The following is a 57,671-nucleotide window of genomic DNA, read 5'->3' as shown; positions in this document are numbered from 1 at the left end:
CAGTCCCGAACGCAAGGCCAATTCCCAGGCAGAGACAGTTCCACTGTCATTACCGGTACGCATCAAATATATCAGCAGTACAATACCTAATATACCCAAAAGTATTACATGCTTCACCGCGATGGGATAGTCTAAAACCTGCCCCGCCTTTTTCAAAGGATGCATGGTGGAACTCTTAAAGACATAAAAGATCAGGACAATGAGGAAAAGGGGCACTACATGTGCCAGTTTTACCCCCATGAATTGATCCAAAGTATACATGAAGGTTTTATCTCCTAACAATCCCACCATGAGCAAAGCACCAATCCAGGATATCAAAGCCATTTTTATAAATTGAAGGATCGTATTCCCTAAGCCGGAGGATTTTTCACCTAAGCAAAGGGTGACGGACAAAGTGGGGAAAATGATTACGGACATCAAGGCCATCGCCTTTCGCGCGATGCTAATCTCACCTATAAACAGCAATCCCAGAAAGGCGATAAAGCCCAAAGCGCCTAAAAGCAAACCTAATCTTCTCAATTTTAATTGTTCCAGCAAGAGCATCCCGCCGGCGGTTACACCTAGTCCGATCAGCGCCAGATAAAGACGGGAAAATGGCAATGATCCAAAGCCTTGGGCATAGCCCAATTGGTAACCTTTATCTTCTAACGAAGTCTTTAATTCCGCCAAATAGTTGTTCAGATCTTTGATGCCCATACCAGGAATGAGACGCACTAAAAGCACCCGGATATCCCGCTCTGCAGCCGCTAAGGTATACCGTTCCACCGCCTGGCTTTGGGTTGTGGTCAGCATCTCCGCTTCACCGATGGAATGCATGCGCACCATATTCTTTTCCAAATATTGGCCTACCATACTGATTCCTTTTTGCGGTAAAAATTCGATCATCCCCAAAGGAACATGCAACCCTTCAATTTGATGAGCAATGGCTTTCAATGCTTCTTTTTGCCGATGGATCGGCAGACCTATCCCCGGTACCTCCCGATCATTAAAAAATACAGCGGAAACCGGCATATCCTGAAACTGGCCGAAGACTACCTCCAGGCTTTCCTCCGTCACATTTCGCCAAAAACGGATCTGCGGAATGATCTGTAAACCCACAGAGCGCACCAGAGACAAATCCTCTTCTTCAAACCCTACCCCTAAAAGGATGATATCATTTAAAGACAAGGATGTTCCCAAAACCGGCATTACTCCCTGAGGTGTCTGAAGATAGCAGCTGAGGAGCTGAGGATTTTGATCAGCCAGCTTTAGGGATAGGTTCCTTTGTACCCGTTCCATGCTCTCTTCATCCGCAAAGACCAAATAGGTCCAATCCTCTTGAATCTCTTCCTCCTGGTCATTCTCTTTCAGCTTAAGTCCTTGACTGGCTCCTGTTCTCAAATCCCACTTCATTTCAATCCCTGTTTTAAAAAGCAGGTCCCCTTTGGCCTTCAGATCATTCAAGGTGGTTTCCTTAAAGAGCACCCCTGTGATTTTTCCCCGGAATTCTTCCAAGACCTCTTGCTCCGGGATATTTTCCCGTGCTGCCAGTTCTTTGACTTGTTTCCAATCTAAAACGGCTGTAATTTCTTTGTTTGCCTGCTCCACACCATTTCGCGCCCATGCTACATATCCGGCCATCAACATCCCTGCCAAAATTGCGCCTATTAATACCCATTTCCATCCTTTATTCATCACGCTCTGCCCGACCTCCATAAAAAGCCTTCCTTTATTCAAATAACGCCTATATTCTACCATAAATTTTTCAAATTAAAAACATGGAAAGTTTATCTCAAAAATAAAAAGAGTACGACATTCGCGTCGTACTCTCTCTTTAGCTGAGATTAAGTTCCGAAGAAAGCCGGATTAGATTACTAAAGTCACTGAAATAGCCTTACTGTTACTATTACCGGATCGTTCAACATAACCTTTAAAGACAAACTCCGATCCCAGTGTTCTCAGCATCTTCAGACTAACGCCATCACCATTTGGATCCAAGATCCGGATGGCCTCATTGATGATACTGTTTGTGGAAACATAGCCCTGCTCATCAATGGTGGCTTTATTCTTACTGAGCAGTGAGATCCCGGGGAATCCAGGGATCGAATCCATACGGACGCCATCAATCTCTACTTCCTGCATCACTAAGGTGCCTTTGTTTACATATTTGCCGTTGATTTCAATTCCTGTAAAGTAGGTGAGATCATCTTCAGCAGCAAGACTGAATTCAAAGGAATCGGTTCCCTCTTTTGCCAGGACTTTTCCGGTTTGATCCTTTAGCTGCAATTTAATCTCATTAATGGAAATGGTCGGCTCACTGTCACCATCGCCGCCGCCTCCACCACCACCGATGTTACCTCCAGGTGTGTCTTCAGTATCTCCTATTTCCTTACCGTCCACATTTACATTTTTCACACCGTCTGCTAATTCCACTTTAGTGGGCGCTTGTTCAATGGTGACGTTAGAACTCTCAATGCGAGCGTTCCCAACGGATCCCTCTCCCGTGACGGTTGCAGGAGCTTGTACTGTCAGTTGAGTCACCGAGGTTCCTGTTCCTAAGACCACCTGAGCATCATCAGCATCCTCTTGAATGGTTAACCTTTGAATGGTTCCTTCCTCCAGTTCGAGAACCACGTTTGGCCCGGTGATTTCCACGTTATTAAAGGTTCCGATCAGAACAACTTCCGCATCTTCCGGAATGATCACATCAATAAATCCGCTTCCCGTGAGATCCCCCTCTTCCAAGATCCCGTCTGATTCCATGATGACTTCTGTCATGGTGCTGGTTCCCTGGACAAGAATACGCACATCGGCACCTTCCGGTACATCCACAATTACAGTCTGACCGTTAAAATTATACATGATGACACTTTGTTTCCCGCCGCCGCGAATAATGGTATCACCTTCAACGGTGACATTATTAAGATGAACTGTGCCGCTGCCGATACCTTCCGCCAAATACAGGTTCCCTTTAATGACCATGTTTTCCAGGGTGACATCGGCGGCAGTAACAGTGACATTGCCTTCTACCGTCATGGATGCTGTTTCCGATCCATAGGCCCCGGCCTCATTATAAAATTCCCCGATTATCCGATCCAATGTGGCTACCGACTCCGCCCTGGTGATGGATTTGGTCGGCTGAAACGTTCCGTCAGGATAACCCCCCATATAACCGGCTTCGGCAACTGCTCCTACCAAACCTTTGCTCCAGGCTGGGATTTTGTTCACATCGGTAAAATCCGACGCCCCCTGCTCATCATTCTCTAAGGCCATAATCCGGGAAAAAACAATGGCAGCCTCCTGGCGGCTGATCGGGCTGTTCGGCTGAAAAGTTCCATTAGGATAGCCGGTCATATAGCCGCTTTTCATCGCCTTGGCAACTTCTCCATAGAACCAGTTTCCCTGCTGAACATCAGAAAAATTGAAATTTTCTGTTGCAATACAGCCTAAAGCCTGATTAATGATGGTAATAAATTCGGCTCTGGTAATTTCACGATTGGGCTGAAAGGAACCATCGGGATAACCTCCCACAACGCCTTCCTGATTCCATTCAACGACGAAATCTTCTGCCCAATGACCGGAGACATCCGTTAAGGATGTTTCTGCCGCTAAGGCCATGGTGCCAAAAACAAAAAACAAGCACAGGATCATAGCAATAGCCATAGATTTTTTCTTTACATTCAAGTTTTTCTTCCCCCTTAAAAATATAAATGTATGTAAAATTTGTCATTTTAGAGACTTCTACAAAACATGAGGAAACCCTGCCTGTTTCTTGTAATTAATCCAAATTTTTTGCCAATCTGTGGAGCAACACAATAGCCTCTGCCCGAGTGACAGTGGATTTAGGAGCAAAAAGGCGGTCGCTTTTTCCCACCATGATCCCGGATTGGACAACCTGGGCACAGCTCTCCCGGGCCCAAAGAGCAATATCTCTCTGATCTTGATACCTATTAAGTACGCTTTGATCGGCAGGTAATGATTTGCCCTTAAGTTTCTCTGCCCTTACCATCATGGCAGCTATTTCCTGCCGGGTAATCCTGGCATTGGGGGCAAAACGGCCTGACCCTACCCCAGTCACAATGCCATGATGGGCAGCTGTCATAATATCCTGATAATAGGGATGGCCTACCCCCACATCCTGGAACTTTTGTGTTCCGGTCTCATGAATTAAGCCCAAGGTCCTGACGACAAAGGAGGCAAATTCAGCACGGGTTATTTCCCGATTAGGATAAAACTTTCTATCTCCCGATAAAATGACCACTTTTTTCCCTGTCATGGCCAAAATATCACTCTCTGCCCAGTGTCCCTTAATATCCGTAAATTGCTGCGGCTTTTGATTGACAACAATCATAAACAAACCCGGGGTTTTTATCTGGAAACGGATAGTTTTGTTTACCCGATCAATGTTCCCCCCCAAATCATCCCATTTGCTCTGGGTTTCATTGAACAAAAACATGGTCAGTTTATTTTCATCCGCAACACTAATCAGGGCTTCACTGGGATATTTTAACCGGATGGCCAGATTAGAAGCAAATTCATGGATCTCATACTGTTTCACGCCGGCTACGAGAATTTCCCCCGATAGTTCCCAGGAGGAAGTGCCTAACCGGTCTATGCCTAGTTGTTGATAATACCACTGATCAAAGTTCTCAGTAACTTTGATGCCGCTGCCTCTTTTGATAATTAATTGTACGCTTAAAGGCTCCCCGGATTTTAAGGCTGTCTGCCATTCCTTGGTTTTAAATATCGCCGGTGTGAAGTCCAGGGTCATATGGTTAGTTTCCAAAGTGATTTGGATCCCCTTTTCTTCTATATATTTTAGAGCCTCATCAGTGATTTCCAGTTTCTTTACATTGCGTTCTGTATGCATCATTTTAAAGGCAGCACGATTATCCTGAAGATTGTTTTCAATGTATTCCCGATTCAACCTTAAGGTTTCCTCATCTTCCGCCCCCGACACAGGCAGCACACTGAACAGGATCATCATCCCCAGGATGATTGGCATCAGCCATTTTACCATACTTTTCATATAATTCCTCCCCTTTTCGATTGATACCGATTTTCCCCATATTGATTAGATTATATCATTCCGGCCTTCGCTTTTCAATTTAACCCGGAGACAAAAAGGCACAAGTACAAGAAGATACGAGCAGAAAAAAAGCAGGCGTATTAGCCTGCTCTGCATTCAGGAATCCCGGGATCCTTTAGCTTTTAAGGGCAATACCCCTTAAGAAAAGATCTGTGACTTCTTCCGCCAGTTTTTCCAGATCATTTTTTCCTAGAGCACTAATGCTCCTGCAGCTGACAGCATGAACCGCACCATAAAAAAACAAAGATGTCCTTTCGGTTTCCTGTGGTCTGAATGAACCTTCATCTGTTCCTTGGGCGATGATTTCCCGGATCACCCGGATTTCCTGTTCATGAAACTGGGCAAACTCTTCATGGACCTCAGCACCCAGTTGCAGATATTCCTGCATCATCACCTGCGTCATGTCCCGATGCTCATGAAAAAAAATCATGTGCAGATAAGCCACTTCCTTTAGTTTTTCCGAGAATCCCTCGACCCCTTTGATTTGAGCCATCAGCCGGTCCTGATAATATTTTTTGCCTATTTTGATCATTTCAATGAAAAGCCGTTCCTTGCTGGGAAAATATTCATAGACCGTTCCTTTGCCCACATCTGCTGTGCGGGCAATTTCCTCCATTTTAGCCCGATGAAAACCCTTTTGTGCAAAAACCCGAACTGCCGCCTGCATAATACGTAACCTTTTATCCTGGGGGTTCACTTCAAAGCGCACCTGGCTCCACCACCTTATTAAATGCCGCCGGAAGCCGAAGATCCGGTAAAAATACCGTAGGTGAACTTAGCCTTGGCTAAATTGTAATTGTATAAGGCGCTTAACAATCCCAAATCGGCTTGCTGAATTGCCCCATCGGAGCTGAGGACATCATAGCCGGTGGCCATACCTACATCATAGCGGAGCTTGGTTAGGCGCAAAGCCTCTTTGGCCTGTTCCAGGCTTTTGGTAAGCACCTGATAGTTTTCCTCCGCTGTTTTCAGATCCAGATAAGCATTTTTTATGTTCATTTCCAGCGCAGCTTTCTCCTGATTCAGGTTAACCTCTGCTTCCTTCACTTTGAATTTTGCATCCCGATAAACAAAGGTATTTGCCGTAAAATAGGTTTGGTGATAATCCCAATTAGCTTCATTCATCTTATAGCTTTCCTGGGCTGAAACTAAGGACAAATCCTTCGATTGCATTTCCTGGAAAACCTTTTGCGGGTCAATGGTTCCAGCCGGGTTGAAATTAAATTGATCCGTTAAAACGATGGGAGTATCCAGGTTCAAGCCCAATGTTTTATTCAAAGCCATGCGGGCTTTCTCCATATCGGCTTTACTTTGATTTACCTCTGCTTCCGCAGATTTTAACTGGGCTTCTGCCGCAATCACTTCAATTTTGGCCACTGTCCCTGCCTTCAGCTTCGCCTGGGCTACCTTTAATTGCTCCTGGGCCCTGGCCAAAGCAGATTGAGAAACCGCCAACTTTCGTTCCCCTTGGAGCAACCCGTAATAAGCGGATTCCACGCCAAACTTAATGCTGTTTTCCGTATAGGTTTTCTTGGTATCGGCGATTGTCTTCCCCGCTGCTGCGTTCACCGGTACAACATCGATTACCATGGCTTGATTTTGATCCCTGCGGTCTTTATCGGGCAGCGCACTGCTATTGATCATCTTATCTCTGGCAAATTCCGCCTGTTCCAATGTTAATTCCGCTTTCTCCACATCAATGGCTGCTAATTCCACCTGGTGATTATCCTTCATAGCCATTTCGATGGCCTGATTCAAGCTGAGCTTCTTTACCTCCGGTGCAGCTTCATCTCCCAGGGTAACCCCTGCTGTAGCCACGGCCAAGACCAGGACTATTATCATCACCCAAAGCCAGTTCTTTTTCATTTACATAACCTCTCCTTCCGATATTTGCTTTTTCTTAGGTTTTCTGCTAAGTTTTCTTTTTACCCAATTGGCGGCGTCTTCAACCAAGGTATACATAACCGGCACAAAAACCAAGGTAAATATGGTAGAGGTAGTTAACCCGCCCACAACAACTGTCGCCATCGGTGCCTGAGTTTCCGCTCCCTCACCAATTCCCAGGGCTAAAGGTACCATGGCCATGGCAGTGGTCAACGCCGTCATTAAAACGGGGCGCAGCCGAATCGGGCCGGCTTTTTTAATCGCTTCTGTCATATCCAGACCGCGCCGACGCAGCACATTGATATAATCCACCAGCACGATCCCATTATTGACCACAATGCCTACCAGCATAATCAAGCCAATGATCACGATCACACTGATGCTCCTGCCGGTGATAACTAATCCGGCGATAGCCCCGATAAACATGGTGGGTACCGTAAACATGATTACAAAAGGATAAATAAAAGATTCAAATTGGGCCGCCATCACCATGTAGGTGAGAATCATGCCTAAAAGCAGGGCCAAGCCCAGGCTGGTAAAGGATTCAATCATATCAGCATTTTCTCCGCCGATTTCGATACTATACCCTTGGGGTAAATGAAGGTCCTGCAATTTCGTTTCAATATCCCGGGTGACACTGCCCAAATCACGGCCGCTGATTTGACTGTTAATGGCAGCAACCCTGCTGCGGTTCTCCCGATCAATTTGAGTGGGACCAAGATCAGTATTTGTGGTAATCAAATTAACTAAGGGGACACGGATACCTGCGGGGGTAATAATCTTCACATTATTCAGATCCTGAATACTCTGACGATATTCCTCAGGCAAAATGACACGAATATCATATTCATCTCCCCCGGTGCGATATTGGGTCGCCACATTGCCATCAAAAGCAGTGCGCACAGCAGAAGCCACTTGAGCTACACTGATGCCGTAGCTGACTGCCCTGTCCCGGTCGACCTCGATTTTCAGTTCCGGCCGACCAACGGTCATACTGGACTCCACTTCCCGCGTCCCCGGCACGGCAGCAACCATTTCCTGAATCTCCTCAGCCATTCCCTTTAAGACATCCAGATCATCCCCTTTTAAGGTAATGGCGATGGGGGCAGCTGCCATGCCACCCATCGACATACTGTCGCTTATCGTCACAGAAATATCTGCCCCAGGAATGTTCTGAACACGTTCCCGAATATCGTCGGCAACCTGATCGGCACTGCGCTGCCGCTCAGCTTTGGGAACCAATTGCACCTGCATGTCAGCCACTTCCGAGGCGGATGTTCCCATCATATCTGCACCGCCCACATTGACAAACACCGTCTTAACCTCAGGGATTTCACTGATAGCCATTTCTATTTTTTCCGCCGCCCGGTCCGTTTCTGCCAAAACAGTCCCCTTATCCAGTTCCGCAGTAATCGCCAGTTCACCTGTATCCGATTTAGGCATAAACTCCGTACCGACAATTGGAATCATAGCCAGGCTGGCTGCCAGGACAGCAATTACACCGATCAGAACTGTTTTACGATGGCTTAGGGACCAAGCCAAGATTCTGCTGTAGCCATTTTCGATTTTTTGAAAGAGACCGGCTTTCCGTTCATCCTGATGCTTAGGAACCACTAAAAATTTTGAACAAAGCATGGGCACAAGGGTTACAGCCACCAACAGGGCCACACCCTGGGAGGAAACCACCGTTAAGGCCAATTCCCGGAATAGCATGGAGGCCAATCCTTCTACGAAAACAATGGGCAAAAACACCACTGCAACGGTGAGGGTTGATGCCACTACAGGCATCCCCACTTCACTGGCGCCTTGGACGGCAGCATCTTTCATGGAGTAACCGTCCTGGCGGTAACGGTAGATGCTTTCCAATACGACAATGGAGCAGTCCACCAAGTGACCGATCCCCAGGGCCAAACCACCCAGGGACATCATATTCAGTGTCAGTCCGCCGGCATATAATACCGTAAAAATCCCCACAATAGAGATGGGCAGTGCCAAACCGATAATCAAGGTACTGCGTATACTGCGCAAAAATAAATAGACAATAATCACTGCCAGCAATCCGCCCTCGATGGCATGGGAGGATAAACTATTAATGGATTGCCGGATAAAGGTGGCCTGATCAAACACAGTCTTGGCTTGCACATTTCCCGGAATCTCCTGGGACAATAAAGCCATTTCTTTTTGTACCAGGTCAGATACCTGCACCGTATTGGCCTCACTCTGTTTTTGCACACTGATCGCGACACTGGGTTCCCCGTTCATACGGCTGACTTGCGTCTGCTCAGCAAACCCGTCCTTTACTGTGGCAAGATCCGCCAGGGTAATGGATTTTCCTCCGGCAAGACCGATACGTACATTCTTGATATCATCCAGAGTTTCAAACTGCCCCAGGGTGCGCACAAACAGTTCTTTCTTTCCTTCTGTCACCTTGCCGCTGGCCACATTCATATTCTCAGCGCGCAAGGCCTGACTGATTTGATCTAAACCAACTCCGTAAGCATCCATTCTTACCGGGTCGGCCAAAATTTGAATTTCCCTGGTATACCCTCCCGTAACGGCAACAGAGGCCACACCGGAAAGCCTCTCCAGGCGGGGTTTTATCACATTTTCCCCTAAATCTTTTAAATCTTTCAGATCTTTGCCTCCGGACAAGCCTAACTGGATCACCGGCATCATAGAGGGATCAGCCTTCATCACCATGGGATTTTTTACATCATCGGGAAGCATTCCTTTGATCATATCGATCTTTTCCCGCATCTGCAAAGTGGCGAAATTCATATCTGTGCCGAAATTAAATTCTACCATCACGAGAGATTGTCCGGCATAGGATGTGGATGTCACATTTTTTACATGTTCTACCGTGCCCAAAACGTCCTCCAAAGGCTCAGTCACAGTGGACTCTACTTCTTCCGGACCAGCTCCCGAGTATTCGGCAACAGCCACGGCATAAGGCAGATCCATTTTAGGAAAGAGATCGATGGATAACCGGGTTAAAGAAACAAAACCCAGCAACAGGATGACCAGGATCACCATGGCAATGGTAACGGGACGTCTGACGGAAGTTTCGATAATCTTCATGGATTAGATTCCCCCCGATGATGTTACCAGTGACCCATTTTGCAGTTTGTTCTGCCCGCTGAGCACAATCTGGTCCCCTTCTGCTAAACCGGACAGGACCTGAATCTGAGCTTCATCTTCCACCCCGGTGGTAATTTCCGTTTGCAGGGCTTTCTGGTCTTTGATCACATAAACATACTTCTTGCCGTCGCTTTCCGTCACGGCTTGTTTCGGCACCAATAAAACACCTTTTTTTGTTTCTAAAATCAGCTTCATTTCGGCAAACATCCCCGGTTTTAATTTGTTGCCGTCATTGGGAATCTTAATCGTAATGGGAAAGGTATTGCTCTGACTCTCAGCAGCAGGGCTGATGGTGTCAATTGTACCGGTAAAAGGTTCAGCCTGCACAGCTGTCACAAAGACATCAACATTTTGACCGGCTTTCAGTTTATTGATGTCTCCTTCAATCACATTGGCTTCCACCTGGACCGGATTGATATTGACAATGGTCATGACCGGTGCCATAGCGGCCATTTCCCCTACTTCTACCATGCGGGCGGAAACGATGCCTCCTGCCGGAGCAGTGACTACAGCATTGGCGATTTGAGTTTCGATCAGCTTAACGGAAGCAGCGGCGCTGTCCGTGCTTCCTGTAGCAACCATGGTTTGCGCATTCTCCAATTGCTGCTGAGAAACAGCACCCTGTTCAAAAAGAACCTTCGATCTTTCCAAATTGGTTACGGCACTTTCGTAATTCGCCTGGGCCGCTGCTAAAACAGCTCGGGCTTGTTTCAGCTGTGCCTGAAGTTCAGTCGTTTCCAGACGAAGAATCACAGCTCCTTTACGCACCTGATCCCCTACCTGAAAATTAACTTGAGCAACCTTGCCGGACATTTTAGGAACAATGTTCACTTCCAGATTGGCAGCAATTTTGCCATTAACCGTAGCAATACTGGAAATATCTCCGGTGACAACCGCTCCTGATTCCACGAGTACGGCCTTTTCTTCATTCTGTTGCTCTGTACCGGTTTCCTGGGCACCGCATCCCGAAAAAACCATGATGCTCATCCCGATAAGAAGGGAAGCAAATATTTTTGAATTCGCTCTTGCCAATGCTGTGGTCCTCTCTTTCACTCAAAATTTTTACTAAGAAACACGGAAACAACCCATATGTATTTCCGACCGGCGGGTCGGTTATCACAAGCTTATTTTATTGCATCCTCATTTCCGTGTCAATTAAAAACTTGTTAATTCTCACCCCAATAAGAAATATTTAAACTAACCATAATAATAATATTTTCTTGTCTATTTTTTAATTAGTTAGTATACTGATTATGCAATTTACTTTTTACACCCTTTTCCCCCGCTTAAAAATGCGGGGGTTTAGTGATTGTTCGTGAATAAACGTGCAGTATAAGAATTTTTTTTATTAATTGGAGGTTTAAATGGTTACGACGAGAAAATTGGGTACGGATCAGCCCCTAAAATTATTGATCAGTTTCTCTATCCCGGCTACGGTAGGTATGTTGGTCCAGGCAATGTATAATGTAATCTCCCGCATATTTATCGGCAACAGCGTCGGTACTTTGGGTATCGCAGGCATCACCGTTGCTTTTCCCGCCATGATGATTCAAATGGCTTTTGGCTTTATGATCGGGATGGGTGCCACAACCTTGGTTTCCATCCGCCTGGGGCAGAATAAAAAAGATGAAGCGGAAAAGATCATCGGTACCACTGTTCTCTTGTTAGTACTTGTTTCTCTGCTCATCACCGTTTTTGGTATCCACTTCCTGGAACCGATGCTCAGGCTTTTCGGAGCCAGTGAACAGGTGCTTCCTTACGCCAAGGATTATTTACACATTGTGCTCTTAGGAACTGTGGTGGGACTAATGGGCTTCGGTATGAATAATTTCATCAGAGCTGAGGGAAATCCGAAAAAAGCTATGGTTACCATGCTCATGGGATCTGTTTCTAATATTATCCTTTCCCCAATCTTTATCTCTCTTCTGGGCTGGGGGATGAAAGGTGCAGGCATCGCAACGGTTATTTCCCAAGGTATTTCTGCATCCTGGATCCTTCTTCATTTTGCCCGGGGCAAGGGAGAATTAAAAATCCGCAAAAAATATCTGAGAATTGATCCAAAACTAAGTACCAGTATTATGTATTTTGGTCTCTCCCCATTTACCATGCAGTTAGCCCAAAGCCTGCTCAATGCCGTGATGAACACCAACCTGCGTACTTACGGCGGGGATATGGCGATTTCCGGTATGGGTATTGTTGTCGCCCTGATGTCCTTGATCATGATGCCCATCATGGGGATTAACACCGGAGCCCAGCCTTTGATCGGTTATAATTATGGAGCCAGGAAATTTGATCGGGTGAAGGAATTCCTTAAATACTCCATTATCGCTGCTACAGTCATTGCTGTTATCGGCTTTATCTTCATCAGAATGTTTCCCACGCAGCTGATTGCTATCTTTAGCAGCAAAGACCAGGCACTGATTGATTTTGGCAGCAAAGCCTTAGTTAACTTTCTGATTTTTCTGCCCATTGTTGGCTTTCAGATCGTCGGTGCCGGATACTTTCAAGCCATTGGGAAGCCTGTGACAGCTATGATTTTAAGCCTTTCCCGGCAGCTTTTGGTTTTTATCCCCATGCTGCTGATTCTCCCTAAATTTTTAGGCTTGAACGGCGTGATTGCCTCAGGTCCGGTGGCAGACCTTATCTCCACCATTATCACCGGGATTTGGCTGGCCTTTGCTCTCCAGGATCTGAACAGAAAAATTCAGTCCAACATGAACATAGGCTCCAAGGGGACAAAGGGCACTGAAGACGACAAGAAACCAGAAAAGGGCGCGCTGCCCAAGATAATCAATGAAAAGCAATTGGTGCCGGAAAAATAAGGCGGAAAACGATTCAACTTACAATAAGGCCAGGGACTGATTTATCAACAAGTCCCTGGCTACTTTCATAAAACAAAAAAGTCGGAAAGGTCGGTCAATCCACATTGCACACCAAATCCCTGACCTTTCTATTTGCTTCGTCTTGGTAATATTTGACGGGACAATGATCCTGTCCCTCTGTCCCCCGTAATTCCTCATTTTTACAATACCTTTGACAAAAATTCCTTGGTTCTAGGATCTTGCGGGTGGGAAAAGATTCCTTCCGGCGTATTTTCCTCGCGAATCTTCCCTTCGTCCATAAATAAAACCCTGGTGGCAACCTCCTTGGCAAATCCCATTTCATGGGTTACAATCACCATTGTCATTCCCTCGTCGACAAGTTGCTTAATTAAATCCAGAACTTCGCCTACCATTTCCGGATCAAGTGCTGAGGTAGGCTCATCAAATAGCATCACCTTGGGGTTCATGGCCAAGGCACGAATTATTGCTATTCTTTGTTTCTGACCACCGGAAAGAGTTGAAGGATAAGCATCTGCTTTATCTTCAAGTCCAATTCTTCTTAACAAGCGCAGGGCATTTTCTTTGGCCTCAGCTTTTATTTTTGCACCGGTTGTATCGATTTCATAATAGGTTTTCTTATTATTTGTAAATATATTTCTGATTCTGATAAAGAAATTTTTAAGCTTTTTCATGCGCAGATCTTGAGTGTGAAGATAGACAGGGGCAAGCATGATGTTATCAATAACAGTCTTATTATTAAATAAATTAAATTGCTGAAAAACCATTCCCATGTGACGGCGATGAATATTAATATTAACTTTCCTATCAGCAATATTAACCCCGTCAAATATTATTGCACCGCTTGTGGGATCTTCCATGCAGTTAAGACAGCGTAGAAAGGTGCTTTTTCCGCTTCCGGAAGGGCCTATGATCGCAATTTTTTCGCCTTTTTTAATGGTAGTCGAAATACCCTTTAGTACTTCCAGCTTACCGTAATTTTTCTTGAGATCAATTACGTCTATCACTTTTTCTTAGGCTCCTTTCCATTAGTCTTATCAGCATTGATGCTAAAGCAACCAGAACAATATAGATTATCGCCATTACAAGGTATGGAACCATAAACTCATAACTGTTAGAACCGATATAGTTAAATGCAACGTAAAGGTCTGCTGCACCGACAAAGCTGACAACCGATGTTTCCTTAATTAAAGTAATAAATTCGTTGCCCATTGTCGGAAGGATATTTTTGATCGCTTGAGGAACAACAATCTTTAACATCGTCACACCATAGCTTAGTCCAACGGCACGACCTGCTTCCATCTGGCCCGGGTCTACAGAAAGGATGCCGCCTCTCATAATTTCCGAAACATAAGCGCCGCTGTTAAAGCCAAATACCAAAACACATACATTCAAGGCCGGCATATTTACACCAATTATAGGCAGGATAACATAATATCCTACCAACAGCTGCACGACCATAGGTGTTCCCCTGAACATTCCTACATAAAAAGTACAAAAACCGTTTAATATTCTAGGCAATCTTTTGTCCTTGGGAATTACCCTGACAATGGCGATGAGAGTGCCGATGACAATTCCTATTGCCAGTCCTACTATAGCAATATAGAGGGTGTTATGAAGACCGGTCAGAACTTTTATATAGCCATTTTGGTTATAAAAGATTTGCCAAAACACGTCTAATTTCTTATCAAAATTTTCCATCTTACCCACCTAAAGCTACAATACTCCGCACATTTTGCGGAGTATTGTATGATTTTTGTTGATTATTATTAATTGATTAGATGTGGATATTTTATTGCTTGATTTAACTTAGTTAAGATCAGTTTTTTAGTTTAAGTTATTAATGGCTTGTGAAATAAACTGGGCAGGAGCTTCATCAATAATAACATAATCTATATTTCCGTTAATCATATCCTGGACAGCAAGAGAACCGTTTTTATAACCTACAGCGGTTGCATTAAGTCCGCTAAAGCCCCAATCTTTATCACCTTCAACATAGAATTGTCCGGTTGTTCCTGTCTGAACACCAATTTTAGTATCACTGCTGAATCCGGATAAAATCCCTTCCACATCAGCTGCTGTTTGGCTTTGATCAAAGCTTGTATCTTCTCCCTTAACAACAACCTTCTGCGCGGCATTATAGTACGCATCCGAAAACGCCACATATTCTTTTCTATCTTCTTTAATAGTAAGACCGGACATGGCAATATCAGCTTTACCCTGTCCTACTGAGAGACAGACAGCATCAAAATCCATATTACTGATTACAAGCTCTTTGCCGAGACGTTCCGCCAGAAGTGCGGCAATTTCCATATCAATCCCGTGATACTTATCACCGGCAGTATATTCAAAGGGTTCGAAGGCGGCATTTGTAGCTACAATAAGCTGATCTTTGCTGCTATCTAATTTGGCAGAAGTAATGGCTTTAGGTTCACCGTCACCAAAATAATTGTTTAAAATTTCGTCAAATGTTCCGTCTGATTTAATGCTAAGAATAAATTCGTTTACTTGCGTAAGGAGTTCCGGTTGACTTTTGTCCACACCGAAAGCATATTCTTCTTGGGTCAGTGGGATGTCAATAACCTTAACCTTAGTGCTGTCTCCGCTTGCTCCATTGTCTGAGGTGCCGTTTGAACCACAACCGGCAATTGCAAGGGTAAGCAAAGAAATAAAAAGCAGCGGAATAATAGATAATTTAATATTTTTTTTCATAGTTCCTCTCCTTAAAATATAATGATTTTGCTCCAAATGCCTTGTGTTTCCTATACGCATTATACATTACCGCGATAATACATTTTTGTCAACATACAAATGCACTATGTCAGCAACAGCTGAAACTATCCCAAGTTGAAATAACGTGTCAACATTGTCCCCTTGATTTTTGATTTCTTCGATTTTCCTTTGGTAGTTGACGAATATTTTTATGCGTGTTATCATAAAACTAATAAAAGGAGTTGCCGCTTTTGGCTAGGCGGCTAGTCCTAAAATGGGATAGACCGCCTTATGCAGGCGGTCTTTAGTTATTTTTGTGCAATAAACACAGGGAAATAACTCCTATGATCACGAGACAAAACGTAAATATTTCTATCCATGTAACCATAGGCATCACCTCCCTTCATGGGAAGTGACCAACCGCCAAACGGCAACTCCTAAAATATTGTATCATATTTTTTGTGTTTCAGTAAAGATAATCTAATCTGCATACCGATTGATTCCAATAATAATATTTATGTAATACGACAAAACAGCACAAAAGAATCGCCCCCTTATGTCCCCCAAATATATAAATCAATGTACCTGTCCCCTTGATTCTCCTGATTCTCCATGTACCTGTCCCCTTGATTCTCCTGATTCTCCATGTACCTGTCCCCTTGATTCTCTTTTGATTCTCCTGTCGCCGGAATAAAAAAAACCCCCATACTGTTTAAGTATGAGGGTTTTAGTTTTACCATTTTACAAGTGAACAAGTTAGAGCATCAAGCTTTGCGAAGCATCGCTTACTCTGCATCCACTCCGGTAACAATTACGAACAGATTAACAACATCAGGATCCTTATCATCCATGATGGCGAAAACGAGATCGCCCTTGCTGATTGCTCTTACAGAAGAAGCATAGAGGGGATCATCTCCATCATCATAGTAGTCGGTGTAGTCATAGATGATAGTATCTGCATCACCATAGAACCATTCGCCGTCCATCTTAATCGCATTGCCGGATCTGTCAACATCTTCTACTTCATAGTAGGAGCCTGCAGTTACATCCTCAGGATCAAATACCATGTCGGTATTCTTCACGGAGAACTTATTGCTGGAAATGGAGTAATCGTAGATCGCATATTCTACAGGAATATTATTTTTCACTTCATAATTCTGTGCTGTGCCTTTGACATCGATTTCTACCCAATCTTTCCCGGATTTCTTATAGTTATCCAGAACTAAGGCATAATCAACGGCCGTAGCGGAAGTCACATCATCATTGAGATAAACATACTCTACTTTGGAGTTGGAATATTCAACATAAACTGTTACTGCTCCAGTAAGATCCTCAGCCCAATCAACCAGATCATCATTGTCGATCACTTCAGCATCATCATCAATGAAACGTCCGGCATTGAAGACTACAGTCTTGTCATCCAAGGTGAGCCATTTGCCCTCAAATCTGATTCTGTTATTGTCGCTGTTCCCATCAGTTAAATCACCAACATACTCATCATTATCGGTATCAATGTAATCGTCAAAGTCTGGATCCTTACCTGCAGTGGTAGGAACAATTACTTCGTCGTCATTTAATTGAGCCAATACGGTTAAGCTGTCGATGTCATTATCTGCGTTAACTGCGAATTTGATGAATTCATCAATATTCAGTTCGTCTTCATAAATCTCTACTTCATCAGTATCCACATCATAAGTAGTTTCTTTGCCGTCAGCCTTCAAAACTTTAATTTCGTTGATCTTGGCAGGATTGCCATATCTGTAACCCAGATCAGTAATCACACCGTAGATTCTGTTGCTGCCTTCGCCTGCTTCACCGGTAATGATGATGCAAACTTGATTTGCTTTGTTTAAGAAATAGGTGATGGTTTTGCCGTCAAAGTCTTCAATATTTTTCTCGGTAATGGCTTTGTTGAAATCTTTACCTTCGTTGTCAGAAAGCAAGTCATACTCTGCTACATCATAGGAGGTACCATCAATTCTTACAGAAGTAACGTTACCGTTGTTCGTTTTGTAAGAATCTAATTTACCGGTTTTGTTAACGGATCCAGCTACTTCGATGTAGTAGTCGTAGCCATAAAGGTCTTCGGTAACATAGATAACATCGTTTTCGGCCAAGGCTTTAGGCTCAACAAAAGCGCCGCCTTTTTCAACCAATACGGTATCATCTTTGAAGTCAATTTTTTCGGCTTGATCATTGTCGCCAAAATCACCCGGGTCTTTTAAGGTCAGTTCGCCGTCAAATTCCTCAACAATGGCCGGAGTTTTTTCATTTCTTCTGGAAACTTTATAAACTTCTTTGTCTTCGTTTACGTAAGCGCGATAGTAGCCGTCATCATCATAAGCGGTGGCGCCGGTTTCACCGTATTCATTGCCTGTAAAATAATCGGCTTTGTCATACTTGGTGCCATCGATTTTGAATTCTTCTTTATTCTTGTCGTATTCCCAATCTTCACCGTCTACAGTTACACGGGTGGAGAGTACTTCAGTGTAAAGAACTTCTTCTTCGTCAGAATCATAAAGGATGTCGACGATCTTGTCGCCTAAGCCGTTAGCCAGGGAGGCATCGGAAGCCATCCAGTTTGCATTTAAGTCTAACCATTTACCATCCAAAGCATCTTCATCTTCGTCGGTAGCTTTTACTTTGATGCTCCAAACGCCGTTATCATACTCGGAGTCGGTGACCCAGTAGTCTTCATTGACAGCGGTATCAAAAGCATCATCCAGCAAGGTAATTTCGTTGCCTTTGCGGTCTTCTTTCTTTTCAAAGTCTTGGGTGTCATTATCCCACTTCACGATCGTGGCATCCAAGGTTTCATCAGCCATCACAGCTACATCAGCGCGGGTGGCAGGTGCATTGGCATTAAAGGAAACATTCTTGGTAATGTCAAGAGCACCGGCTTTGGCAATGTAATCTACCGGCCAAGGACCAGGCAGGTTGTCATTATAGCCCAGGATACGGACTAAAACGGTGATTACTTCAGCATAGGAAATTTGGTTGTTGGGACGGAAGGTTCCATCGGGATAACCTTTTACCCAGTTTTGGGAATTAGCCAGATTGATATATCCGGTATACCATTGGCTGGCAGCAACATCACTGAATCTGGAAGCGGTGCCTTGCAGCATTTCAGCGCTGGTACCCATTCCCCCTGCGATGCAGGCAATTTTAGCAAATTCGGCTCTGGTTATGTTGTTGGCAGGTTTAAATGTGCCATCGGGATAACCATTAATTATGTTCAGTGCATTCAATTTGGCAATGCTTGCTTGCGTGTCTTTGCTCAGGTCAGCTATATCGCTGAAGGTTGCTGCAAAAGCTGCAGTCCCGAAGCTAAATAACATTGCCAGCACAAGCAGAGCTGTAAGTAACTTCTTATTCAAGTGTAAATCCCCCTTTTTTTCTTTTTTGGTTTCTCCTTACTTCTAAAACAAAAGCTGCTACCCAGTTGTTTTCATGACCACTCCCTTCATTAAATTTTTCTAAACGTCTAAAGGCTAGCCCCTTTAGAAACTTGGTAACCACTTGCACTTATAAGGTGTTTTTAACCTTACATAGATAAATACAACGGAAGTTGATATTTTCTTGCATCTTTTTTAAAACTTTTTTTGTTTTATTTTTTCCCTTTAGCAACCTTCAATAATTGCTTTAAAAACTCCCCTGGAGGGAAAAACCTTTTCTCTTATAACGGGAAAAGAAACAGGATACAAGGGTTAAATTTCCAAAGGGATCCTCGTGGAAATGCCTTTACATATCATTACGCCCCCAAAGCTCAAAAGCTGTCCGTACTTTCCGAAATAAAAAAACAACCCGGCTATGGGTTGTTGGTTGTTATATCATGTTTAAGGTAATTTTTTTTTCTTTTCTAATTTTTTCTTTGCTTCCAGCTCACTCTTGGATTTAATCACCATCAGCACGAATTTGGGCAAAGAAAGCATTCTCTTAAAGCGCCAGGGCTCCTTAAGCAGCCGCGCCAGCCATTCCAATTTCATCTTCTGCATCCATAGGGGGGCTCTTTTTACCCGGCCTGAGACCACGTCAAAACTCCCTCCCACTCCAATCGCAATCTTTACAGGTAATTGCTCCCGATGGGCACGAATCCAAAATTCTTGCCGGGGGGCACCTAGAGCGACAAAGATCAAATCAGGCTCGGCTTTTCTAATCTGTGCCAGCATAGCTTCCTCTTCCCTTTGCTGGAAATAGCCATGATGGGTACCGACAATATTGATATTAGGCTGATCTTTCTTTAGGGCTTGTGCCGCTTCCTCAGCCACGCCGGGTGCTCCTCCCAACAAAAAGATGCGCCAGCCGTTATGATGGGCTTGTTTACATATCTCCAGCATTAAATCAATGCCTGTGACCCGCTCTGCTACCGGCTCTCCCAGATAACCGGCAGCCCATACGATCCCGGACCCATCAGGGGTCACCAGATCCGCTCCGTTGATCAGATCCTTCAGCTCTTCATTAGATTGTGCCTGATAAATAATCTCTGCATTCAAGGTGATTACATGGTGAAAGCTTCCTTCCTGAATGTATGAATCCACCAAACACAGGGCTTCCAGCATATCAACCTTGTCCACCCGGACGCCCAGGATCTTTAATGAAGCCATTATTCCAGCCCCTTTTGTGTTTCTTCCTGTTTATTTTCTACGGGTACATCCCCGGATTGGAACTCGTCTACTAATTGGGCAGTTTCGTTGGGATAATGGATAAAGTAGCTGACATCATTAATATATTTCCCCTCGCCCGGTAACATGTCTGTTCTTAACTGGGCAGCATCAAAATTTTTATAAGTATTAGCCAGAGACAGCATTTCCTTTAGCGCAAGATCTGTTTCCACATTATCCTGGAAAATACCCACCAGTTGGGGGATCTTCCATAGGGTATTCAGACTTGTCAAACGATCTGCTAAAATAGAAATAAACTTAAGCTGCCTTTCAACCCGGCCCAAATCACCCTTGCCGTCATCGCGAAAACGCACATAAGCCAAGGCTTGTTCACCGTTTAATTTCTGTTCGCCTTTTTTGAGGTTAATATTTTCCGACGGTTTATACATCCTCTTTTCCACGTCTACCTCGATGCCCCCTAAAGCATCAACGAGCTTGACAAAACCCTTAAAATTCATATCTACGTAACGGTCTATTTTAATATCCAAAAACTCCTCCACCGTATCCTTGGTCATTTCAATGCCTCCATAGGCGTGGGCATGATTAATTTTAGTTTTAAGATTCTTACCCACAATATTAACATAGGTATCCCGGGGAATGCTTAATACTCCTACTGATTTTTGCTCTTTATCCAAAAATACCAAAATGATAGTATCAGAACGGGCAGGCTCACCATTCCGGCTATCACTCCCCACCACCAAAATAATTTCTTTCCCTTTGCTTTCTTCATCAGGAACAACGGCCGGGGGTGATTCCTCCCCAACAGGCGGCTGCGGCCGTGCTTCTGTAATCTCTAACGGATAGAGATAAGACAATTGGAAACCGCCCCACAGAAAGAATGCCATGCAAAAAAGCATCATGAGAAAAAATTTGGCATTTTTCTCAGGGGTTTTGGGATGTTTATTGATTTCATATGTTCCATTATTGCCCCAAAACTCATCATCTAATTTTTCCACTTAGTAACCTCTCCTAACTATCTCTGTCTAAATGTATTGAAGTTTCCCTCAAACTTTTCATCGGATCCGGATTATTTAAGCACTGCTTGTTTCTTTTCCCCATACCAGGTGACCTTGGCTCCCAAGGATTCCCCGATAAAACGAAGAGGCACAAAGGTTCTCCCGGCAACAATGGTTCCCGAAACATCTAATGCCACCTGATTTTTTCCTAACTGGGCAGTTTTTTCACCGATAGTCAAGATAACTTTTCCTTCCGGAGATTGATAAGCAACACTTTTGGCATTATGATCCCAGGCGAAATCAACCCCAAAAGCTTCCCCTACAAAGCGCAAGGGCAAGAGGATACGCCCGGATACAATAAAAGGTGCTGCATCTAAAGTATATTCCAGATCATCAACAAATCCTTTGACAGATCCCACCGTTAATATGATGGTCGGGCGGGAGCGGTTTTCGATTTTCGTGATCAGGGCACCCAGGCCTTCCAGTTTCAAGTTCGCGGATGCAATGCGCTCCCGAATAGGAGAAAAGGCTTCAGCAACGTATTGATCTACCCACTTCTGCGTCACCAAAGGATCCTCTGCAGAGCCGGGAGATAAAAAATTTGCCGACACCTTAGGACCAAAATAAAACCCCAGTAAAAACATGGCGAGGAATAAAAAGGATAAACGTCGGATCGTAATCATACTTAATTCTCCTTAAAACAACATGCCAGCTAATTTTAGTCATATCATTCTTATATTCTACATATAATAGCATATTCCTGTCATCCTGTCTAAAAAATCGTGTTGGTGCCGCCGGAAACATAGAAAAATAGGCAAAGAAAATCCCCCGTACCTGCGGGGGAAACGATGTTTATTCTTTTTTAAAACTTCCGGTTCTCTGCAGCACATGGAGCTGTGATAAAGCTTTCCCGGTTCCTGAAGCCACACAAGAAACGGGGTCATCGGCAACATATACCGGCAATCCTGTTTCTCTGGCCAGCAATACATCCAGTCCGTTTAACAAGGCCCCGCCACCAGTCATGACAATGCCCTTATTAATGATATCTGCCGATAATTCAGGCGGCGTTTTCTCCAGCACCTCTTTGACCGCCATCACTACCGCATCTACCGTTTCCGCTATGGCTTCATAACATTCTCGGGAAGAGATCACAATCGTTTTCGGCAAGCCGGAAATTAAATCCCGCCCCCGTACTTCCATGACCTTATTTTCCTCAAGACCTTGGGGATAGGCTGTGCCCACTCCTATTTTTAATTCTTCCGCCGTTCGTTCCCCAATCATCAGGTTATGTTCCCGGCGAATAAAACGGACAATCGCCTCATCAAATTTATCCCCTCCAACCCGCAGGGATTGGCTGCATACAATGCCGCCTAAGGAAAGCACCGCAATATCTGTGGTGCCGCCGCCAATATCAATAATCATGTTGCCGCTGGCCTGAGAAATATCCAATCCGGCACCTAAAGCCGCGGCCAAGGGTTCTTCGATCAAATAGGCTTGTCTGGCACCGGCTGATACGGCCGCCTGTCGAACTGCTCTTTCCTCCACTCCCGTCACGCCTGAAGGGATGCAAATCATCACCCGGGGTTTAAAGAGCCAAGTTTTGCCGCAGGCTTTGGTGATAAAATACCTGAGCATTTTTTCTGTCGTATCATAATCTGCAATCACACCCTCCCGGAGAGGCCGCACCGCCACAATATTCCCCGGGGTACGCCCCAGCATCCGCCTGGCTTCTTCACCTACGGCAAAAATATGTCCGGATTCTCTGTCGATAGCTACCACCGATGGTTCATTCAGGACAATGCCCCGGCCTTTAACATATACTAAAATTGTTGCAGTTCCTAAATCGATTCCAATATCATTGCCAAAATTAAACCGACTAAACATGTGTTTTTTCTTCCTTTCATGCCTTTGTTAGCTTGTCCCTTTTTATGTTAAGAAAACTTGGCTTGTGCCAAGCCTCTGGTGCAGGCGGAAGCCTTAGTTGCACTTATACTTTCAACCTTAATAATTTTATGCTTTTTGAAAGTGCAAGCAAAAACGAAGGCCGCGCCTTCGATTTTAACCACTATTGTCTTATCAGACATTACTATTATAAACCAAAGATATAGGCTTTTGCAAAATATTCTTCCTTTACAAAGAAAATCCTCTATTTTTCGATTTATTTCTTTTTTGTACTGTATTTCTTCTTTGTTGCTTCGCCTCCTCGCAGGTGACGTTCTGCTTTATTGGTATCCAAAATTTCTCTGACGCGGACTGCAATCATTTCGTTTATTAAAGGCAGCCGCTCCGTGACATCCTTGTGCACGGTGCTTTTACTGACACCGAATACCGTTGCGGTTTGCCTCACCGTCGCCGATGACTCTAAAATATATTGGCTAATTTCCAGCACCCGCTTCTGGATGTAGTCCTGCATAAACTAGCCTCCCCTACTGTCTTTTTTAAATATATATTGGCACTAAGACAAAAAAAGAACCAAAAAGCCGTCAGGCTTCTCAGTTCTTTTCCATTGGGTACATAGAGGCAAATTTGCCTAATTTAATTTTTCCATGGGATTTACTGTTATTCCGGATTCATGAATTTCAAAATGCAGATGAGGTTTCATCATCCCTTCATATGCAATCCGAGGCAAGACCTGTCCGATTACATCGCCCTTAGCTACTTGGTAACCGGCTGCCTCTTGAATAGGCTTGATCCCTTTATATACCGTTTCCAAATCTTCCCCATGTTTGATCACCACTTCATAACCCCACCAGGGATTTTCTGTAATGCTTGTCACTGTGCCCGGCAAAGCCGCCTGCACCTCATCACCTGAAGAAAGTGCAATATCTACGCCGCTGTGAAAACGATAATCATCAAAGGTTTCCGAATAGCCAAAACCGTATGCCGTAATAACATCTCCCCGCCCCGGCCATTTCATTCTGCTGTCCTCAATTATATCCACTGTATCATCCGGGATTTGAGTTTCAGTTAATTCTTCTTCTATGGCTAAGGCAGGAATTGTCTGTGTATTCTGAGCATCCGGAATTTTTCCGACAGATGTTTCTTCTGTGAAGACAATTTCTTCATTAATATCCTGATCAGGCCAAAAAAACAAAGTTCCCCCCAGGGTCAAAATCACTAAGGCCCCAATGGCAAACCAGTTCCGCGCCGTTTTCTTTTCCTTTATTCCGGCGATCAAAGCTTTCAGCTTCAATTTCTTCATCTCATCCATAAAAAATCACCTCTCTCCCACTATTTAACCATATTTTGGCTAAATTATACGTGAGAAAGAGGATATCTCCCTGCTAGTACATTTTATCAAGGGTGATGCCTTGATAATAATGCTGCAGGATTTCTTCCGCCTTGGCCCCGTTTTTTGCCATGCCATTGGCACCATACTGACATAAACCTACGCCATGGCCATATCCGGTAGTGTGGAAAACTACTGCGTCCTTGGTCACTTCCCAAGTAAAGTTTGTGGAATTTAAGCCAAATTTACTTCGTATTTCCCCCCCGGAAAAAGTTTTGCCCAAAACACTGATACTTTTAACCCGGCCGGTCTCAGTTTTTGCGAGCAGACGCAAAGAAGAAGCATTAAAACTCTTGGCATTTGAATTTAAATCCAGTCTTCCCAGAAAATCATTAAGGGGAACGGCTATTTCTCCGTGATATTTGGGAGCTTCCTGATCCAGCAGACAGGAAACACTTGTTAAGTATGGTACCGAATGGGTCCATACCTGATCTCCATTTTCTGTACGCCCGCCGCAGGTGGAATGATAGACAGGATCAATCAGTCTTCCTTGAAATTTTGCAACCACTCCCTGGGTTTCCCGTAGAGCATGCTGCAGCTTTCTTTCATATTCCCGATATTTTAGCCAACCCCATTTTTCTTTCATTTCTTTGCTTGATAACCAGCCCTGGCAGTGACCGGGATTTGTGCAAACCTCACCCTGGGGATGAACCGGATTGCCACCGTCTTTAAAGGCTTCTGTTTTTTTTAAAGCATAGGTCCGGGCTGCAATGGCTTGGGCTTTCAGTGCTTCTTCTTCAAACCGAGCAGGGACCTCTGCCGCCAAGACTCCCACCAAATAATCTTCCAAAGGCATCTGAAGGGTTTTATTTTCCGCGACCAGATAAACGTGAATCAGTGGTCCTCCAATACTTCCTGATTCCCAGGGGCCAAAATATTTCAACAATAGAAAAACCCCCAAAGCAAAAGCAAAAAGCAAAAAGAGAGAAAACTTTTTCATTTCTTATCTCCAAAAAAATTGTTATAAATAACTCTATGAAAAAAGATCGGCGATATGACAAAAAAATCAGGGGGACGGTTTTGAACCGCCCCCCTGGCCTCTCCGGCTTCTACCCCCGGGTGATGTTTGCCCCTAATGATTGCATCTTGCTTACCAAATCTTCATATCCCCGGTCGATATGATGAATGCAGCCGATGGATGTTTTTCCCTCTGCGATCAACCCGGCAATCACTAAGGCAGCACCGGCCCGGAGATCAGTGGCCTTAACGTCAGCCCCCGTTAAATTATCGACCCCTTTGATCACAGCACTATGTCCTTCAATTTTAATATTTGCCGACATGCGGTTTAATTCTGCCACATGCATAAAACGATTTTCAAAAACAGTCTCTGTAACTACACTGGTTCCCTTAGAGCATGCCATCAAAGTCATAAACTGAGCCTGCATATCCGTGGGAAAACCTGGATAAGGCAGTGTTTTAATATCTACGGGAATAACGTCCTGGGTACCGATTACCCTTAGTCCGTCCCCTTCCTCAAATACTTCCGCACCTGCTTCCTTTAGCTTAGCCACCACTGATTTCAAATGATCCTCGATGACATTGTTAATCAGCACATTGCCTCCCGTGGCCGCAGCAGCAACCATAAAACTGCCTGCTTCCACCCGATCAGGAATTACCGTGTGTTGAACACCCTGGAGATGCTTTACCCCATCAATACGGATCACCTTAGTTCCGGCACCTTTTACGTTCGCCCCCATGGCATTCAAAAAGTTCGCCAAATCTACAATCTCCGGTTCCTCAGCGGAATTTTCAATTGTGGTCATCCCTTCCGCCAAGGTGGCTGCCATCATAATGTTTTCTGTAGCCCCCACACTGGGGAAATCCAAATAAATTCGATTACCTACTAATTTTTTGGCCCGAGCCTCAATATAACCGTGACCAATGGTGACATCAGCACCAAGGGCTTCAAAACCCTTTAAATGAAGATCAATCGGGCGGCTGCCAATGGCGCATCCGCCTGGTAAAGACATTCTTGCCCGTCCCAGACGAGCCAACAAAGGTCCCATAACCAAAAAGGAGGCCCGCATGCGGCGTACGCAATCATGGGGCGCATTATAATCTAATATTTCCGAGGCATCCACCATCAACTGATGATCCCGCAAATTAGTTTCCACTCCCAAGTAACTGAGTACCTCACAAATAGTGTAGACATCCGCCAGATTCGGAATGTCATGCAGCCGGCACTTTTCCTCTGCCAGGATAGCCCCGGCAATAACCGGCAAAACAGCATTTTTTGCACCACTGATCTGAACTGTTCCTCTTAGAGGAATGCCACCATCGATTATTATTCTCTCCAAAATCCCGTTCCCTCCTGATTACAATTCCCTGCATTATAACATAAATTCATTAGAAAACCTGGCTTGCGCCAAGCCGAAGGCTTAGCGCAAGCCTTAGTTGCACTTATACTTTCAACCTTTAAAAACTTATACTTTCTGAAAGTAATAACATTCCCCTCAGGGGCTTTCATTAATAATCCGCATATATCAACGGTGAACCCAAATAAAGATAGGTCCGATCAGCCAATTCATCATAAAACATGGCTGCCTGCAAATTGAGATCCTGCTGATCCACCTTCAATGTTTCCTCAAAATAAGGCACGTAGCCGGTTTTACTCAGATAATTTTCTTCTTCGACCTCACCGATGATCTTTCCATCCAAGGCGGAGAAAATTTCATTGATCCTGTTTTGACAGGATTTTGGCGATAATTTTCCCCCATAAAAACCAATCAACAATTGATTTATTTTGGGCTGCTGATCAAACAACCGGAAAGATGTATGGATGCTCTCTTCCATCTCCTTTAAGTTTCCAGTCCCTCGACGATCCACCATACTTATAATTAAATACGTTTCCTCCTGGTTTTTTGTGTCCTTTAATGACTGAAAAACTACTTCTGCCTCAAAATTTTTCTCAATTTGTCCCTTAATCTTAAGGCTGCGAAAGCGGTCTTCAGAAATCTCTTCTTTGGTTATGGGGTTTTTGATACCCAAAATCCCCTGGATTTGGCCACCAAAAGCCGAAAGCTCTTCCTGGGCAGCATATTTTTCGTTAATCTTTGCCCATCCCTGAAGCTTCGTTTCAGCGAAAGTTGCCTGGGATTGTTGAAAAGACCCTTCCATGGATGGATAGGATATTTTCGCTGCCGGCTTTGCGCTATTGTAATAATAGTTGATAAAGGAGCTAATTGCAATGATCCCAATTAAAAAAGTAAAAAAAATTCCCCGTTTAAACTTCATGATTTCCCTCTTTTCCCCCAATGATATTTGTCACTATCCTTACCACTCGGGGAAAAGAATATACACCTATGAAGTATAAAAAATCCCCCGCTATCCGCTTCAAAGAGGCGAAGTAACGGGGGATAAATGTTTTTTTTCTGAATTGATCACCGATATTATTTTTGTGCCGCATTGATTCTGCTGATGGCTCGCTTTAAGGCCAATTCCGCCCGCAGCACATCCAAATTGGCAGCGTGTTCCTCCATACGGCGCCGGGCTCGTTCTTTGGCATCTTCCGCCCGGGCAAGATCGATCTGATCCCCTAATTCCGCCGTATCCGCTAAAATAATAACTTTGTTATCTTTTACTTCCAGAAAACCGCCGCTGACAGCCATTTTTTTAGGTTTACCGTCTTTGGTAAATTTAACGACGCCAATGTCCAAGGAAGTGATTAAAGGGGCATGATCCGGCAAAATCCCTAAATAACCTTGGGTGGCCGGTACCACCAGTGAATCCACATCCTGGGAGCAGATCTTTTTTTCCGGGGTGACAACCTCGAATAAAATGGATTTCTCCGCCATATTTAACCACGCCCTTCAAGCCGTTTGGCATTTTCCACCACATCTTCAATGGTTCCCATCATCAGGAAAGCCTGCTCAGGCAAGTCATCATGTTTCCCTTCAATAATTTCTTTAAAGCCTTTAATTGTTTCTTTTAAAGGAACATATTTCCCAGGCGTTGAGGTAAAAGCCTCTGCCACGTGGAAAGGCTGTGATAAGAATCGCTGGATCTTTCGTGCCCGAGCTACGATAATCCTATCCTCTTCCGCCAATTCATCCATACCCAAAATAGCGATAATATCCTGCAGCTCGGTATAGCGTTGGAGAATTCCTTGCACTGACCGGGCTACCTGATAATGCTCTTCACCCAAAATTCTGGGATCCAGAATCCGGGAAGTGGAATCCAAAGGATCCACAGCAGGATAGATACCTAATTCTACAATTTGCCGGGAAAGCACCGTTGTGGCATCCAGGTGGGCAAAAGCCGTGGCCGGAGCCGGGTCGGTGAGATCGTCCGCCGGAACATAAATGGCTTGTACGGAAGTAATTGAGCCTTTTTTCGTTGAAGTAATCCTTTCTTGAAGATTACCCATTTCTGTAGCCAGGGTGGGCTGATAACCCACCGCTGAAGGCATCCGGCCTAAAAGGGCCGACACCTCAGAACCTGCCTGGGTAAAACGGAAGATATTATCAACAAAGAGGAGCACGTCCTGACCTTCTCCATCCCGGAAGGATTCGGCAATGGTTAATCCTGTCAAGCCCACGCGTAAACGGGCCCCAGGAGGCTCATTCATCTGTCCGAAGACCAAGGCTGTTTTGTCGATAACACCTGATTCTTTCATTTCATTCCATAGGTCGTTCCCTTCCCGGGTACGTTCTCCTACACCGGCAAAAACAGAGAAACCACCATGTTCATAAGCAATATTACGAATCAACTCCATGATTAAAACTGTTTTCCCTACACCGGCGCCGCCAAAAAGGCCTACCTTGCCTCCTTTGGCATAAGGAGCCAGAAGGTCAACTACTTTAATCCCGGTTTCCAAAATTTCCGTAGAAGGTTCCAGCTCATCAAAACCAGGTGCCGCCCGGTGAATAGGCAAGGTTTCCCCCGACTCAATAGATCCCATCCCATCAATAGGATCGCCGATCACACTCATCATGCGTCCTAAGGTTGCCTTTCCCACGGGAATAGAAATGGGATGGCCTTCGTCATTGGCATCCAAACCCCTTTGTAGCCCATCCGTCGAGGAAAGAGCGACACAGCGCACAGTATCATTGCCTAAGTGGGACATCGTTTCCAAGGTAATATTGAGCCGCCCGCCTTCTTTAATCGTTATTGCATTATATATATCCGGAAGCTGGCCGGCAGGAAATTCGATATCTACTACCGGGCCGATAATTTGTCTGACTTTTCCAATTGCCACTTTTTTAAACCTCCCTTACATATCCTTTGACCACGGGTTGATTACTGCAGCGCAGCTGCGCCGCTGACAATTTCTGAAATTTCCGTCGTAATAGCAGCCTGACGGGCGCGGTTAAGATTCAATGTCAGCTTGGCAATAATCTCCTCAGTATTATCTGTGGCTGAACTCATGGCAGTCATTCTGGCCCCGTGCTCACTTGCTTTTGATTCCAATAAAGCCCGGTATACAATGGTTTCCACATAAGAGGGCAGCAGGCGCTCCATAACACTTGCCTCTGAAGGTTCATAGAGATACTCAACCATCTCTCCCTTTCCTTTTTCTCCCGGTTGAATTGGAAGAAGTTTCAAGGTCATGGGTCTCATGGTCATGGCTGTTTTAAACTCTGTAAACATAAGGTAAATCTCATCAAAAACAGCCTCACTATACAAAGCGATCAAACGTTTTGCCAATTCTTTGCCCTGAATAAAGGTTGGATTATCTCCAATGCTAATATATTCTTCCGTGATTTCGACACCACGTTTTTTGAAATAATCCCGGCCTTTGCTGCCCACGGCAATCAGAGCTGCCTCTTTGCCTTGATCCGCAATAAAATGTTCTGTCATACGAATCAAATTACTGTTAAAGCCCCCGCAAAGACCCCGATCTCCGGTAAAAACCACCAGACCGATTTTTTTTACTTCCCGTTCTTCCATGAGAGGATGTGAGTATTCCTGAACACTACCCGCCAGATCTTCTAATACTTCTTTAATTTTTAAAGCATAAGGGCGGGCAGCTGTAACATTTTCCTGGGCTTTTCTTAATTTAGAAGCGGATACCATCTTCATGGCCTTAGTAATCTGCTGCATATTCTTGACGCTGCGGATACGCCGTCTGATATCCCGTGCATTCGCCATACTGTTTCACCACCTTATACAGTTAGTTGGCGTTAACTATTACTATTTAATTGATTAATTAGGCAAAAGTCTTTTTGAATTCTTCAATGGCAGTTTTTAATTTGTCAATAGTTTCGTCGGAAAGTTTCTTTTCCTTGACAATGGTTTCAAGAATTTCCCCACGATTGGACTTCAGATAGGTCAGTAAACCTTTCTCAAAATCCAGGATCCGATGGACATCAATGTCATCGCAAAAACCGTTCGCGGCTGCAAAAATTACTGCCACCTGATCCTCCACCGCCATGGGGGCATATTGATCCTGTTTCAGAATTTCTACCATTCTCTCTCCTCGAGACAAAGTAGCCATGGTCACCTTGTCCAGATCAGAGCCAAACTGGGCAAAGGCAGCTAATTCCCGATACTGAGCCAAATCCATGCGCAAACGTCCTGCCACTTGCTTCATGGCTTTGATCTGGGCGGAGCCCCCGACTCGAGACACGGAAATCCCCACGTTAATAGCAGGTCGTACACCTGAATGGAAAAGATCCGTCTCCAGGAAAATCTGTCCGTCGGTAATGGAAATAACATTAGTGGGAATGTAGGCAGAAACGTCTCCCGCCTGGGTTTCAATAATGGGCAGGGCTGTCATGGACCCGCCCCCTAATTCATCATTTTATTTTGCCGCCCGCTCCAAAAGCCGGGAATGGAGATAAAAAACGTCCCCCGGAAAAGCTTCCCGTCCGGGTGGTCTTTTTAAAAGTAAAGACAGTTCCCGATAAGCAGCCGCCTGTTTGGTGAGATCATCATAGATAATCAGGACATGCCCCCCATTGTACATAAAATGTTCACCCATACTGGCCCCGGCATAAGGAGCGATATAAAGGAGGGGAGCCGGTTCACTGGCCGCTGCGGAAACCACGATGGAATAGTCCATGGCCCCATATTGCTCCAGCCTTTGAACTACGCTGGCAACAGTAGAAGCTTTTTGTCCGATGGCGACGTAGATACAAATAACACCTTTACCTTTTTGATTGATGATGGTGTCGATGGCCACAGCCGTTTTACCTGTTTGTCTGTCGCCAATAATTAACTCCCGTTGACCCCGGCCAATAGGTACCATAGCATCAATCGCCTTCAGGCCCGTTTGCAAAGGTTCATATACGGAACGTCGGGCCACAACCCCGGGAGCCGGAGATTCCACCGCCCGGTAAGTGTCAGTTTTAATGGGGCCTTTACCGTCTAAAGGCTCACCCAAAGGATTAACAACCCGGCCAATCAAAGCATCCCCAACAGGAACTTCCATGATTCTGCCGGTACGCCTGACTTCATCCCCTTCACGAATATCTGTAAAGGGCCCAAGAATAACGCAACCGATATTATCTTCCTCTAAGTTCTGCACCATGCCGGAAACACCGTTGGGGAACTTAACCAACTCTCCGGCCATAGCATTTTCCATACCGTAGATGCGGCAAATACCGTCCCCTACGGTAATCACGGTTCCTGTTTCAGAAACATCAACATCAGCTTGATATTTTTCAATCTGTTGCTTAAGAATCGAACTAATTTCCTCAGGTCTGATGCTCATTTATTGCCTCACCCCTATCTTCCCAACAGAATTTTGTTGGAGGTGTTCTTTTAATAAACTTAATTGCTTGAAAATACTTCCGTCGTATACAGTGTCCCCAATACGCACAGACATGCCGCCTATCAAAGACGGCTCTACCTGAATCTCCGCCTGAATATTACGGCCGGTTATTTGGGACAATTTTTTTTCCAGACTCTGCACCTGATTTTTTGTCAAAGGAATGGCAGTCCGAACTTGGGCCGGCATGATCCTATTTTTCTCCGCGACTAATTCATTAAACACTTCTGCGATCCCGGTTAAATAGTTTTCCCGTGATTTATCCAGCAGCAGATAAATAAAATTAGCCACCATGGGATCAAGCTCATCCGCGATGATTTTAGAGACCGCTTCTTTTTTTGCTTCTGAGGGCACAAAACGCCCATAGAATAGGATCTTAAGATCCTCATTGCCCTCAATAAGCTGAATAACCTTTTTTAAATCCCGGGCATACTCTTCTGTTAAATTTTTTTCCTGGGCAATGGCAAAAATGGCCTGGGCATATCTTCGTGCAATCGTTTTATTAATCATTGAATACCGCCCACCCCTTGGATGTATTGGTCAACCAGTTTTTTCTGTTCATCCGCGGTAATTGTTTTACCAATAATTTGCCCCGCTGCTAAAACAGCTAATTCTGCCACTTCATTACGAATCTCAGCCAGTGCCTGCTCTTTTTCCCGCTGAATTTCTTCCTGAGCCCTTTGCGTCAGCTTTTGTGCTGCATCCTTGGCTTCAGCAATAATTTGATTTTTGGTATCTTCCCCCATCTTGGCGGCATTATTAATAATATCCTGAGCTTCTTTCCTGGAATTGGCCAAGACCTCCTGCATTTCTGTCCGAGCAGCGTCTGCTTCTACACGCATCCCTTCCGCTTGACTAATGTTATCCTTGATTTCGTTTTCACGAGAATCCATCATCTTTACCAGGGGGCCATACAGGAATTTATATAAAATGGCTAGCAAGATCACAAAGTTTATGATAGCCCATATTAAATCATGATAATCAATTTGCAATTGGCTTACCTCCCCTCTGCTTAAAGCCCAATCCGGGGAGAATCAATTCTCCCCGGGAGGCTCAAGGCTGTTTAAGCTATTTTACCGATTAACATAAATGCGATTAACAGACCATAGATCGTTAACGCTTCCATAAATGCCAAAGCCAAAATCATAGATACCCGGATATCACCGGCGGCTTCCGGCTGACGGGCCATACCTTCTAATGCTCCTTTAGCGGCAATACCTTGTCCGATACCAGGGCCAAGCGAACCAAGACCAATTGCCAAACCAGCGGCCAATGCAATATAACCTTCCATTCTGTTTCCCTCCTTTCTAGAATATCTCTCCAATCAGTCAGGCAATAAACGATATTAATGGTGGTCTGCGGTAGCACCACCGAAATAAACTGCTGCCAGCAAGGTAAAAACAAAGGCCTGAATCAAACCAAATAAGATACTCATCAACTGCATAATAAGTGGCACCCCAAAGGGAACCATAGCAAAAAGCTGGGCTGTCACCATCTCTTCTCCAAATATATTACCATAAAGTCGAAGAGAGAGCGAAAGTGGCCGAACAAGTTCCTCAATAATCATCAGAGGAAATAAAAAAGCCACCGGTTGGAAAAAATGTTTAAAATATCCTATGCCATTTTCTTTGATGCCAAAAAAGTGGGTACAGAAAAACACAACGATGGCTAAACCGGCAGTCACACTAATGGTCGAGGTAGGTGCTGCTAAACCGGGTATATGACCTGACAGGGGTAAAAGGCCGCTATAATTTGAGAAAAGGATAAATAAAAAGTAGGTTACCAGAATCGGTAAATACTGTTTCGCCCTTTTTGGCCCCATGATCCCGGAAAAAAACTCTGTTAACACCTGGATAATATATTCCATGGCGTTTTGAGCACCGCTGGGAACCTTTTTTAGATTTCTGGTAGCAAAATAGCTAAAAATCAATATTACCGCCATCACAAGCCACATGGTGGTTACGTAACTACTCACCCTCAAACCAAAAATTTCAAACAATGCCGTCGTACCATGACCTTCCATTTATTTCACCTCCTTTTTTACGAAAGAATATTTAACGGCTAAAACCTTTCCGATCAGGGTCAGACCCACTGCCGTGCCCACCAAAACATAGAGATCTTTATGGATAAAGAAGGTTGCCATTGCCAGAAAATCCAACATGAAGCGGATTAGATAACGTCCCATTAATTTATTCTTTGCCGCTGGGGAAGGGACATCACCGGCTTTTTTTAAGGCAGACCAGACCAACCAATGATTGAGGGCCCCGATTAAAGACCCAAATACCAAGCCTACCAACAATGAAATCAATATCTCCTGCCACATATCACTTTTCCTTTGTATTTGATTTGTTCTTTTCCATCCCTGCCGTCTGATCCAAAAGAAACTTAAAGGACAAAAAAATGGCAAGCAGTACCCCCAATAACATGAACCAGGGGGATGAATCGAATTTTTTATCCAGCCAACCTCCGATTAAAACACCCAACAGATAAATCCTCAGTGCCGTTGTGATCCCAAAAGTTACCGCCACCTGCATATATCTGAAAATATTACCTTTGTTATTATTAGACAATAATCTTGCCACCTAAAATTAATATTTAATTTAATTTTAATATTATCAGTATACATCAATTGAAAAAAAATTCATCTAAAAATAGAAATAAACTGTCGAAACAATCATAATAATTAATTATATCATGTATAATCTTATGCTTTCAAGGGCAGATGTACAAGTTAAAATTAATGCGATCCGTTTGTTTTTTTGCCTACTGCTTTTAAGATGAAAAATTACTAATCACAAGAGTCTAAGATGGACTGAACAATGCGCAGGGCAGCTGTGCCGTCTCCGTAAGGGTTTACAGCATTTGCCATTGCCCGATATGATCTTTCATCTTCGAAGAGTCTCATGGTCTCCTGATAAATGATATCCTGATTCGTCCCCACCAATTTTACCGTTCCCGCTTCCATCGCCTCAGGTCTTTCTGTGGTATTTCTCAACACCAAAACAGGTTTTCCCAAGGAAGGGGCTTCTTCCTGCATCCCCCCGGAATCTGTAAGCACCAAATAACTTTTAGCCATTAAATGAGCAAAAGGCTGATAATCCATGGGTTCCACCAAATGAATGCCAGGTGTTTTGCCCAAAATTTGATGCGCCAAATCTCGCACACCCGGGTTTTTGTGGACGGGAAAGATTACTTCCGTATCTGGCCGGGCAGCTTTAACCCTGCGCACTGCAGTAAAAATTTCCCTCATGGGAACTCCCCAGTTCTCCCGACGATGGCAGGTAAGAAGAATAATTTTTTTTGTCCAATCTACTTCATGCATGCCAAAACCGGTAAATTGATAAGGCTGACGAACCGTAGCAAGCAGAGCGTCAATCACCGTGTTCCCGGTAACTACGATCATTTCTCCCGGTACATTCTCCCTTAACAAATTCTGCCTGGCAGTTTCTGTCGGCGCAAAATGGTAATCTGCCAGACTTCCGGTCATTTTACGATTCATTTCCTCCGGAAAAGGAGAAAGTTTATTACCGGTTCTTAACCCTGCCTCTACATGACCCACCTTGATTTGCTGATAGAAAGTAGCCAAAGCCGCCACAAAAGTAGTGGTGGTGTCTCCATGCACCAGCACCAGATCCGGCTTTTCTTGACTTAGAATATCCCTTAAGCCTAACAGTACCCGGGAGGTAATATCGTATAAGGTTTGACCATGGCGCATCAAATTCAAATCATAGTCCGGCTGAATATGAAAAAGCTCCAGCACCTGATCCAGCATTTCCCGATGCTGAGCGGTTACTACCACTTTCGATTGAATTTTTTCCGGGAATTTTTGTAACTCCTGAACCACCGGGGCCATTTTTATGGCTTCCGGACGCGTACCAAAAACAGATAAAACTTTTAACATTATTTTATATATCCTTTTCTGATCAACTTTTCAATATGCTCCTGCACGACCCCATCAATATCGACCTGATATTTTTCTTCAATGACAAACATCATGGAAACGGCTGTTTGGGCTACATCCAGTAATTCATCGGCGATCATTTTGATCACATCACCTTCGTCCACAGTAATTTCTTCTCCGTTTAAGCCCCGAAATTTCCCGATGGCTTGAGCTAACTCTCCTGTTTCCTCCATCAGCTTCAGGGCAGTCGATTCCATGGTTGGTGCAAGATTATTAAGTTTCGGCAAACTGATGGTTTTCGTTTCCATGATGACCCTCCATTTTGATCAATTCCAGGCCAACCTCCTGAGCAAGCTGGCGAGCAAAGGGATCCGGGTAATCCCCTTCAAAGATTACCCGTTTCACCCCACTGGTGGCCATGGCCTTAATACAGGTAGTGCACGGTTGGGTAGTCACATAAACGGTCGCTCCGTCAAGAGCCACCCCATGACGCGCGGCAAAATTGCAAACGTTGGCCTCAGCATGCTGAGCCCGGCAGATTTCCTGCCGCTGGCCGGAAGGTATCTTCAGTTCATTTCTGATACAGCCCACCTCATCGCAATGAGGTGCTCCCGGCAAAGCGCCATTATATCCTGTCCCTAAAATGCGATTATCCCCGCTCACCGCCACCGCACCTACAGCACGTCTTAAACAAGTTGATCGGGAAGCCACCAAATGGGCAATCTCCATAAAATATTGTTCCCAACTTTTTCTCATCATGTCATCCTTTAATACTTCGTGCCAAAAAGCCGATCTCCTGCATCCCCCAGACCGGGAATAATATATCCTTTTTCATCAAGATGGGAATCTACTGCCGCCGTATAGATATCCACATCAGGATGATCTTCATGAACAGCAGCAATCCCTTCCGGGGCAGCGATGAGGCACATAAACTTGATATGCGGGATACCCCGATCTTTTAAAAAGCCAATAGCTGCAGCGGCAGATCCTCCTGTTGCCAACATGGGATCCACCACAATGACTTCTCTTTCATTAATATCGTTGGGCAGTTTACAAAAATACTCCACCGGACGCAAGGTTTCCTCATCCCGATACAAGCCGATGTGGCCTACCCGGGCAGCAGGAATTAATTTCAGAATTCCATTAACCATCCCTAATCCTGCCCGTAAAATCGGCACAATCGCCACCTTTTTCCCGAAAATGATCTGGGCGCGGGCGGTGGCAACAGGCGTCTGAATATCAATTGCCTGGGTGGGAAAGTCTCGGGTCACTTCATAGGTCATCAGCATAGTGATCTCCTCCACCAATTCCCGAAAAGACTTAATCCCTGTATTTTCATCCCTGAGGATGCTTAATTTGTGCTGCACCAATGGATGATTAAAAACCTGAACCTTCGCCATTTTGCTCCCCCTTTTTCATGATCTGAAATGGTCCCTTGCCTCAGCTGATCTAAATCGACTCGTATAAGGGGCATTCCTCCGTTAAGGTTTGCACCAGATCTGCTGCTGCTGCCAATTCAGCCGGATCCTGATTAAAAGAAAGGGCTTTATGAATAATGTAAGCAATGGTTTTCACTGCTTCCTCTCTCATGCCCCGGGTGGTAATTGCCGGCGTTCCGATACGCAGTCCGCTGGTAACCATAGGACCCATGGGATCATTGGGAATAGAATTTTTGTTCACTGTAATGCCGATTTCATCCAGAATATGTTCCCCTTCTTTACCGGTCAATCCTTTATTTCTTAAATCCACCAGTAACAAATGATTATCCGTGCCCCCGGAGACAATTCTGAAATCATATTTAGTCAGTTCCGCGGCCAAAAGCTTGGCATTAGCTAATACCTGACGCTGATAGTCCAGAAAACCGGGCTCCAAAGCTTCTTTAAAAGCCACCGCTTTGGCGGCAATCACATGCATTAAAGGTCCTCCCTGAATACCGGGAAAAACAGCTTTATCAATGGCGGCCGCATACTCTTCGCGGCAAAGAATCATGCCTCCCCGAGGCCCGCGCAAGGTTTTATGGGTGGTGGTGGTGACAAAATCCGCATGGGGTATGGGACTGGGATGAAGACCTACCGCTACTAAACCGGCAATATGAGCCATATCTACCATGAATTTCGCGCCCACCTCCCGGGCAATTTCCCCTAACCGGGCAAAATCGATGATTCTGGGATAAGCACTGGCCCCGGCGACAAGGAGTTTGGGTTGGGCTTCTAAAGCGATTTTACGCACCTGATCATAATCAATCTGCTCTGTTTTCTCATCCACACCATAAGATGCAAACTTAAAGTACTTGCCGGAAAGGTTGACAGGGCTGCCATGAGTTAAATGACCCCCATGGGCCAGGTTCATGCCCAATACCACGTCTCCGGGATTCAACATGGCAAAATAAACGGCTGTGTTGGCCTGAGCACCGGAATGAGGCTGTACATTCACATGTTCCGCTCCGAACAAGGCTTTTGCCCTTTCCCGGGCTAAATCTTCTGCCATATCAACAAATTCACAGCCACCGTAATATCTTTTACCGGGATAACCTTCCGCATACTTGTTGGTTAAAACAGAACCCTGAGCAGCCATGACGGCTTCACTGACAAAATTTTCAGAAGCGATCATTTCGATTTTGCGCCGCTGCCTGTTAAGTTCTAATTGTAAAACCCGGGCAATTTCCGGATCAGTTTTTTCTACACATGCAATATTATTCATTCCCTTTGCTACATCCTTTCTATTATGTCTGCATTAACCAACCAAGGGGGGCGCCCACCGAGGGGACGGTTCTTTTGGTTGCTGGTTTATTCATTCTTCAAGCTGCGAGAATCATCCCCCCGGTTCAGGCTGTATTTTTTTTCAATCTCCGAAATCTTTTCGATGCGACAGTTGTGCCGACCACCGGTAAACTCCGCTGCCAGCCAGGCTTTCACAATTTCCAAGGCCAAACCCCGCCCAATCACCCGTTCTCCCATGGTAAGAATATTGGCATTATTATGTTCCCGGGAAGCTCGAGCGGAAAAAGTGTCGTGACAAAGTGCCGCCCGTATCCCAGGCACCTTATTGGCTGCAATCCCAATCCCGATTCCCGTGCCGCAGATTAAAATACCCCGATCGAATAATCGGTCGGCTACTGCCTCCGCCGCTTCTCGGGCGATATCCGGGTAATCAATGGAATCTTCACTAAAGGTACCGAAATCTTTAAATTCAATGTTTTCCTGCTGCAAATATTCCTTTACGCAGTTTTTTAGCCTCACACCCCCATGGTCACTGCCCAGGGCAATTTTCATTGTTCTCACCTCAATGCATTGATTATTTCAACTTAGTGTAATTCAACAAAATAATACATTTTCCTTCATTGTTCAACAAAGAACTTTCGCCAGCATTCTAGAAATTGCCTCTTCCAATTGTTGGGCACATTGACGATAATAATCCAGATCATAGCCATAGGGATCATCAATGTTCAGGTCGCCCAAGGAAATTTCAAAGGCAAATTCCTTTAAAGCAAAAATTTTCCCCTCTCCTTCCGGATATAGGTACAAAATCTGCTGTTTTTGCAGCAGCGTCATGGTAAAGATATAATCCGCCTCTTTTAACATTTCCAGAGTGACTCTCCGGGCACGATGGCCGGACAAATCTAACTGTTTTTCTTTTAAAGCTTCCACTGCTTTGGGAGAAGCCGGGCTCCCATCAAAGGCACCGGTTCCCGCAGACTCAATGATGACAGCGTTTTCGCCCATTTGCGCGTCCCGTATTTTAGCCCGGGCAAGCTCTGCTGCCATACTGCTCCGGCAAGTATTTCCCGTACATACAAAAATAATTCTGATCGGCTTGTCCATTTTTTATTCCCCCTTAAAAAAGCAGTTTAATGCCCACTGCCACTAAGATGATTCCTCCCATAATCTCTGCCCGTTCTCCCAAGCGACTCCCCAATCCTCGTCCGAGATGAAAACCAGTGGCCGTCATAAGACCTGCCACCACACCCAAGACGATGACGGTTTGAAAGATCTGAGCTTTTAAAGCCCCTAATCCGAAACCTACACTTAAGGCATCAATACTCACACTGGCGGCCAGCATCATCAAGCCCCAAAAGGAATCCACAGATCTGTTTTTTTTCCCTTTAAGATTCTGTTCCTGCTTGCCCCGGGAAAAAGAAATAATGCGCCGGCGATTTTTAAATACCTCCCAAAGCATGTTTAAACCGATAAAAATTAAAACGACCGCCCCAATTACCGCAGCCAGATTGCCAATTAAACCACCTAAAAGCTGCCCGATCCCCAAACCGATTAAGGGCATAAAAATATGAAATAAACAAATGACCAGAGAAACGATGATAATCTTTTTTCTGCTGATGCCGATCACACCAATACCGATAGCTAAAGCAAAGGCATCTGTTCCCAATGCCAGCGCTACTAAAAGGAGTGTCCATAAACCCAAGATCTTGTCCTCCGCAAAAATTTAAATTATTATCATGATTGGGATCATATCTTTCACCCCTTAAACAGGGAGTGAAAGCAAGCCAATCAAAAGCATGCCCAAGACGGCACCCAATTTGGCGAAATTTGGGTGTCTCCGTTTGGACTCAGGTCCCAGTTCGGCAAAAACGATATACAGCATCGCCCCCGCTGCTGCTGCCAACAAAAAAGAAATAAAATGCCTGGAAAAAGAAATTAAAACCAACCCTGCCAAGGTGCCCAAAGGAGTGCAAAAACTGGCCAAAAGGGCAATGAAAATTATGGTTTTTGCCTTGGCGCCGCCAATTTTTAAGGGCAGCGCAATGGCCATCCCTTCCGGGATATTATGTAAGGCAATGGCTAAAGCAATGATTAAACCTAATTCTTCCGTCGCTTCATAACCCACAGCAATGGCCATCCCTTCCGGCAAATCATGAAGGGCAATCCCGATTGCCACCAGATATCCCATGTGCAGGAAATGAATGGGGTCCCGGGTACGGGGCAGCCGGGGCGTGGTTTGGGTCAAGATGGCATCCAAAAGCCTCATGAATAGGATACCGCTGCCAAGGCCGGCAAAAAACTTAGTGGGTGTGCCAAATATCCAGGCTGAGGGAAGCAAATCCAAGATCGTTACGCCAAACATGATCCCTGCCGCGAGACCTAAGGTCGAGGCCAAAAAACGTTCTCCCGGATTACGCACCCAGATGACAAGCAGACCGCCGAGACATGTGGCCAATCCTGCCAACCCGCTATAGATGATAATTTTCTCCATATTGCCCTCGCCAATGCATTTTACTTCAAAATTATTCAATTTTTATGATTTTAGTACTTTATTTCCCGCCGCTTTGCGCATGCGGTTCATCACCGCCGCCCCCAGGCCCTGATCCGAAAAGGCCTCGATTAAAATCAAGTCAACACTGTGGAGATCCGCGTGACGCAGGGCGGAAAAAGACGATGGGCGACAAGAGATAAATTTTTCCTTGGACCTAAAATCTCCAAATAATCCGGCACCAGCTGATGCTCCAACTCCCGAGCAGTTTCTTCAGATACTAAAAGAGCGATTTTTTGCCCTGTTTTTACTAGTCTTTGATAATGGTTCACGATGAGAGAGGTTATTTCCTGCTCTGATCCCTCCATGATCAAAACCTCCGCTTCCGGTGCGTAGTGGGTATATTTCATCCCCGGAGACCGGGGAGGCTGGTTTTCTTTAAGAGCCGGATCTTGACGAACCTCCCCGATAACTTCCTGAATTTCTTCCAGGGTGACGCCCCCCGGTCTTAAAATCATCGGAGGAGTCGTAGTCAAATCCAAAACAGTAGATTCTACACCATATTGGGTCTCTCCTCCATCCAGAATCAGAGGAATTTTCCCCATCAGATCGCTCCAAACATGTTCACCCACTGTGGGGCTGGGCTTGCCGGAAAGATTGGCACTGGGTGCCGCAACAGGCACCCCGGCTTCCTGAAGCAGAGCCAGGGCTACAGGATGCCCGGGCATACGCAGAGCCACGGTATTAAGCCCCCCCGTCACATTAGAAGGTACCAAAGTGCTCTTGGGAAATATTAAGGTTAAGGGGCCCGGCCAAAACCGCTCCATTAAAGCATATGCCCCAGAGGAAATTTCCGTCACCAGAGGCTTTAATTGGTCGGGATGAGCCACATGGACAATTAAAGGATTGTCTCCGGGTCGTCCTTTAGCCAAAAATATTTTATCCACCCCCGCAGGATCCAATGCATTGGCTCCTAAACCATAGACTGTTTCCGTGGGGAAAGCCACTACCTCTCCCTGCCGCAAAAGCAAAGCACCTTTTTTTAAAGCCGCCTTGTCCATATGCTCCGGATCAAGTTTTATATATTCTGTTTGCACACCGTCATCTCCATTTTTAAGGATATAAAATGATGCCGAAAACCCCGGCGATAATAATGACACCCATGAGAGAAATTTTCGTGAATTTTAAAACCAATAATGACCCCAGGGCAATCAAAATAGTATTAACATCGATCAAAGACGTCTGGGCAACTAAAAAGGTGGCACTGCCCACTAAGGCCACAGCCATAGGTCGAATCCCCTGGAAAACGCGGCGCACCACATCCAGCTCCTTGAATTTCTCATAAGACCGGGCAATAAAGAGTACAATAACAAAGGATGGCAGCATCACCCCCAGGGTCGCGCAAAGGGCACCTCCAAAACCGGCGGTTTTAAAGCCCACAAAGGTGGCCAAATTAATGGCAATGGGACCGGGGGTCATCTGGGAAATGGTAATCACATCCACCATCTCCGATAAAGAAAGCCAATGATGAATATTGATTACTTCCTTTTCCATCAGAGGAATCATGGCATAGCCTCCTCCGAAGGAAAATAAGCCGATTTTAAAGAAGGTTATAAATAATTCCAGGATTTCCATCGTCTTTTATCCTCATTATTTCCTTATTTATAGAAAAAAGCTCCAAAAACTACCGCGATTAAAATTGCTAAAATAGGATGCACTCCAAATCCAATGAGTCCCAGTAAACCCAAGACCAGAACAAACATTCCGGCCCGCTCTTTCACCACTCCTTTTACCATGTTGATGGCGGCTAAGAATAAAAGCATGGTTACCGCCGGAGCAGCTCCATAAAAAAAGCCTGCCACATAGCGGTTATCCTGAAAATTTAACAAAAACATGGCAATGATAATAATAATCATGAAAGAAGGGAGGGCTGCTCCTAAAGCACCAAAAACAGCACCGGGAATACCGGCAATCTGATAACAGGATGAGACGGCGATATTAGTAGCCAGAACCCCGGGGGCGCTTTGGGCGATCGCCAGCATATCCAAAAATTCTTCCGATTTCATCCATTTTTTCTTTTCCACAATCTCTTTCTCAATGAAAGGCACCATCACATAACCGCCGCCGATGGTAAAGGCGCCGATTTTAAAAAAGGTTAAAAAAATGTCCCACCACAAGCGTTTACCTGGAGTGGGTCGTTCATTAATCTTTTCTTCTTGCATATTCTCACCCCCTGAAGGAAGCAGAAACCACCCGATCTCTTCCTCCGAAATCACGAGTTACAGAAATGTTTACGAAGCCGTTGCTGCGACAGAGAGCACACACATCTTCCCCTTGATTCCAACCTATTTCCAGTAAAACCTGCCCCCCCGGTTTAAGGATCTCTTTTACCTGAGGCAGGATCCTGCGGTAATAGCTTAATCCGTCCTCCCCTCCGGCCAGGGCCAGATGGGGCTCCTTTTGCACATCAGAGGGCAAAGAATAGATCTCTGCTATGGGGATATAGGGCGGATTGGAAACCACCAGATCAAATTTCATCCTTCCATCCCCCGCCGGGGTTAATAAGGGTTCTAATAGATCACCGATCAAAAAAGTAATTTCCTCCGCCAAGCCATGGCGCCTGGCATTCCTTTCCGCCACCTGAAGGGCTTCCGGTGAAATATCGATGGCAAAAAAATGTCCCCGTTGTAAGTATTTTGCCAGACTGACGATAATAGCCCCGCTTCCTGTGCCCACATCCGCCACCAAGGGCGCGCTGTTGTCTTTCAGCTGTTCCAGGGCTAACTCCACCAGACGTTCCGTATCCCATCGGGGAATTAAGACCGCCTCATTGACTTCAAAATCCAAAGACATAAAATTCTGCACGCCGGTCAGGTATTGGAGGGGCTCCAGATTTTGACGCTGCAAAATCAGTTTTTGAAATGCTTTTCCCTGTAAGGGATTGATTTCTTCCTGCAGTCGGGTTAAAAGAAGAGTAAAAGATATCTCCAGCACAGCTGCCAACAGAAGCTCGGCCTCACGCCGGGAATTTTCCAAGCCCGCCTCCTGGAGCATTTTATCTCCCCAAGAAAGCCACTCCGCAATTTTTAAACTAGGTTTATCTATCACGCATCTACCTGCTTCAGTTTCTCGGCCTGATCCGTGGTGCTCAAAGCTTCAATAATCTCATCCAACTCTCCTTGGAGTATCCAGTCCAATTTATGCAAGGTTAGTCCGATACGGTGATCGGTAACCCGTCCTTGCTGATAATTATAGGTGCGAATCCGTTCGGAACGGTCACCGGAGCCAACCATAGTTTTTCTTGTGCTGGCCATCTCACCCTGCTGTTCTTCCTGATATTTTTCCAATAGCCGGGCGCGTAAAACCCGCATCCCTTTTTCTTTATTCTTAATCTGGGACTTTTCATCCTGGCAGGAGACAACCAGACCGGTGGGTAGATGGGTAATACGCACCGCAGACTGGGTTGTATTGACGGACTGCCCCCCGGGCCCGCTGGAGCAAAACACATCCACCCGGATATCATTGGGGTTAATATCCACCTCTACTTCTTCTGCCTCCGGCAACACCGCTACTGTGGCGGCAGAGGTATGAACCCGGCCGCTGGTTTCCGTATCGGGAACCCGCTGTACCCGGTGCACACCGCTTTCATACTTTAGCTTACTATATGCCCCTTTACCCTCAATCAAAAAAATGACTTCCTTAAACCCGCCCAGATCTGTGTAATGGGCATCCAGGATTTCCAAACGCCAATGGTTTTTTTCCGCATAACGAGAATACATTTTGAACAAATCCCCGGCAAAAAGTCCCGCTTCATCTCCACCGGTCCCTGCACGCACTTCTACGATTACATTCTTATCATCATTGGGGTCTTTGGGCAAGAGCAACATCTTAAGCTTCTTTTCCAATTCTTCGATCTGTTCCTTCAACTCATCTTCTTCCAACTCTGCCATCTCACGCAGATCATCTTCGATTTTTTCATTGAGCATGGACCGCACATCGTCCAAACCTGATTGAGCCTTTTTGTATTCCCGGAAAACAGCTACCACATCTTCCAAATCAGAATGCGCCTTGACAAGATTCTTCCATTCCGATTGATCTGCGATTACTTCCGGGTCACTGATTAACTTGGTCAGTTCTTCATATTTATCTTCCAATGCCTGGAGCTTCTCTATCATATTTTCACCTCATCGACGAGTCGATTTTTCATTCAAAAATTATTATACCTAACTACGGTGGTGCAGGCAAGTTTATCCTTTATCCTAACTGCCCCAGATACCAGGAAACCTGTTAATCCTGGAAAAGAAAGAGCAGAGCATTTAGGCTCTGCTTCTTATTTCATACCATATTTTTTCTTAAATTTATCAACACGCCCGCCTTCTTCCACCAGCAATCTCTTGCTGCCTGTGTAGAAGGGGTGACATTGAGAGCAAACTTCTACCTTAATACCATTTTTTATAGATCCGGTAGTAAACTTATTTCCACATGCACAAACAACTTCCACTTGTTGGAATTTTGGATGAATACCTTCTTTCATGCCCGTCACCTCTTTTCTTACCTAACTTAACCACAAAACTGTCAACGTGCCATATTATAGCATGAACCCTTTCATTTGTAAAGAGAAAAGAAATTATCGAATTATCGCGCCACCGACCGGGAGAAATTGCCGATGGCCAGGTGAGGAATTTCCTTTCTTAAATGCTCAATCATCCTGGGGATGCCCATCGGTTGATATTTTTTTGCAGGAAGAAGTGCCATAAATTGATCCGGATCAATGTTTAGGTTACGGAACTGTACTTTTTTTACCCCGGTGGCTTTAATCAGGGAAATCAAGCTTGCCACTTCCTTCGCATCATCTGTAAAACCAGGGAAGGTCAGTAAGTTCAAGGAAGTATAGACCCCGGCATCAGCTGCAGCGATTAGAGAGGAACGAACCTGCTCCAATCCGTAATCTCCCGGCCGATGATATGCATCATACACCTCCGGGGTTGGACTGATCAAGCTTACGCGCATAGAATCAAGACCGGCGCTAATAATTTTTTTGATGTTCCCATGATCTCCGGCGTTGGTATTAATATTGATGGTTCCACAGTCTGTCCTGGTTCTGATTCGTTTAATGCTTTCTGCAATCAGTCCACCTTGCAGAGAAGGCTCACCCTCACACCCCTGTCCAAAGCTGATGATGGCATTTTCCCCTTTTTTCAGATGGTCTGCCCCAATTTCTTCAATCTCTGAGACTGAGGGTACAAAATCTAATCTCCGTTGCGGAGAAGGACAGCATTCCGATGGCTGAGAAGAAATGCAGCCGATACAAGCAGCATTACATTGGGGAGAAACAGGAAGGCCCCCTTCCCATCGGCCATAAAAAATGTTTTGAGCGGTAAAACAGCCATATTCCAGAGAGCAGGTTGCCAATTGTTGCAGCAAACGGTTATGAGGGAATTTTTGCTGTCTCCGGCGAATTCTGGCTGCTAAATCTCTGGTATTATAATGCTTGGGATGCCAAGGTTCATGCTCGTCTGTTTGGATGGCTGCCACCATGAGGCGTCCTTGATAGATCCCAACCCCGGTATATCCTAAAAGAGGCAGATTTTTTTGTTCCCCGGAGGTACCAAATGCCGGTATCAAAGTGCGGGTAAAGCCTTGAGGCAGCAGAGCCCCTACCGCCCAAACCTTTTCTTTCCCCCGGCGATAGGGATTATGTGTCAGCTTGATAAATGCGCCGGTCTTTTTATCTACACCCACAGGAACCCGACCGGGCAGTGCTGTCAAAGAAGCACCCTCGGGCAGAGGAATTAATTCCTTTCTGGCGGGCTTAACGAAAGAATCTCCCATCCGGCCCGCCATTTTTAAGCCGGGAAAATCCAATAATTCACCGTTAGCACGGGCAAAAAGCAAATCAGGCACCCTCAATCAGCTCCTCAAATTAGTAAAGGCGATAGTTTCCTATCGCCTTTACTTTAAGTTACTGCTCAGCCAGCTGTCAAGTTTAATCTAGATTTTTTCGAAATAACGCATCGGATCTACCGTCTTTTTTCCCACATGAACTTCCAAATGTAAATGGGGACCGGTGGATCTTCCCGTACTACCTACCTTGGCGATGATTTGCCCCTGCTTGACTTTTTGACCCTCTTTAACAAAGAGTTTTGAAGCATGGCCATAAACACTTTTTACCTCATCTCCGTGATCGATGGTGACAGCATAACCGTAAATGGGCCGCCATCCCGCAAAGGTTACCTCGCCGGATTTGATTGCCAGAATCGGCGTTCCCGCTTCGGCAGCAATATCTGTGCCATGATGACTGCCGCTTTTCCGCGGCCCATAAGGAGAACTGATTACCCCGATTACCGGCATCAGGAAGTCGCTTAAGGAACGGGAGGCGATTTTAACAAGATTTTTTTCGTCGGCCAACCGGACAGGCTCTCGGATTTCCTGACTTTCATCAGGGATACGAATCATATCACCGGCTTTTAAATGAGTGGGATCCGGTAACTGATTGTGCTTGGCCAGCACATCCACATTAATGCTGTTTCTTTGGGCGATACTCCATAAGGTGTCCCCTGCCTGGAGCATATAATTAGTTTCCGGTTCCCGGGGTATATAAACAACCATTTCCTGACTCAAAGATGCTTCCGGATCCAGGTTGTTCATCGCCGCTACCAATTCTATATCCCAACCGTAGTTTCGACAAATACTTTTCAAAGTCTCACCCGCTGCCACGGAATGAGCGATTCGATAATCACCTTCATTTGTTTTGTTTTCAGCCAGAGCATTCATAGGAACAAATACCATCATCATCGCAGCTAAAATCAGTACTGCCCAGGTATTTTTTGTGGCTTTACGCATAAAAAACACTCCTTCCTAAAACCACTCGTCCTATATGCTTAACAAATAAAAGAAAAAATATACATTCTTATCCTTTTCCAGGGAAAAGCTGAGGAAGTGCCCTTAATAAATCCTTGTTAGTTTTCGTTTTATCCATGGCATCAATTAACATCTCCGTTACTTCCACACTATTCATCGAGGCCGATATGCGCCGGAAATGCCACATTAATTCCAGTTCTTCCTTACATAGCAGGAGGTCTTCCCGGCGCGTTCCGGACCGTTTAACATCAATGGCAGGAAAAAGTCTCCTTTCAGCCAGTTTTCGGTCTAATACCAATTCCATATTTCCGGTACCTTTGAATTCCTCAAAAATAACATCATCCATACGGCTCCCCGTTTCCACCAAAGCTGTGGCCAGGATGGTTAAGCTTCCTCCCTCTTCTACCTTGCGCGCAGCGCCAAAAAATCTTTTCGGTTTATGGAGAGATATGGGATCTAATCCGCCGGAAAGGGTTCTGCCGCTGGGCGGAACAACTAAATTATTGGCTCGGGACAAACGGGTCAGGCTGTCCAGCAGAATAACCACATCTTTTTTGTGCTCAACCAGTCTTTTCGCCCGCTCTAAAACCATATCAGCAACCTTAACATGGTTATCCGGCAGTTCATCAAAGGTGGAACTGACTACTTCCGCCTTAACGGAGCGGGAGATATCCGTTACTTCTTCCGGACGTTCATCAATTAACAAAATCATTAAATAAACCTCTGGGTAGTTTTGGCTGATGCTGTTGGCAATTTTTTTGATGAGAGTGGTCTTACCGGCTTTGGGAGGGGCAAGGATCAATCCTCTTTGTCCTTTGCCTAAAGGAGCGATTAAATCGATCACACGGGTGGAAAGGTCTTCTTCCTTGGTTTCTAAAGTTAATCTTTCCTTGGGATAGATGGGGGTTAATCCTTCAAAGTGGGATCTTTCCGAAGATAATTCCGGGTCTAAATCGTTGATGGATTCTACCCGTAAGAGGGCGTAATACTTTTCATTGTCCTTTGGTTTCCTGATTTGCCCTGCCACCAGGTCTCCTGTTCTTAAATCGAAGCGGCGAATCTGAGAAGGAGAGACATACATATCATCTCCGCTGGGCAAATACCCTGTGGGGCGTAAAAAACCAAAACCATCGGGCAAACGCTCCAGAACTCCTTTGGCAAATAATAAGCCATCCTTCTCGGTTTGCACCTTCATAATTTCTAAAATGAGTTGTTTTTTTAATAATTGATAATAACGGGGGATTTCCAATTCCCGGCCGATTTTATATAATTCAGCCATGGTTTTGGCTTCCAAATCCGTAACAGACATAGGTACCTCCTGAAATTTTTCTAAAATATTATAGACCGATAACCGGATATAAAGGATTAAATTACCCGAAGAAAAAAATGATGACAAAAATGAGGGACTTAAGGGTAAAAATAAGAGAAGAAAAGGAAATCAGGTGATGAGAATTTTCCAGAAGAAAAAGTCTTCCAGCGAAGCTGAAAGACTTGCACTTATCAATAATATACCACTAAGAATAATTTTTAGTCAACATGAATAGGAAATATTTTACCATTCATGGTAATGGTATCAAAAACTGCCTCCATGGCTTTGATTATTTATTTTTTACCTTTTCCCAGTCGGCTAAAAACCTTTCAATACCCATATCTGTTAAAGGATGTTTAACCATCTGCATCAATACCTTAAAAGGAATCGTAGCAATATTTGCACCTAAAAGGGCAGCCTGTGACACATGCAAAGGATGTCTGATACTGGCGGCAATAACCTTTGTCTCCAGCTGATAATTGCCATAAAGGGACACGATTTCTTCCACCAGAGCCATACCATTATGATCGATATCATCTAAACGGCCCACAAAAGGACTGACAAAAGCTGCCCCTGCCCGGGATGCCAGCAAAGCTTGATTGGCAGAAAATACCAAGGTCATATTCACCTTGATGCTCTCTTTAGCCAGTACTTTGGTGGCCTTTAAGCCTTCTGCCGTCATCGGTATTTTGACTACAATGTTGGGATGAATGGCAGCCAGGGTTTGTCCTTCCTTTACCATCTCACTGCTATTCAAAGAAATAACCTCCGCACTAATGGGTCCGTCGACCAACGAGGAGATTTCCCGCACCACTTGTTCAAAATTGCGCCCTTCTTGCGCAATGAGGGAGGGATTAGTGGTCACTCCGGAGATAACTCCTAAATCATGGGCTTGTTTAATTTCTTCAATGTTTGCACTATCTAAGAACAAAAGCATAATTTCAACACCTCCTGAAAATTTAAAGAGCAGGATCATCTGCTCTCTTTTTTAAATCTTATCTCGAACGCTCTTTGGCAGTTCTGCAATCTTTAACAAATACTTCCCTAAAAATGGTATCCTTATGCATGGACAGGATTTGTTCAGCTAAAGCTGCGCGGGTTCACTTTTTAGACTGTTGTCCGTTATGTCTTATGCTTTGAGGAACATTTATAATCGTGATTTCCTGTTCGGTTAATTCAATTTTCTCTAATCTTCTAAGTTTCAGCAGATCCTCTTTGTTTTCTGCAAAAATAACTCCCCTATTACCACAATCGTTACAAACCATCTCCAGTCGGTCTGTTAAAAGGTCAACGTCAATATTTTTATTCCCGCATTTACATTTTAAGGTGCCATCCTCGGAAAGACGATTCATATACTCCAAAACCTGGACCATGATATCCCGGTTATCAGAAAATACACCCCAGTTGATCTCTTCTTCCAGGTCGGTAAAGGTGCGTTCCAGGTTATTTACAGCTGCTATCACCTGATCCTTGGTACCGATAAAACCAATTTCCAATCCAGTTTCCAGGCAAATTAGGGGAAATAAATCCAAAGAAAACAATTCCTTATATTTCAAAACATAAGTATGTTCTGACTCACACATGCTGCATTCAATTTTCAGAATAAAATTGCGATATTTTGATGTGGAGATCGTAACTGTACTTTCCTCGCATTCACAGTCAAAACACAGTTTTTGTTTCTCTTTAAAAGCAAATAAAGAAATACTATGGAAAGAAAGCTTCCCGCAATTTGGGCAACGCAACGCTAAAACTGTTCCTGTGTTAATAACCATTATTGCTTTCCCCCTATGCTTCCATCTGTATATGGCCGCATTTCTAATCTATCCACCTTATTATTCGCCATGATCATGCAAATTCCTGCAACTTTTTCTTATAAGAGTGTAATCTTCCCATAATCAGGATCCTTTTGGAGTTGATACTCTTTCTGTCAGCGTTTCCTGTATTAAATTTCTTAATTCCTTGATATCAAAAGGTTTAGTAATATGGTGCTTAACACCCATTTTTAATGCTTCCGTGACAATGCCCAGTTCGCCATAAGCGGTCATGAGAATAATCGGGTTCTCAAAGGCCATGTCTCTTAATCGTTTTATGGTTTCCAAACCATTCATGCGCGGCATCTTCATATCCACCAATACCAGATCCGGAGGGGATTTTTGGACAATTTCAATGGCCTCCAGCCCACTGGCAACCATCAATACCTCTCGATATCTGCTCTTCAAGGCTTCGAAAAGCAATTTGCGGACACCTAATTGATCATCCACAATGAGAATGGAAGCGTTCTCAAGGATTTTCTCCCCCATAAAACCCCCTCCAATTAGTTTTATTAATATTGTTTATTATTCAAGAAGTGGCGGTAATTTCCTTCTTTTGTACAAACATTTTTCTGAGCTAGAAATCTCCTTAATGCAGAAAAAAACACCCTTTTTGTCGACACAAAGATAAGCTTCATGTCCTGCTTAAAGGGTGTTTTTTATTTATCCTTTCAGAAAGGATAAATGTAACTAGGGCTTGCGGAAATACTTTTGTATTATATGTTCAGACTATTCAACAATCGGTATATCATCACGGCAGACTCAGCCCGGGTAGCCTTATCCTGAGGAGCAAATTTATTGCCCGGCTTGCCATTAATAATCATCTCCTGGACGGCAAGAGCAACATAATCTTCTGCCCAGGAAGGAATCTCTGCTGCATCAATGAATTCTAAATTCCCACCGGAGGAAGCTGTCTGTCCCCCCATAGCGCGCACAATCATGGCAGCCATTTCCGTTCGGCTGATTAACTGGTTGGGACGGAAGCTTTTGTCTTCATAGCCCTGAATGATGCCCTTTTCTTCTGCGGCAGCGATATATCCTTTGGCCCATGCCGGAATCACACTTGCATCGGCATAAGAAAGGGTGGATTCCAGAAGCGGCAAATTAAGTGCCTGCACGATCAGTTTGGCAAATTCTGCTCTCGTCACCTCTTTTTGCGGCTGGAAGGTATTGTCCGGGTATCCGTTGGCAACTTTCATACCTATCAGGCTAAGTCATGAAAAAATAAAGGAAAGGGGTAGGCAGTCCACCCCTTAATGTTTTATTCAACAATAATGGTCTGTTCTACAGGATTAGCAAATGACTGCCAGGAGGCAGATCCGGACCAATCATTCCAGAAAAAGCCTTGCACGGTCATGTTCCCCTTTTTGGTTGGCTGGAAAAGAACGGAATATTCCGTCTCCTGATCATCAGACACTGTTAAACCCTTGGCTGCGTTCAGGAAGAGGGGTTGAGAACCTTGGGTCACCTGAAGGATGCTGAGACCTGACAGATTACCGTTGGAATTTTTCTTGCCTTCCCAAGTCAGATAATACTGCTGACCTGCTTTCAGGTTTCCCGTCACAGTTTGCTGTTTTCCGTCTTTAATGGTAAGGCCGATACTTGCATCTCCTGCCGCAGGCTTCATAGAGGCTACGGTAATTGTCTCGGCATCGGTATATCCGCCTTTGGAGGCAGATACCGTATAATTTCCTTCTTTTGCAAAGATGTAGCCGGCCTGACCATTAGCATTGGCCGTTAGAACAGTTAAGGTATTATTGATGCCGCTCTTTACTGTGATCTTCGCATCAGCTACCGGTAAGCCCATAGTGGTAACCGTAAAGATGGTGGGAGCACCTGTAACCGCATCTTCTTGCTGAATGACCAATGGTTTGCTTAAATCAAGCACCTGTGCAATATTTCTGGCAATGTCCGTATTGTCCATATCCCCTTGGAATAATTCCGCACCGGGGCCTTCAGCCATAACTTTAACCATGGCTGCAGTATGATCCCCACTGCTCCAGGTTGCTTCCCCCGTCCTGGTGTCAAAGTCAAGTCCCCCGGTTTCATGGTCTGCGGTAACTACCACCAGGGTATCAGGATTTTTAGCTTGGAAATCTAAAGCTGCTTTTACCGCATCGTCAAAAGCTAAGGTTTCGCCGATGGTGTTATCCAGATCATTGGCATGAGCAGCCCAGTCAATCTGGCCACCTTCCACCATTAAGAAGAAACCGTCTTCTTCATTGGCCAGTACTTCCAATCCTTTGTCCGTCATTTGAGATAAATGGGGCTGGTCTGCCGGAGGATTGTTTCTTTCCTGAACCAGTCCGTTGTTAGCATGGAAAATACCTAATAATTTATCAGTATTCCGTGCATCTACACCAAGCAATTCATCGACAGTTGCCGCATAAGTATATCCATTGGCTTTGGCTTCCGCGATCAGATCACGGTCATCTCCCGGATCTTCGATGGATTTCCCGTCATGGAATTTCCCAGCATTCATAGTTTTACGGCTCTGGAAGTTATCTCTGCCGCCCCCCATTACCACTTCCATATCCTGAGCCATCATTTCGTCCACAATACTGTTGAACATAATACGATGGAAAACATGGAAGGCAAAGGAAGCCGGTGTAGCATGAGCAATCTGTATTGTAGTTTACCTCTACATTTTCCGGAATCCCTTTGCGGAAGGCTTTCGTACCGTTAATATAAACCACAGCTCCGTCATCCACATGAATGTAAACTTCCAGAGCTTCATAATCATTCAGATTTTCCAAATCAAATGAAGACCGTAAATAGGTGGTCATATGTTTGTTATTGGGGTCATCACCGTAACTTACTTCTGTTGCTAAAGGAAGAGTAGGATCTGTTTAGGAAAAATCGTCCCCAAAGCCCAAAGGGGCGTTTCCTGCCTCCCAGGAAGAATCGTCAAAGGAACTTTCCTTCCATCCCTGTCCTTGATCAACACCGTCATCCATGTATTTCCACCCTGCATCTTTGGCGAGAAGCAGGGTGTCATTCTCCGCCGCTACTGCCCCTGTACCTTGAAACGGTACTATGCTTACTATCATACAAATCATAAGCATAAATGATAAAGCTTTTCTTACCGAATACATTTTTCTTGAATGCATGACTTACCTCCTTAACTTTTATAGATTAACCTTATCGAATAGAAGTAAAATCTGGATTAAAAAAATGTGAAAAATATATGAATTGTTTATGGAATAAAAAAAGAGCCCTTGGGCTCATTCTTCAAAAGAAAGGTTGATTAATTATTTTTGTGTCTGAACAGCAGCAACCTCCCGTATGGCGGAGATTTTTTGATCTCTTAAATAAACTCTCGTGATCTTTCCACCGGCTGTGGTACGGCGTATGGGGATCTGGACTGTTTCCCCCCGGGCAATTCCTTTACCGGTAATATCAATCATGGATAACTGCATTCCGATTCTCCCCACAACGGGCAAACGCTCCCTGCCGTAAATCATATAATTGGGTGCAATCAAGCCCAGTACCTGGGATAATAGTTTCGCTGTTGATTTTACCAGATCATAAAACTTAGCCGGACGGGTATGGGGCAATACTCCGAAGCCATCTGCATAGCCTACAGGAACGACCCCGATTTCCCGGGGTTTTTTCGTGACAAAATCTCTGCCATAACCTACAGAATCCCCGGGGGCTAATTTCTTCACAGAAATAATTCTCCCTTTCATCTGCCAGGGATCCTGCAAATCTATTTTTTTGCTCACATGAGGCGATGGATATTGTCCGTAAAGAAGGGTCCCCGGCCGTACCATATCCAGATACGTTTCCGGCAGATCCAAAATCGCGGCGCTGTTGGCGATATGCGCCAGCACCTCACCGGAAACCTCTCTTTTGATTTCACGGACTGCCTGCAAAAATATGGATAATTGCTTTTGGGCAAAACTTTTATCTTTCATCATGGCTGTGGCAAAGTGGGAATAAACTCCGGCTAATTGCAACTGAGGCAATTTCTTTATTTCCTGCAAGAATTGAGAAACTTCCAGGCCCGGGATCCCTGTTCTGCCCATCCCCGTTTCGATCTTCAGATGAAAGGACCCCTTGACATTCTTTTGCGCCGCCGCTGATGCCAGGGTATGCAAAGCTTCCCGATCATCAATCGTGGGCATTAAACCATGTTCCAGCACCAGATCAGCCTGATCCGGCAGGATCGGGGCAAATACCAAAATCGGATTTTTGATCCCAGCCTGAATTAACTCCAGACCTTCCTCAATGGTGGTCACTGCAAACATATCTGTTCCTGCTTCTGCCAAAGCGCCTGCTACCTGAGCGGATCCGTGACCATAAGCGTCGGCTTTCACCACTGACATAATTTTCACAGCGGGGGGCACAAGCTGCCGAATCTGGCAAAAATTATGGATAATAGCATCTAAGTCAATCTCAATCCAGCGCACGTAAGGATGCATCAGGTTCCCCCCTCCTCAACTATTTTTTGAGTTTTTTCTTAAGGGCAATTATTTTCCGCACACCTTTATAATAAACAGGTTCCATGGTCTGATACAGCCAATAAAAGAATGGCTGATACACCAGATCATATTCTCCCATAAATTCCGTGTATTCTCCATTGAATCCTTTTTTAAAGCGAAAAAGACCATAGAGAGGGTTGTCCTCTGTGAGATTTCCCGGTACCCCTCTAAAATCATAAAGGTTACTGCCCTGAGCTTTTGACCACTTGATCATTTCCCACTGGATCAAATAATTAGGCATGGTATTGCGGGCAGCATTACTGGAAGCACCATAAAGATACCAGGCTTTGTCACCGATTTTTAACAATATGGTTCCGGCAATAATCTGATCATCCAATTTAGCTAAAAAAAGCCGGGCATATCCGGGAGGAGATAAAATTTCAAATAAATCTTCGAAATATTGATAAGAGCGCACTAAAAACTGATCACGGGCACAGGTCTCCTTTAACACTTCATAAAAAACCGGCAGATCTTCTTTTGTTCCATGATCGATAATCTGAACTCCTTTTCGAGCAGACAGGCGAATATTATAGCGGGTTTTCTGGTGAAAGTTCGCCATCAGTTCTTCCTCATCCGGGGAAATATCCAGACGAAAAACAAACTTCGGCTGCACACCGTCAAACCCTTCCCCCGTTTCTGCGCTGCGAAAGCCTTCTCTTTTAAAAGCTTCCTGCCAAAGTGTATTTTCTGCCGGAACATCCGGATCAACTTTCAGAAAGATGGCCTGGTGTTTTTGAGCTAATTTTTTAACTTCCGCCAACAAAAAAGAAAACAATCCCGGAACCGAAATATCCAACACCGGCCCGCGGGGTGCATAAAAAATATATTTATTCAGGACAGGAATCCTTCTTTTCAGGATAGAAATTGCCCCTGCCGGCACCCCGTCCTGTTCCACCAGCAGCCTCAGGGGCATCCAACCTGTTTTTGCTTTCAAATCCCCCATTCCCAGGTCTGAAGCACATGACCCTTCGGGGATGATTCAATAAATTTATTAAACTTTTCTTTTTCGGATATATCCATTAAACGTGCCTGAAAACTCACCGATTATTTCCTCCTTCATCTTTACCTTCATCATCTTGATGATAGAAAAAAAGCGCAATGCGCTTTTATGATCTACTGATTTTTCGTTCCAAAGATGATTTAATAAAATCCCGGAACAAGGGATGAGGACGATCAGGACGGGATTTAAACTCCGGATGGAATTGGCAGCCAACAAACCAAGGATGGTCAGTTAACTCCACGATTTCCACTAATCTGTTATCAGGAGACAGGCCTGAAATCTTCAAACCCTTAGATTCCAATAACTCCCGGTATTCATTATTAAATTCGTAGCGGTGCCGATGCCTTTCGGATATTTCTTCTCTTTGATAGGCCTGATAGGCTTTGCTCCCTTTAATCAGCTTACAGGGGTAGGCACCTAAGCGCATGGTACCTCCTTTAGCGTCAATGCCTTTTTGTTCCGGCAGCAGGTCAATCACGGCATGGCTCGTATTTTCATCAAATTCGCTGCTGTTGGCGGCAGAGAGACCAGCCAATGACCGGGCAAATTCCACCACTGCCATTTGCATCCCCAGGCAGATGCCAAAGAAAGGAATCTGCTGTTCCCGTGCATATTGAACCGCCAAAATTTTACCCTCAATGCCCCGATCTCCAAAACCGCCGGGGACCAGAATCCCATCTACATCCGCAAATTGGCAGTCTAAGTTTTCCGGCGTCAAATCTGCGGAGTAAATCCACTTCACCTGTATCTTGGACTCATGGAAAATTCCGGCATGACGGAGAGATTCCACCACACTAAGATAGGCATCTTGGAGTTCCACATATTTTCCCACCAAAGCAAT

Annotated in this window: 55 protein-coding genes and 3 pseudogenes (2 of these 58 running past the window's edge); 1 reads left to right on the top strand and 57 read right to left on the bottom strand. The window is 44.8% G+C overall.

Annotated elements, in window-relative coordinates; translation table 11 throughout:
- From CEQ75_RS04810 to CEQ75_RS04780, 7 genes are all read right to left on the bottom strand, one after another.
- Window positions 1-1,695, bottom strand: partial view of a DUF5693 family protein gene (locus CEQ75_RS04810; protein ID WP_089609321.1) — the 5' portion only. The gene continues 318 nt to the left of window position 1, outside the view; 1,695 of the gene's 2,013 nt are visible here — the first part of the coding sequence; the start codon lies at window positions 1,693-1,695; its stop codon lies off the left edge, out of view.
- A gap of 150 nt (window positions 1,696-1,845) precedes the next feature.
- On the bottom strand, window positions 1,846-3,663 hold the full coding sequence (locus tag CEQ75_RS04805) for an S-layer homology domain-containing protein (RefSeq protein ID WP_089609320.1): 1,818 nt from the start codon (window positions 3,661-3,663) through the stop codon (window positions 1,846-1,848).
- A 94-nt stretch (window positions 3,664-3,757) separates the two neighbouring features.
- Entirely contained in the window at window positions 3,758-5,008 is a 1,251-nt protein-coding gene (locus CEQ75_RS04800; protein WP_089609319.1) for an S-layer homology domain-containing protein, read from the bottom strand.
- Window positions 5,009-5,183: 175 nt separating this feature from the next.
- Window positions 5,184-5,777: a TetR/AcrR family transcriptional regulator gene (locus tag CEQ75_RS04795; RefSeq protein WP_089609318.1), complete on the bottom strand. Its 594-nt coding sequence runs from the start codon at window positions 5,775-5,777 to the stop codon at window positions 5,184-5,186.
- Between the two features lie 17 nt (window positions 5,778-5,794).
- A complete protein-coding gene (locus CEQ75_RS04790) occupies window positions 5,795-6,934 on the bottom strand; it encodes a TolC family protein (RefSeq protein WP_089609317.1) in 1,140 nt (379 codons plus the stop codon).
- Window positions 6,935-10,030, bottom strand: a complete 3,096-nt coding sequence (locus CEQ75_RS04785; RefSeq protein ID WP_089609316.1) for an efflux RND transporter permease subunit — start codon at window positions 10,028-10,030, stop codon at window positions 6,935-6,937.
- Between the two features lie 3 nt (window positions 10,031-10,033).
- Window positions 10,034-11,122 carry an efflux RND transporter periplasmic adaptor subunit gene (locus CEQ75_RS04780; RefSeq protein ID WP_089609315.1) on the bottom strand — a complete coding sequence of 363 codons (1,089 nt, stop codon included), beginning with the start codon at window positions 11,120-11,122 and terminating at the stop codon, window positions 10,034-10,036.
- Window positions 11,123-11,454: 332 nt separating this feature from the next.
- On the opposite strand from CEQ75_RS04780, the gene CEQ75_RS04775 reads away from it, so the two are divergent.
- Window positions 11,455-12,912, top strand: coding sequence for an MATE family efflux transporter (locus CEQ75_RS04775; RefSeq protein WP_089609314.1), 1,458 nt, complete (start codon window positions 11,455-11,457; stop codon window positions 12,910-12,912).
- A 200-nt stretch (window positions 12,913-13,112) separates the two neighbouring features.
- On the opposite strand, the gene CEQ75_RS04770 is transcribed toward CEQ75_RS04775, so the two are convergent.
- The 50 genes and pseudogenes from CEQ75_RS04770 to CEQ75_RS04515 all read right to left on the bottom strand — a co-directional run.
- Window positions 13,113-13,937 (bottom strand): amino acid ABC transporter ATP-binding protein, encoded by an 825-nt coding sequence (locus CEQ75_RS04770; RefSeq protein WP_089609313.1) that lies wholly within the window; start codon window positions 13,935-13,937, stop codon window positions 13,113-13,115.
- Entirely contained in the window at window positions 13,921-14,631 is a 711-nt protein-coding gene (locus CEQ75_RS04765; RefSeq protein ID WP_089609312.1) for an amino acid ABC transporter permease, read from the bottom strand. Before CEQ75_RS04765 ends, CEQ75_RS04770 begins: the two co-directional genes overlap by 17 nt.
- Before the next feature lie 126 nt (window positions 14,632-14,757).
- Complete coding sequence (locus CEQ75_RS04760) at window positions 14,758-15,642, bottom strand: transporter substrate-binding domain-containing protein (protein ID WP_089609311.1); 885 nt, start codon at window positions 15,640-15,642, stop codon at window positions 14,758-14,760.
- Between the two features lie 785 nt (window positions 15,643-16,427).
- A complete protein-coding gene (locus CEQ75_RS04755; RefSeq protein ID WP_089609310.1) occupies window positions 16,428-19,019 on the bottom strand; it encodes an S-layer homology domain-containing protein in 2,592 nt (863 codons plus the stop codon).
- 459 nt (window positions 19,020-19,478) lie between these two features.
- Complete coding sequence (locus CEQ75_RS04750) at window positions 19,479-20,246, bottom strand: WecB/TagA/CpsF family glycosyltransferase (RefSeq protein WP_089609309.1); 768 nt, start codon at window positions 20,244-20,246, stop codon at window positions 19,479-19,481.
- Entirely contained in the window at window positions 20,246-21,259 is a 1,014-nt protein-coding gene (locus tag CEQ75_RS04745) for an LCP family protein (RefSeq protein ID WP_089609308.1), read from the bottom strand. Before CEQ75_RS04745 ends, CEQ75_RS04750 begins: the two co-directional genes overlap by 1 nt.
- A 71-nt stretch (window positions 21,260-21,330) precedes the next feature.
- Entirely contained in the window at window positions 21,331-21,942 is a 612-nt protein-coding gene (locus CEQ75_RS04740) for a copper amine oxidase N-terminal domain-containing protein (protein ID WP_089609307.1), read from the bottom strand.
- 169 nt (window positions 21,943-22,111) lie between these two features.
- A complete protein-coding gene (gene mreB / locus CEQ75_RS04735) occupies window positions 22,112-23,143 on the bottom strand; it encodes a rod shape-determining protein (protein WP_089609306.1) in 1,032 nt (343 codons plus the stop codon).
- 274 nt (window positions 23,144-23,417) lie between these two features.
- A complete protein-coding gene (gene spoIIID / locus CEQ75_RS04730) occupies window positions 23,418-23,672 on the bottom strand; it encodes a sporulation transcriptional regulator SpoIIID (protein WP_089609305.1) in 255 nt (84 codons plus the stop codon).
- Between the two features lie 117 nt (window positions 23,673-23,789).
- Entirely contained in the window at window positions 23,790-24,470 is a 681-nt protein-coding gene (locus CEQ75_RS04725) for a M23 family metallopeptidase (RefSeq protein ID WP_089609304.1), read from the bottom strand.
- 73 nt (window positions 24,471-24,543) lie between these two features.
- Window positions 24,544-25,488 carry a stage II sporulation protein D gene (gene spoIID, locus CEQ75_RS04720; RefSeq protein ID WP_089609303.1) on the bottom strand — a complete coding sequence of 315 codons (945 nt, stop codon included), beginning with the start codon at window positions 25,486-25,488 and terminating at the stop codon, window positions 24,544-24,546.
- A gap of 109 nt (window positions 25,489-25,597) precedes the next feature.
- Window positions 25,598-26,845, bottom strand: a complete 1,248-nt coding sequence (gene murA / locus CEQ75_RS04715) for a UDP-N-acetylglucosamine 1-carboxyvinyltransferase (RefSeq protein WP_198306639.1) — start codon at window positions 26,843-26,845, stop codon at window positions 25,598-25,600.
- Between the two features lie 169 nt (window positions 26,846-27,014).
- Window positions 27,015-27,782 (bottom strand): YwmB family TATA-box binding protein, encoded by a 768-nt coding sequence (locus CEQ75_RS04705; protein WP_089609300.1) that lies wholly within the window; start codon window positions 27,780-27,782, stop codon window positions 27,015-27,017.
- 155 nt (window positions 27,783-27,937) lie between these two features.
- Entirely contained in the window at window positions 27,938-28,342 is a 405-nt protein-coding gene (locus CEQ75_RS04695; RefSeq protein WP_089609298.1) for a F0F1 ATP synthase subunit epsilon, read from the bottom strand.
- Window positions 28,343-28,344: 2 nt separating this feature from the next.
- Window positions 28,345-29,745, bottom strand: a complete 1,401-nt coding sequence (gene atpD / locus CEQ75_RS04690; RefSeq protein ID WP_089609297.1) for a F0F1 ATP synthase subunit beta — start codon at window positions 29,743-29,745, stop codon at window positions 28,345-28,347.
- A gap of 41 nt (window positions 29,746-29,786) precedes the next feature.
- Window positions 29,787-30,638, bottom strand: coding sequence for an ATP synthase F1 subunit gamma (gene atpG / locus CEQ75_RS04685; protein ID WP_089609296.1), 852 nt, complete (start codon window positions 30,636-30,638; stop codon window positions 29,787-29,789).
- Window positions 30,639-30,696: 58 nt separating this feature from the next.
- Window positions 30,697-32,202, bottom strand: a pseudogene (atpA, locus tag CEQ75_RS04680) (F0F1 ATP synthase subunit alpha).
- Window positions 32,203-32,769: a F0F1 ATP synthase subunit delta gene (locus CEQ75_RS04675; protein ID WP_089609295.1), complete on the bottom strand. Its 567-nt coding sequence runs from the start codon at window positions 32,767-32,769 to the stop codon at window positions 32,203-32,205.
- Window positions 32,766-33,251: a F0F1 ATP synthase subunit B gene (atpF, locus tag CEQ75_RS04670; protein WP_089609294.1), complete on the bottom strand. Its 486-nt coding sequence runs from the start codon at window positions 33,249-33,251 to the stop codon at window positions 32,766-32,768. The genes CEQ75_RS04675 and atpF overlap by 4 nt, the downstream gene beginning before the upstream one ends.
- A 71-nt stretch (window positions 33,252-33,322) precedes the next feature.
- Window positions 33,323-33,550 carry an ATP synthase F0 subunit C gene (atpE, locus tag CEQ75_RS04665; protein ID WP_089609293.1) on the bottom strand — a complete coding sequence of 76 codons (228 nt, stop codon included), beginning with the start codon at window positions 33,548-33,550 and terminating at the stop codon, window positions 33,323-33,325.
- 54 nt (window positions 33,551-33,604) lie between these two features.
- The gene (gene atpB, locus CEQ75_RS04660; protein ID WP_089609292.1) at window positions 33,605-34,282 is read right to left on the bottom strand and encodes a F0F1 ATP synthase subunit A; all 678 of its coding nucleotides are present in this window, start codon (window positions 34,280-34,282) and stop codon (window positions 33,605-33,607) included.
- On the bottom strand, window positions 34,283-34,582 hold the full coding sequence (locus tag CEQ75_RS04655; RefSeq protein ID WP_089609291.1) for an ATP synthase subunit I: 300 nt from the start codon (window positions 34,580-34,582) through the stop codon (window positions 34,283-34,285).
- Window position 34,583: 1 nt separating this feature from the next.
- On the bottom strand, window positions 34,584-34,829 hold the full coding sequence (locus CEQ75_RS04650) for an AtpZ/AtpI family protein (protein ID WP_089609290.1): 246 nt from the start codon (window positions 34,827-34,829) through the stop codon (window positions 34,584-34,586).
- Between the two features lie 218 nt (window positions 34,830-35,047).
- Window positions 35,048-36,160: a non-hydrolyzing UDP-N-acetylglucosamine 2-epimerase gene (gene wecB, locus CEQ75_RS04645; protein WP_089609289.1), complete on the bottom strand. Its 1,113-nt coding sequence runs from the start codon at window positions 36,158-36,160 to the stop codon at window positions 35,048-35,050.
- The gene (locus CEQ75_RS04640) at window positions 36,160-36,468 is read right to left on the bottom strand and encodes a MazG-like family protein (protein WP_089609288.1); all 309 of its coding nucleotides are present in this window, start codon (window positions 36,466-36,468) and stop codon (window positions 36,160-36,162) included. Before CEQ75_RS04640 ends, wecB begins: the two co-directional genes overlap by 1 nt.
- Window positions 36,434-36,919, bottom strand: a complete 486-nt coding sequence (locus tag CEQ75_RS04635; RefSeq protein WP_338031999.1) for a deoxycytidylate deaminase — start codon at window positions 36,917-36,919, stop codon at window positions 36,434-36,436. Before CEQ75_RS04635 ends, CEQ75_RS04640 begins: the two co-directional genes overlap by 35 nt.
- 8 nt (window positions 36,920-36,927) lie before the next feature.
- Complete coding sequence (upp, locus tag CEQ75_RS04630; protein WP_089609286.1) at window positions 36,928-37,560, bottom strand: uracil phosphoribosyltransferase; 633 nt, start codon at window positions 37,558-37,560, stop codon at window positions 36,928-36,930.
- Between the two features lie 49 nt (window positions 37,561-37,609).
- Window positions 37,610-38,860 (bottom strand): serine hydroxymethyltransferase, encoded by a 1,251-nt coding sequence (locus tag CEQ75_RS04625; protein ID WP_089609285.1) that lies wholly within the window; start codon window positions 38,858-38,860, stop codon window positions 37,610-37,612.
- An 86-nt stretch (window positions 38,861-38,946) separates the two neighbouring features.
- The gene (gene rpiB / locus CEQ75_RS04620) at window positions 38,947-39,432 is read right to left on the bottom strand and encodes a ribose 5-phosphate isomerase B (RefSeq protein ID WP_089609284.1); all 486 of its coding nucleotides are present in this window, start codon (window positions 39,430-39,432) and stop codon (window positions 38,947-38,949) included.
- Between the two features lie 72 nt (window positions 39,433-39,504).
- Window positions 39,505-39,981 (bottom strand): low molecular weight protein arginine phosphatase, encoded by a 477-nt coding sequence (locus tag CEQ75_RS04615; RefSeq protein WP_089609283.1) that lies wholly within the window; start codon window positions 39,979-39,981, stop codon window positions 39,505-39,507.
- Between the two features lie 13 nt (window positions 39,982-39,994).
- Entirely contained in the window at window positions 39,995-40,579 is a 585-nt protein-coding gene (locus CEQ75_RS04610) for a manganese efflux pump MntP (protein ID WP_089609282.1), read from the bottom strand.
- A gap of 60 nt (window positions 40,580-40,639) precedes the next feature.
- On the bottom strand, window positions 40,640-41,368 hold the full coding sequence (locus tag CEQ75_RS04605; protein ID WP_089609281.1) for a ZIP family metal transporter: 729 nt from the start codon (window positions 41,366-41,368) through the stop codon (window positions 40,640-40,642).
- A gap of 42 nt (window positions 41,369-41,410) precedes the next feature.
- Window positions 41,411-42,426: pseudogene (locus tag CEQ75_RS04600) on the bottom strand (L-threonylcarbamoyladenylate synthase).
- Window positions 42,427-42,478: 52 nt separating this feature from the next.
- Window positions 42,479-43,000 (bottom strand): chromate transporter, encoded by a 522-nt coding sequence (locus CEQ75_RS04595; RefSeq protein ID WP_089609280.1) that lies wholly within the window; start codon window positions 42,998-43,000, stop codon window positions 42,479-42,481.
- A 23-nt stretch (window positions 43,001-43,023) separates the two neighbouring features.
- Window positions 43,024-43,587: a chromate transporter gene (locus CEQ75_RS04590; protein WP_089609279.1), complete on the bottom strand. Its 564-nt coding sequence runs from the start codon at window positions 43,585-43,587 to the stop codon at window positions 43,024-43,026.
- A gap of 4 nt (window positions 43,588-43,591) precedes the next feature.
- Window positions 43,592-44,473, bottom strand: coding sequence for a peptide chain release factor N(5)-glutamine methyltransferase (gene prmC / locus CEQ75_RS04585; protein ID WP_198306638.1), 882 nt, complete (start codon window positions 44,471-44,473; stop codon window positions 43,592-43,594).
- Complete coding sequence (gene prfA / locus CEQ75_RS04580) at window positions 44,470-45,540, bottom strand: peptide chain release factor 1 (protein WP_089609278.1); 1,071 nt, start codon at window positions 45,538-45,540, stop codon at window positions 44,470-44,472. Before prfA ends, prmC begins: the two co-directional genes overlap by 4 nt.
- A gap of 155 nt (window positions 45,541-45,695) precedes the next feature.
- Complete coding sequence (gene rpmE / locus CEQ75_RS04575; RefSeq protein WP_089609277.1) at window positions 45,696-45,899, bottom strand: 50S ribosomal protein L31; 204 nt, start codon at window positions 45,897-45,899, stop codon at window positions 45,696-45,698.
- A 101-nt stretch (window positions 45,900-46,000) separates the two neighbouring features.
- Window positions 46,001-47,269, bottom strand: a complete 1,269-nt coding sequence (locus CEQ75_RS04570; protein WP_242965376.1) for a radical SAM family protein — start codon at window positions 47,267-47,269, stop codon at window positions 46,001-46,003.
- A gap of 87 nt (window positions 47,270-47,356) precedes the next feature.
- Complete coding sequence (locus tag CEQ75_RS04565; protein WP_089609276.1) at window positions 47,357-48,208, bottom strand: M23 family metallopeptidase; 852 nt, start codon at window positions 48,206-48,208, stop codon at window positions 47,357-47,359.
- Between the two features lie 67 nt (window positions 48,209-48,275).
- A complete protein-coding gene (gene rho, locus CEQ75_RS04560) occupies window positions 48,276-49,535 on the bottom strand; it encodes a transcription termination factor Rho (RefSeq protein WP_089609275.1) in 1,260 nt (419 codons plus the stop codon).
- 289 nt (window positions 49,536-49,824) lie between these two features.
- Complete coding sequence (fsa, locus tag CEQ75_RS04555) at window positions 49,825-50,472, bottom strand: fructose-6-phosphate aldolase (protein ID WP_089609274.1); 648 nt, start codon at window positions 50,470-50,472, stop codon at window positions 49,825-49,827.
- Window positions 50,473-50,635: 163 nt separating this feature from the next.
- Entirely contained in the window at window positions 50,636-51,307 is a 672-nt protein-coding gene (locus tag CEQ75_RS04550; protein ID WP_089609273.1) for a hypothetical protein, read from the bottom strand.
- A gap of 123 nt (window positions 51,308-51,430) precedes the next feature.
- On the bottom strand, window positions 51,431-51,835 hold the full coding sequence (locus CEQ75_RS04545) for a response regulator (protein WP_089609272.1): 405 nt from the start codon (window positions 51,833-51,835) through the stop codon (window positions 51,431-51,433).
- Window positions 51,836-52,062: 227 nt separating this feature from the next.
- Window positions 52,063-52,545, bottom strand: a complete 483-nt coding sequence (locus tag CEQ75_RS04540) for an S-layer homology domain-containing protein (RefSeq protein ID WP_089609271.1) — start codon at window positions 52,543-52,545, stop codon at window positions 52,063-52,065.
- 62 nt (window positions 52,546-52,607) lie between these two features.
- The gene (locus tag CEQ75_RS04535; RefSeq protein WP_276327726.1) at window positions 52,608-53,969 is read right to left on the bottom strand and encodes an alkaline phosphatase; all 1,362 of its coding nucleotides are present in this window, start codon (window positions 53,967-53,969) and stop codon (window positions 52,608-52,610) included.
- Window positions 53,970-54,195: 226 nt separating this feature from the next.
- Window positions 54,196-54,456 (bottom strand): hypothetical protein, encoded by a 261-nt coding sequence (locus CEQ75_RS04530; RefSeq protein WP_089609269.1) that lies wholly within the window; start codon window positions 54,454-54,456, stop codon window positions 54,196-54,198.
- A 141-nt stretch (window positions 54,457-54,597) separates the two neighbouring features.
- On the bottom strand, window positions 54,598-55,770 hold the full coding sequence (gene alr / locus CEQ75_RS04525; protein WP_089609268.1) for an alanine racemase: 1,173 nt from the start codon (window positions 55,768-55,770) through the stop codon (window positions 54,598-54,600).
- Window positions 55,771-55,789: 19 nt separating this feature from the next.
- A pseudogene (locus CEQ75_RS04520) lies at window positions 55,790-56,871 on the bottom strand (lipid II:glycine glycyltransferase FemX).
- A 65-nt stretch (window positions 56,872-56,936) separates the two neighbouring features.
- On the bottom strand, window positions 56,937-57,671 hold the 3' end of the coding sequence (locus tag CEQ75_RS04515) for a CTP synthase (RefSeq protein ID WP_089609267.1). The gene runs 876 nt beyond the window's last position; the window shows 735 of its 1,611 coding nt (coding positions 877-1,611); the start codon falls outside the window, past its right edge; its stop codon occupies window positions 56,937-56,939.

It is taken from the genome of Dehalobacterium formicoaceticum (assembly GCF_002224645.1).
Taxonomy (GTDB): Bacteria; Bacillota; Dehalobacteriia; order Dehalobacteriales; family Dehalobacteriaceae; genus Dehalobacterium; species Dehalobacterium formicoaceticum.
This window is presented reverse-complemented; position numbering and strand designations above follow the sequence as displayed.

What these genes read in the sequence shown, in the direction of transcription:
- CEQ75_RS04550 (WP_089609273.1), bottom strand. Translation starts at nt 51,307, where the DNA reads ATGGTTATTAACACAGGAACAGTTTTAGCGTTGCGTTGCCCAAATTGC.
- CEQ75_RS04785 (WP_089609316.1), bottom strand. Translation starts at nt 10,030, where the DNA reads ATGAAGATTATCGAAACTTCCGTCAGACGTCCCGTTACCATTGCCATG.
- atpB (WP_089609292.1), bottom strand. Translation starts at nt 34,282, where the DNA reads ATGGAAGGTCATGGTACGACGGCATTGTTTGAAATTTTTGGTTTGAGG.
- CEQ75_RS04625 (WP_089609285.1), bottom strand. Translation starts at nt 38,860, where the DNA reads ATGAATAATATTGCATGTGTAGAAAAAACTGATCCGGAAATTGCCCGG.
- alr (WP_089609268.1), bottom strand. Translation starts at nt 55,770, where the DNA reads ATGCATCCTTACGTGCGCTGGATTGAGATTGACTTAGATGCTATTATC.
- CEQ75_RS04740 (WP_089609307.1), bottom strand. Translation starts at nt 21,942, where the DNA reads ATGATTACGATCCGACGTTTATCCTTTTTATTCCTCGCCATGTTTTTA.
- CEQ75_RS04545 (WP_089609272.1), bottom strand. Translation starts at nt 51,835, where the DNA reads ATGGGGGAGAAAATCCTTGAGAACGCTTCCATTCTCATTGTGGATGAT.
- upp (WP_089609286.1), bottom strand. Translation starts at nt 37,560, where the DNA reads ATGGCGAAGGTTCAGGTTTTTAATCATCCATTGGTGCAGCACAAATTA.
- fsa (WP_089609274.1), bottom strand. Translation starts at nt 50,472, where the DNA reads ATGCTTTTGTTCTTAGATAGTGCAAACATTGAAGAAATTAAACAAGCC.
- atpG (WP_089609296.1), bottom strand. Translation starts at nt 30,638, where the DNA reads ATGGCGAATGCACGGGATATCAGACGGCGTATCCGCAGCGTCAAGAAT.
- CEQ75_RS04640 (WP_089609288.1), bottom strand. Translation starts at nt 36,468, where the DNA reads ATGGAAACGAAAACCATCAGTTTGCCGAAACTTAATAATCTTGCACCA.
- CEQ75_RS04540 (WP_089609271.1), bottom strand. Translation starts at nt 52,545, where the DNA reads ATGAAAGTTGCCAACGGATACCCGGACAATACCTTCCAGCCGCAAAAA.
- CEQ75_RS04595 (WP_089609280.1), bottom strand. Translation starts at nt 43,000, where the DNA reads ATGGAAATCCTGGAATTATTTATAACCTTCTTTAAAATCGGCTTATTT.
- CEQ75_RS04590 (WP_089609279.1), bottom strand. Translation starts at nt 43,587, where the DNA reads ATGCAAGAAGAAAAGATTAATGAACGACCCACTCCAGGTAAACGCTTG.
- CEQ75_RS04530 (WP_089609269.1), bottom strand. Translation starts at nt 54,456, where the DNA reads ATGCATTCAAGAAAAATGTATTCGGTAAGAAAAGCTTTATCATTTATG.
- wecB (WP_089609289.1), bottom strand. Translation starts at nt 36,160, where the DNA reads ATGTTAAAAGTTTTATCTGTTTTTGGTACGCGTCCGGAAGCCATAAAA.
- CEQ75_RS04705 (WP_089609300.1), bottom strand. Translation starts at nt 27,782, where the DNA reads ATGAAGTTTAAACGGGGAATTTTTTTTACTTTTTTAATTGGGATCATT.
- CEQ75_RS04725 (WP_089609304.1), bottom strand. Translation starts at nt 24,470, where the DNA reads ATGGATGAGATGAAGAAATTGAAGCTGAAAGCTTTGATCGCCGGAATA.
- CEQ75_RS04605 (WP_089609281.1), bottom strand. Translation starts at nt 41,368, where the DNA reads ATGGAGAAAATTATCATCTATAGCGGGTTGGCAGGATTGGCCACATGT.
- prfA (WP_089609278.1), bottom strand. Translation starts at nt 45,540, where the DNA reads ATGATAGAGAAGCTCCAGGCATTGGAAGATAAATATGAAGAACTGACC.
- atpE (WP_089609293.1), bottom strand. Translation starts at nt 33,550, where the DNA reads ATGGAAGGTTATATTGCATTGGCCGCTGGTTTGGCAATTGGTCTTGGT.
- CEQ75_RS04750 (WP_089609309.1), bottom strand. Translation starts at nt 20,246, where the DNA reads ATGGCTTCATTAAAGATCCTGGGCGTCCGGGTGGACAAGGTTGATATG.
- CEQ75_RS04655 (WP_089609291.1), bottom strand. Translation starts at nt 34,582, where the DNA reads ATGTGGCAGGAGATATTGATTTCATTGTTGGTAGGCTTGGTATTTGGG.
- CEQ75_RS04615 (WP_089609283.1), bottom strand. Translation starts at nt 39,981, where the DNA reads ATGGACAAGCCGATCAGAATTATTTTTGTATGTACGGGAAATACTTGC.
- spoIIID (WP_089609305.1), bottom strand. Translation starts at nt 23,672, where the DNA reads ATGCAGGACTACATCCAGAAGCGGGTGCTGGAAATTAGCCAATATATT.
- mreB (WP_089609306.1), bottom strand. Translation starts at nt 23,143, where the DNA reads ATGTTTAGTCGGTTTAATTTTGGCAATGATATTGGAATCGATTTAGGA.
- CEQ75_RS04800 (WP_089609319.1), bottom strand. Translation starts at nt 5,008, where the DNA reads ATGAAAAGTATGGTAAAATGGCTGATGCCAATCATCCTGGGGATGATG.
- CEQ75_RS04760 (WP_089609311.1), bottom strand. Translation starts at nt 15,642, where the DNA reads ATGAAAAAAAATATTAAATTATCTATTATTCCGCTGCTTTTTATTTCT.
- CEQ75_RS04695 (WP_089609298.1), bottom strand. Translation starts at nt 28,342, where the DNA reads ATGGCGGAGAAATCCATTTTATTCGAGGTTGTCACCCCGGAAAAAAAG.
- rpmE (WP_089609277.1), bottom strand. Translation starts at nt 45,899, where the DNA reads ATGAAAGAAGGTATTCATCCAAAATTCCAACAAGTGGAAGTTGTTTGT.
- CEQ75_RS04675 (WP_089609295.1), bottom strand. Translation starts at nt 32,769, where the DNA reads ATGATTAATAAAACGATTGCACGAAGATATGCCCAGGCCATTTTTGCC.
- CEQ75_RS04565 (WP_089609276.1), bottom strand. Translation starts at nt 48,208, where the DNA reads ATGCGTAAAGCCACAAAAAATACCTGGGCAGTACTGATTTTAGCTGCG.
- rpiB (WP_089609284.1), bottom strand. Translation starts at nt 39,432, where the DNA reads ATGAAAATTGCCCTGGGCAGTGACCATGGGGGTGTGAGGCTAAAAAAC.
- rho (WP_089609275.1), bottom strand. Translation starts at nt 49,535, where the DNA reads ATGTCTGTTACGGATTTGGAAGCCAAAACCATGGCTGAATTATATAAA.
- CEQ75_RS04635 (WP_338031999.1), bottom strand. Translation starts at nt 36,919, where the DNA reads ATGATGAGAAAAAGTTGGGAACAATATTTTATGGAGATTGCCCATTTG.
- CEQ75_RS04775 (WP_089609314.1), top strand. Translation starts at nt 11,455, where the DNA reads ATGGTTACGACGAGAAAATTGGGTACGGATCAGCCCCTAAAATTATTG.
- CEQ75_RS04765 (WP_089609312.1), bottom strand. Translation starts at nt 14,631, where the DNA reads ATGGAAAATTTTGATAAGAAATTAGACGTGTTTTGGCAAATCTTTTAT.
- spoIID (WP_089609303.1), bottom strand. Translation starts at nt 25,488, where the DNA reads ATGAAAAAGTTTTCTCTCTTTTTGCTTTTTGCTTTTGCTTTGGGGGTT.
- CEQ75_RS04790 (WP_089609317.1), bottom strand. Translation starts at nt 6,934, where the DNA reads ATGAAAAAGAACTGGCTTTGGGTGATGATAATAGTCCTGGTCTTGGCC.